Source organism: Kitasatospora sp. NPDC058492 (assembly GCF_042720685.1).
Taxonomy (GTDB): Bacteria; Actinomycetota; Actinomycetes; order Streptomycetales; family Streptomycetaceae; genus Kitasatospora.
The window spans coordinates 27615-83165 of the sequence record NZ_JBHXMU010000033.1 but is presented as its reverse complement, the minus strand read 5'-3'; the positions used below and the strand labels follow the sequence as shown (position 1 = coordinate 83165).

Annotated in this window: 52 protein-coding genes (1 of these 52 cut by a window edge); 20 read left to right on the top strand and 32 right to left on the bottom strand. The window is 73.7% G+C overall.

What is annotated here, in order from left to right:
• Positions 1–1048, top strand: the 3' portion of a protein-coding gene (gene serB / locus ACFWPI_RS22250; protein ID WP_063349632.1) for a phosphoserine phosphatase SerB. It extends 209 nt beyond the left edge of the window; 1048 of the gene's 1257 nt are visible here — the last part of the coding sequence; the start codon falls outside the window, past its left edge; it ends in the stop codon at positions 1046–1048.
• Positions 1049–1317: 269 nt separating this feature from the next.
• On the opposite strand, the gene ACFWPI_RS22245 is transcribed toward serB, so the two are convergent.
• The 3 genes from ACFWPI_RS22245 to ACFWPI_RS22235 all read right to left on the bottom strand — a co-directional run bounded on the left by ACFWPI_RS22245 (position 1318) and on the right by ACFWPI_RS22235 (position 3482).
• Positions 1318–1845: a histidine phosphatase family protein gene (locus ACFWPI_RS22245; RefSeq protein ID WP_063349631.1), complete on the bottom strand. Its 528-nt coding sequence runs from the start codon at positions 1843–1845 to the stop codon at positions 1318–1320.
• Positions 1846–2005: 160 nt separating this feature from the next.
• Positions 2006–2128 carry an SGM_5486 family transporter-associated protein gene (locus tag ACFWPI_RS22240; protein WP_279634939.1) on the bottom strand — a complete coding sequence of 41 codons (123 nt, stop codon included), beginning with the start codon at positions 2126–2128 and terminating at the stop codon, positions 2006–2008.
• A 67-nt stretch (positions 2129–2195) separates the two neighbouring features.
• Positions 2196–3482: a CynX/NimT family MFS transporter gene (locus ACFWPI_RS22235; protein WP_380379675.1), complete on the bottom strand. Its 1287-nt coding sequence runs from the start codon at positions 3480–3482 to the stop codon at positions 2196–2198.
• Positions 3483–3617: 135 nt separating this feature from the next.
• Between ACFWPI_RS22235 and ACFWPI_RS22230 the strand changes: the two genes are divergently transcribed.
• A complete protein-coding gene (locus ACFWPI_RS22230) occupies positions 3618–4292 on the top strand; it encodes a FadR/GntR family transcriptional regulator (RefSeq protein ID WP_350887659.1) in 675 nt (224 codons plus the stop codon).
• Positions 4293–4370: 78 nt separating this feature from the next.
• On the opposite strand, the gene fabI is transcribed toward ACFWPI_RS22230, so the two are convergent.
• Both fabI and fabG read right to left on the bottom strand, forming a co-directional pair.
• On the bottom strand, positions 4371–5138 hold the full coding sequence (gene fabI / locus ACFWPI_RS22225) for an enoyl-ACP reductase FabI (RefSeq protein ID WP_371519511.1): 768 nt from the start codon (positions 5136–5138) through the stop codon (positions 4371–4373).
• A gap of 2 nt (positions 5139–5140) precedes the next feature.
• Positions 5141–5860 carry a 3-oxoacyl-[acyl-carrier-protein] reductase gene (fabG, locus tag ACFWPI_RS22220; RefSeq protein ID WP_063349627.1) on the bottom strand — a complete coding sequence of 240 codons (720 nt, stop codon included), beginning with the start codon at positions 5858–5860 and terminating at the stop codon, positions 5141–5143.
• A 314-nt stretch (positions 5861–6174) separates the two neighbouring features.
• Here fabG and ACFWPI_RS22215 point away from each other — a divergent pair, with 314 nt between their 5' ends.
• From ACFWPI_RS22215 to ACFWPI_RS22190, 6 genes are all read left to right on the top strand, one after another.
• Positions 6175–7320, top strand: a complete 1146-nt coding sequence (locus tag ACFWPI_RS22215) for an MBL fold metallo-hydrolase (protein ID WP_380376493.1) — start codon at positions 6175–6177, stop codon at positions 7318–7320.
• A 127-nt stretch (positions 7321–7447) separates the two neighbouring features.
• Positions 7448–9049, top strand: coding sequence for a TldD/PmbA family protein (locus ACFWPI_RS22210; protein WP_380376491.1), 1602 nt, complete (start codon positions 7448–7450; stop codon positions 9047–9049).
• Complete coding sequence (locus ACFWPI_RS22205) at positions 9049–10446, top strand: metallopeptidase TldD-related protein (protein WP_363369106.1); 1398 nt, start codon at positions 9049–9051, stop codon at positions 10444–10446. The genes ACFWPI_RS22210 and ACFWPI_RS22205 overlap by 1 nt, the downstream gene beginning before the upstream one ends.
• A 32-nt stretch (positions 10447–10478) precedes the next feature.
• Positions 10479–11027, top strand: coding sequence for an RNA 2'-phosphotransferase (locus ACFWPI_RS22200; RefSeq protein WP_063351459.1), 549 nt, complete (start codon positions 10479–10481; stop codon positions 11025–11027).
• Positions 11028–11204: 177 nt separating this feature from the next.
• A complete protein-coding gene (locus ACFWPI_RS22195; RefSeq protein WP_380376488.1) occupies positions 11205–11600 on the top strand; it encodes a DUF3099 domain-containing protein in 396 nt (131 codons plus the stop codon).
• Between the two features lie 277 nt (positions 11601–11877).
• Complete coding sequence (locus tag ACFWPI_RS22190; protein ID WP_380376486.1) at positions 11878–12114, top strand: hypothetical protein; 237 nt, start codon at positions 11878–11880, stop codon at positions 12112–12114.
• 60 nt (positions 12115–12174) lie between these two features.
• On the opposite strand, the gene moaA is transcribed toward ACFWPI_RS22190, so the two are convergent.
• From moaA to ACFWPI_RS22170, 4 genes are all read right to left on the bottom strand, one after another.
• Positions 12175–13164, bottom strand: a complete 990-nt coding sequence (moaA, locus tag ACFWPI_RS22185; RefSeq protein WP_380376483.1) for a GTP 3',8-cyclase MoaA — start codon at positions 13162–13164, stop codon at positions 12175–12177.
• Positions 13165–13256: 92 nt separating this feature from the next.
• Complete coding sequence (locus ACFWPI_RS22180) at positions 13257–14867, bottom strand: cation acetate symporter (RefSeq protein WP_380376481.1); 1611 nt, start codon at positions 14865–14867, stop codon at positions 13257–13259.
• Complete coding sequence (locus ACFWPI_RS22175) at positions 14864–15220, bottom strand: DUF485 domain-containing protein (RefSeq protein WP_063349620.1); 357 nt, start codon at positions 15218–15220, stop codon at positions 14864–14866. Before ACFWPI_RS22175 ends, ACFWPI_RS22180 begins: the two co-directional genes overlap by 4 nt.
• 261 nt (positions 15221–15481) lie before the next feature.
• Positions 15482–16525, bottom strand: a complete 1044-nt coding sequence (locus tag ACFWPI_RS22170; protein ID WP_380376478.1) for a zinc-dependent alcohol dehydrogenase family protein — start codon at positions 16523–16525, stop codon at positions 15482–15484.
• Between the two features lie 158 nt (positions 16526–16683).
• Between ACFWPI_RS22170 and ACFWPI_RS22165 the strand changes: the two genes are divergently transcribed.
• Together ACFWPI_RS22165 and ACFWPI_RS22160 are read left to right on the top strand one after the other, a co-directional pair.
• Positions 16684–17679: a DEDDh family exonuclease gene (locus ACFWPI_RS22165; protein ID WP_380376475.1), complete on the top strand. Its 996-nt coding sequence runs from the start codon at positions 16684–16686 to the stop codon at positions 17677–17679.
• Between the two features lie 31 nt (positions 17680–17710).
• Positions 17711–18517 (top strand): SURF1 family protein, encoded by an 807-nt coding sequence (locus ACFWPI_RS22160; protein WP_063349618.1) that lies wholly within the window; start codon positions 17711–17713, stop codon positions 18515–18517.
• Between the two features lie 47 nt (positions 18518–18564).
• On the opposite strand, the gene trxA is transcribed toward ACFWPI_RS22160, so the two are convergent.
• Together trxA and ACFWPI_RS22150 are read right to left on the bottom strand one after the other, a co-directional pair.
• Positions 18565–18897, bottom strand: a complete 333-nt coding sequence (gene trxA / locus ACFWPI_RS22155; protein WP_063349617.1) for a thioredoxin — start codon at positions 18895–18897, stop codon at positions 18565–18567.
• A gap of 3 nt (positions 18898–18900) precedes the next feature.
• Entirely contained in the window at positions 18901–19326 is a 426-nt protein-coding gene (locus ACFWPI_RS22150; protein WP_063349616.1) for a MerR family transcriptional regulator, read from the bottom strand.
• A 177-nt stretch (positions 19327–19503) separates the two neighbouring features.
• On the opposite strand from ACFWPI_RS22150, the gene ACFWPI_RS22145 reads away from it, so the two are divergent.
• A complete protein-coding gene (locus ACFWPI_RS22145; RefSeq protein ID WP_063349615.1) occupies positions 19504–20274 on the top strand; it encodes an SDR family oxidoreductase in 771 nt (256 codons plus the stop codon).
• Between the two features lie 42 nt (positions 20275–20316).
• Here ACFWPI_RS22145 and ACFWPI_RS22140 read toward each other — a convergent pair whose 3' ends face one another.
• The 9 genes from ACFWPI_RS22140 to ACFWPI_RS22100 form a co-directional block, all read right to left on the bottom strand.
• Entirely contained in the window at positions 20317–20958 is a 642-nt protein-coding gene (locus tag ACFWPI_RS22140) for an alkaline shock response membrane anchor protein AmaP (protein WP_380376471.1), read from the bottom strand.
• Positions 20955–21551 carry a DUF6286 domain-containing protein gene (locus ACFWPI_RS22135; RefSeq protein WP_380376468.1) on the bottom strand — a complete coding sequence of 199 codons (597 nt, stop codon included), beginning with the start codon at positions 21549–21551 and terminating at the stop codon, positions 20955–20957. The genes ACFWPI_RS22140 and ACFWPI_RS22135 overlap by 4 nt, the downstream gene beginning before the upstream one ends.
• Complete coding sequence (locus ACFWPI_RS22130) at positions 21548–21895, bottom strand: Asp23/Gls24 family envelope stress response protein (RefSeq protein WP_380376466.1); 348 nt, start codon at positions 21893–21895, stop codon at positions 21548–21550. The genes ACFWPI_RS22135 and ACFWPI_RS22130 overlap by 4 nt, the downstream gene beginning before the upstream one ends.
• Complete coding sequence (locus ACFWPI_RS22125) at positions 21895–22086, bottom strand: hypothetical protein (protein ID WP_063349611.1); 192 nt, start codon at positions 22084–22086, stop codon at positions 21895–21897. The genes ACFWPI_RS22130 and ACFWPI_RS22125 overlap by 1 nt, the downstream gene beginning before the upstream one ends.
• Positions 22087–22138: 52 nt before the next feature.
• Complete coding sequence (locus ACFWPI_RS22120; protein ID WP_380376497.1) at positions 22139–22663, bottom strand: Asp23/Gls24 family envelope stress response protein; 525 nt, start codon at positions 22661–22663, stop codon at positions 22139–22141.
• A 217-nt stretch (positions 22664–22880) separates the two neighbouring features.
• Complete coding sequence (locus ACFWPI_RS22115) at positions 22881–23687, bottom strand: enoyl-CoA hydratase/isomerase family protein (RefSeq protein WP_380376463.1); 807 nt, start codon at positions 23685–23687, stop codon at positions 22881–22883.
• A 232-nt stretch (positions 23688–23919) separates the two neighbouring features.
• Positions 23920–24153, bottom strand: a complete 234-nt coding sequence (locus ACFWPI_RS22110) for a helix-turn-helix domain-containing protein (RefSeq protein ID WP_030059940.1) — start codon at positions 24151–24153, stop codon at positions 23920–23922.
• A gap of 327 nt (positions 24154–24480) precedes the next feature.
• A complete protein-coding gene (gene abc-f, locus ACFWPI_RS22105) occupies positions 24481–26079 on the bottom strand; it encodes a ribosomal protection-like ABC-F family protein (RefSeq protein ID WP_063349609.1) in 1599 nt (532 codons plus the stop codon).
• Positions 26080–26285: 206 nt separating this feature from the next.
• Positions 26286–27302, bottom strand: coding sequence for a hypothetical protein (locus ACFWPI_RS22100; protein WP_380376459.1), 1017 nt, complete (start codon positions 27300–27302; stop codon positions 26286–26288).
• A gap of 360 nt (positions 27303–27662) precedes the next feature.
• Here ACFWPI_RS22100 and ACFWPI_RS22095 point away from each other — a divergent pair, with 360 nt between their 5' ends.
• On the top strand, positions 27663–28907 hold the full coding sequence (locus tag ACFWPI_RS22095; protein WP_380376456.1) for a glycoside hydrolase family 26 protein: 1245 nt from the start codon (positions 27663–27665) through the stop codon (positions 28905–28907).
• Between the two features lie 22 nt (positions 28908–28929).
• On the opposite strand, the gene ACFWPI_RS22090 is transcribed toward ACFWPI_RS22095, so the two are convergent.
• From ACFWPI_RS22090 to ACFWPI_RS22050, 9 genes are all read right to left on the bottom strand, one after another.
• The gene (locus ACFWPI_RS22090) at positions 28930–30090 is read right to left on the bottom strand and encodes a GNAT family N-acetyltransferase (RefSeq protein ID WP_380376453.1); all 1161 of its coding nucleotides are present in this window, start codon (positions 30088–30090) and stop codon (positions 28930–28932) included.
• On the bottom strand, positions 30087–30947 hold the full coding sequence (locus ACFWPI_RS22085; RefSeq protein ID WP_380376450.1) for a Wzz/FepE/Etk N-terminal domain-containing protein: 861 nt from the start codon (positions 30945–30947) through the stop codon (positions 30087–30089). Before ACFWPI_RS22085 ends, ACFWPI_RS22090 begins: the two co-directional genes overlap by 4 nt.
• Positions 30948–30996: 49 nt before the next feature.
• The gene (locus ACFWPI_RS22080) at positions 30997–32112 is read right to left on the bottom strand and encodes a glycosyltransferase (protein ID WP_063349605.1); all 1116 of its coding nucleotides are present in this window, start codon (positions 32110–32112) and stop codon (positions 30997–30999) included.
• A complete protein-coding gene (locus ACFWPI_RS22075) occupies positions 32109–33023 on the bottom strand; it encodes a polysaccharide deacetylase family protein (protein WP_380376447.1) in 915 nt (304 codons plus the stop codon). Before ACFWPI_RS22075 ends, ACFWPI_RS22080 begins: the two co-directional genes overlap by 4 nt.
• Positions 33013–34752, bottom strand: coding sequence for a lipid II flippase MurJ (locus ACFWPI_RS22070; protein WP_380376444.1), 1740 nt, complete (start codon positions 34750–34752; stop codon positions 33013–33015). Before ACFWPI_RS22070 ends, ACFWPI_RS22075 begins: the two co-directional genes overlap by 11 nt.
• Complete coding sequence (locus tag ACFWPI_RS22065; protein ID WP_380376442.1) at positions 34749–36062, bottom strand: O-antigen ligase family protein; 1314 nt, start codon at positions 36060–36062, stop codon at positions 34749–34751. Before ACFWPI_RS22065 ends, ACFWPI_RS22070 begins: the two co-directional genes overlap by 4 nt.
• Before the next feature lie 5 nt (positions 36063–36067).
• Complete coding sequence (locus ACFWPI_RS22060; RefSeq protein WP_380376439.1) at positions 36068–37591, bottom strand: sugar transferase; 1524 nt, start codon at positions 37589–37591, stop codon at positions 36068–36070.
• Positions 37592–37969: 378 nt separating this feature from the next.
• Positions 37970–39124: a glycosyltransferase gene (locus tag ACFWPI_RS22055; protein WP_380376436.1), complete on the bottom strand. Its 1155-nt coding sequence runs from the start codon at positions 39122–39124 to the stop codon at positions 37970–37972.
• 184 nt (positions 39125–39308) lie between these two features.
• Positions 39309–39749 (bottom strand): SRPBCC family protein, encoded by a 441-nt coding sequence (locus ACFWPI_RS22050; protein ID WP_063349600.1) that lies wholly within the window; start codon positions 39747–39749, stop codon positions 39309–39311.
• Positions 39750–39872: 123 nt separating this feature from the next.
• Here ACFWPI_RS22050 and ACFWPI_RS22045 point away from each other — a divergent pair, with 123 nt between their 5' ends.
• Positions 39873–40766: a HipA family kinase gene (locus ACFWPI_RS22045; RefSeq protein ID WP_380376434.1), complete on the top strand. Its 894-nt coding sequence runs from the start codon at positions 39873–39875 to the stop codon at positions 40764–40766.
• Between the two features lie 130 nt (positions 40767–40896).
• Here the strand turns inward: ACFWPI_RS22045 and ACFWPI_RS22040 are convergent, their stop codons facing one another.
• The 3 genes from ACFWPI_RS22040 to ACFWPI_RS22030 all read right to left on the bottom strand — a co-directional run bounded on the left by ACFWPI_RS22040 (position 40897) and on the right by ACFWPI_RS22030 (position 45187).
• The gene (locus tag ACFWPI_RS22040) at positions 40897–42384 is read right to left on the bottom strand and encodes a S8 family serine peptidase (protein ID WP_380376432.1); all 1488 of its coding nucleotides are present in this window, start codon (positions 42382–42384) and stop codon (positions 40897–40899) included.
• Between the two features lie 208 nt (positions 42385–42592).
• Complete coding sequence (locus tag ACFWPI_RS22035; RefSeq protein WP_380376430.1) at positions 42593–43729, bottom strand: amidohydrolase family protein; 1137 nt, start codon at positions 43727–43729, stop codon at positions 42593–42595.
• Between the two features lie 3 nt (positions 43730–43732).
• Positions 43733–45187 (bottom strand): glutamine synthetase, encoded by a 1455-nt coding sequence (locus tag ACFWPI_RS22030; RefSeq protein ID WP_380376427.1) that lies wholly within the window; start codon positions 45185–45187, stop codon positions 43733–43735.
• Positions 45188–45717: 530 nt separating this feature from the next.
• Between ACFWPI_RS22030 and ACFWPI_RS22025 the strand changes: the two genes are divergently transcribed.
• The 7 genes from ACFWPI_RS22025 (at position 45718) to ACFWPI_RS21995 (ending at position 55235) form a co-directional block, all read left to right on the top strand.
• On the top strand, positions 45718–47493 hold the full coding sequence (locus tag ACFWPI_RS22025) for a 3-hydroxyacyl-CoA dehydrogenase family protein (protein WP_380376425.1): 1776 nt from the start codon (positions 45718–45720) through the stop codon (positions 47491–47493).
• A gap of 209 nt (positions 47494–47702) precedes the next feature.
• Complete coding sequence (locus ACFWPI_RS22020) at positions 47703–48623, top strand: TetR family transcriptional regulator (RefSeq protein ID WP_371519426.1); 921 nt, start codon at positions 47703–47705, stop codon at positions 48621–48623.
• A 367-nt stretch (positions 48624–48990) separates the two neighbouring features.
• The gene (ccrA, locus tag ACFWPI_RS22015; protein WP_380376421.1) at positions 48991–50328 is read left to right on the top strand and encodes a crotonyl-CoA carboxylase/reductase; all 1338 of its coding nucleotides are present in this window, start codon (positions 48991–48993) and stop codon (positions 50326–50328) included.
• A gap of 10 nt (positions 50329–50338) precedes the next feature.
• Entirely contained in the window at positions 50339–52366 is a 2028-nt protein-coding gene (locus tag ACFWPI_RS22010) for a protein meaA (RefSeq protein ID WP_063349594.1), read from the top strand.
• Positions 52367–52393: 27 nt separating this feature from the next.
• Positions 52394–53356 carry a CoA ester lyase gene (locus ACFWPI_RS22005; protein ID WP_363369053.1) on the top strand — a complete coding sequence of 321 codons (963 nt, stop codon included), beginning with the start codon at positions 52394–52396 and terminating at the stop codon, positions 53354–53356.
• A gap of 11 nt (positions 53357–53367) precedes the next feature.
• Entirely contained in the window at positions 53368–53871 is a 504-nt protein-coding gene (locus ACFWPI_RS22000) for a MaoC family dehydratase (RefSeq protein ID WP_380376418.1), read from the top strand.
• Between the two features lie 161 nt (positions 53872–54032).
• Positions 54033–55235: an acyl-CoA dehydrogenase family protein gene (locus ACFWPI_RS21995; protein WP_063349591.1), complete on the top strand. Its 1203-nt coding sequence runs from the start codon at positions 54033–54035 to the stop codon at positions 55233–55235.
• Positions 55236–55551: the final 316 nt, after the last annotated feature.

The window sequence follows — 55551 nt, the reverse complement described above, 5'->3', positions numbered from 1 at the left end:
CCCGCCCACCGCCCCCGGCGCCGAGGGCGGGCTGCGGGCCACCGTGCACCGCTGGGCGGAGGAGCAGAAGCTCCAGGCCGAGATCCTCTCCGGCATCGGCGACAACCGGCCGCGCCGCGAGGGCCGTTCGCACGTCACCGTGCTCGGCAATCCGCTGACCTCCGCCGCCGTCTCCGCGCTCACCTCCCGGATCACCGCGGCGGGCGGCAACATCGACCGTGTGTTCCGACTCGCCAAGTACCCGGTGACGGCGGTCGAGCTGGCCGTGTCCGGTGTGGCCACCGACGAGCTGCGGGCCGAGCTGGCCCAGGAGGCGGCCGCCCAGCGGGTGGACGTCGCGGTGGTCGCGGCCGGGCTGGAGCGCCGGGCCAAGCGCCTGGTGGTGATGGACGTCGACTCCACGCTCATCCAGGACGAGGTGATCGAGCTGTTCGCGGCCCACGCGGGCTGCGAGGAGGAGGTCGCCGAGGTGACGGCGCAGGCGATGCGCGGCGAGCTGGACTTCGCCGAGTCGCTGCGGGCCCGGGTCTCGCTGCTGGCCGGGCTGGACGCCTCGGTGACCGAGAAGGTACGCGCGGAGGTCCGTTTCACGCCGGGGGCGCGCACCCTGATCCGCACCCTGCAGCGACTGGGCTTCCAGGTCGCGGTGGTGTCGGGCGGGTTCACCCAGGTCACCGACCACCTGGTCGAGGAGCTGGGGCTGGACTTCGCGGCCGCCAACACCCTGGAGGTGGTGGACGGCAAGTTCACCGGCCGGGTGGTCGGCGAGATCGTGGACCGCGCGGGCAAGGCCCGCTGGCTGGCCCGGTTCGCCGAGCAGGCGAAGGTGCCGCTGTCGCAGACGGTGGCGATCGGCGACGGCGCCAACGACCTGGACATGCTGAACGCGGCCGGGCTGGGTGTGGCGTTCAACGCCAAGCCGGTGGTGCGCGAGGCCGCCGACACCGCCGTCAACGTGCCGTTCCTGGACACCGTGCTGTACCTGCTGGGCATCACCCGGGAGGAGGTCGAGGCGGCCGACGAGGTGGACGGCAGCCTGACCGAGTAAGGCCTGAAGACGCACGAGAGGGGCGGGGGGGGCGGGGGCGGGGGGCGCGGCGCGGGGCGGCGTCGCCGCGGGCCGCCGCGACGGGGCCCACGTGGAGCGGGCGGGGGGGGGGGGGGGGGGCCGGCCGGGGGCCCCGCCCCCCCCCCCCGCCCCCCCCCCCCCCCCCGGGGGGGGGGGGGGGGGCCGCGGCCCCCCCCGCCCCTCGTCGTCATCGAAGCCCGGAGCCCGGAGCAACGGAACCCGTACGGAACCCGGAGCTCCGTACCGGGTCAGTCCTGCGGCGTGTAGTACGAGACCAGCGCGGCCGCGCCCGGCTCGACGCCCTTCCACGAGCCGCTGAAGCTGAGCACCGCGATCGCCGCCGTCGGGAAGCCGCCGAGCCGCAGCCGCTCCAGCGCGTCCCGGTCGCCCGCGTCCCCGGCCAGCACCTGGGTCAGGCCCAGCACGCCGGGGTTGTGCCCGACCAGCACCACGTCCGCGTACTCCTCCGGGGTCTCCTGGAGGACGGCGATGATCTCGCCGGGGCTGGCCTCGTAGATCCGGTCCTCGTACACGGTCTTGCGGGCCCGCTTCGGCAGCTCGTGCGCCGCCAGCTTCCACGTCTCGCGGGTGCGCAGCGCGGTGGAGCAGAGCACGTACTCGGGGTTGATGCCGGAGTCGACCAGCCAGCGGCCGGCGTCCGGGGCCTGGTGACGGCCCCGGTCGGCCAGCGGCCGCTCGTGGTCGTCCACGCCGTTGGGCCAGTCGGCCTTGGCATGGCGGAGAACGATGATCCTGCGGGACGTGTCGGCGCTCATACCCAGCAAGCTTGGCAGAAAAGCCGCTCCGGGGCGCGATGCTCCCGGATGCCGCCACTCGCAGGGGTGGCGGGTGTCATCATCCGCCGTTCGTCCGGCCCTTCCGATAAACGGGGGTGGCCGGTGAGCGGCGGTCGTGCGCGGGGGGGGATGGACCGGATCAGCCTATGGCGGCGGCGACGGAGGCGATGATCGCCACCAGCACCACGATGCCGGCGATCGCCAGGGCGATCTGGCCGAGCTGCTTGCGGCCGTCGGTCGGGTTGGGATCGAGAACGGGCATGTCCGGGATTCTTCCACCCCGAACACGCCCGTCGGTCACCGACCCCTCGGCGTTGGCCGGCCCTTGGTCAGGCCTTGACCTGCGCCACGGGGTGGACCGCCTCGTCCTCGATGTGCCGGGCCATCGCGGCCCGCAGGCCGAACAGCATCTGCGGCACCAGCAGCAGCGCCAGGAAGCCCAGCGGGCCGTACCACTCGCCGGTCATCTGGTAGATCCGGCCGATCAGGATCGGGCCGGGGATGGAGATCAGGTAGCCGACGCCCTGGGCGAAGGCGGAGAGCTGGGCGACCCCGCCGGCGGTGCGGGCGCGCAGCCCGATCATCGTCAGCACCAGCGGGAAGGCGCAGTTGGACAGGCCCACCAGGACCGCCCAGAGCCACGACGCGCCGGCCGGGGCCAGCGCCAGCCCGGCGTACCCGGCGATGCCGCAGGCGGCCAGCACGACGACGAACAGCCGCTGGTCGCCGCGGCGGGCGGCCAGGTTGGGCAGCACGAAGGAGACCGGCACGCCGATCACCATGGTCACCGCGAGCAGCACCCCGGAGGTGCCCTTGTCGACGCCGGCGTCCTGGAAGATCTTCGGCATCCAGCCCATCACCACGTAGGCGCCGGTGGCCTGGAGGCCGAAGAAGCAGGCCATCGCCCAGGCCGTCCGGCTGCGGGTGATCGGCAGCCTGGCGGCGGCCGCCCCGCCCGCGCGCTCGCCGCGCTCGCGCTTGGTCAGCAGCACCGGGAGCCAGAGCAGCAGGGCCAGCGCGGCGAGGCCGGCCCAGACGCCCAGGCCGTAGCGCCAGTCGCCGCCGAGCGCGCTGGTCATCGGCACGGTGACGGCGGCGGCCAGCGCGGTGCCGGCCGACAGCGCCATCGAGTACAGGCCGATCATCGGACCGACCTTGTCCGGGAAGTAGCGCTTGATCACCACCGGGATCAGCACGTTGGAGACTGCCACGCCGGCCAGCGCGAGCGCGGTCAGCAGCAGGAACACCGCGGTGCCGCCGGCGAAGGAGCGGGAGAGCACGCCCACGGTGATCGCGCCCATGCCGGCGGTGATCACGGCGATCGGGCCGATCCGCCGGGCCATCGAGGGCGCGGCGAAGCCGAACAGGCCGAAGCAGAGCGACGGGACGGCGGTGAGCAGCCCGGCGAGCGTCGGGTTCATCCCGAGGCCGGCGCGGACCTGGTCGAGCAGCGGTCCGAGGCTGGTGACCACGGGGCGCAGGTTGAAGGCGGCGGCGGCGATCGCGACGGCGAACAGCCAGCCCAGGTGCTTGCCGGAGGAGGGCGTGGAGGGCCGCTCGGTCTGCGGCCGGGCCTCGGTTCGTGGGGAGGCGGTGGTGTCTGCTGCGGGAGGCATGGGCACCATCATAGAATGATGGGATGAATCGGCGCACCTTCGAATTGGCATGATGTGCCGACCCGCACCCCCACCGGACGCCGGCCCTCCCACCCGCCGGCCCCGTCCATCGAACCGTAGCCGCAAGGAGTACCCGTGGCGCTGTCCTCGCCGAGGCGCACCCCGCTGTCCGACCAGGTGATCGCGCAGCTGCGCGCCCAGATCACCTCCGGAGAGTGGCCCGTCGGCTCACGCATCCCCACCGAGGCCGCACTCGTCGAACAGCTCGGCGTCGCCCGCAACACCGTCCGCGAGGCCGTCCGCGCCCTCGCCCACAACGGGCTGCTCGACATCCGCCAGGGCTCCGGCACCTACGTGCTCGCCACCAGCGAGCTGGCCGGGGTCATGCACCGCCGCTTCGCCGACGCCGACCAGGCGCAGGTCGCCGAGCTGCGGGCCGCCCTGGAGACCTCCGCGGCCGGCCTCGCCGCGGCCCGCCGCACCGACCGCGACCTCGGCCTGCTGGACGCCGCGCTGGGCCGCCGCGAGAGCGCCTGGCACTCCGGCGACGCCGAGGACTTCATCCAGGCCGACGCCGCGTTCCACCAGGCCGTCGTCGCCGCCGCCCACAACGACGTGCTGGCCGCCGTCTACGCCGACCTCGGCGAGGTCACCCGCGCCCACCTGCGGCACGACGTCGGCCCCGAGCTGATCGCCGAGCGCTACATCGGCCACGCCACCATCCTCGACGCCATCCGGGCCGGCGACGCCCAGCGCGCCTCCGTCGAGGCCGGCCGCGCCATCGGCGCGTGCACCCCCGCCGACGCCTGAGGCGCCCCGAAGCGTCCCGGAACGCCGCTGCCCGGCACCCCCACGAGGGGTGCCGGGCAGCGGCGTGCGGCGGAGCGGTCAGGCGCCGATGGCGTGCAGACCGCCGTCGACGTGGATGATCTCGCCGGTGGTCTTCGGGAACCAGTCCGAGAGCAGCGCGACGATGCCGCGGCCGGCCGGCTCCGGGTCGGTCAGGTCCCACTTCAGCGGGGAGCGGTGGTTCCAGGTGTCCGCGAGGTCGCCGAAGCCCGGGATGGACTTGGCGGCCATCGAGCCGAGCGGGCCGGCCGAGATCAGGTTGCAGCGGATGTCCCGCTCGCCCAGGTAGCGCGCCAGGTAGCGGTTGGTCGACTCCAGGGCCGCCTTGGCCGGGCCCATCCAGTCGTACTGCGGCCAGGCGAACTGCGCGTCGAAGGTGAGGCCGACGACCGAGCCGCCGTCCTGCATCAGCGGCAGCAGCGCCATGGTCAGCGACTTCAGCGAGAAGGCCGAGACGTTCATCGCGGTGGCCACGGACTCCCACGGGGTGTCCAGGAAGTTGCCGCCCAGGGCGTCCTGCGGGGCGAAGCCGATCGAGTGGACGATGCCGTCCAGGGTCGGCAGGTGCTCGCGGACCGTGTCGGCGATGCCCGCCAGCTCCTCCGCGCTGGAGACGTCCAGCGGCAGCACGGTGACCGGCTTCGGCAGCTTCTTGGCGATCCGCTCGGTCAGGCTCGGGCGCGGGAACGCGGTGAGGATGATCTCCGCACCCTGCTCCTGGGCGAGCTTGGCGGCGTGGAAGGCGATGGAGGACTCCATCAGCACACCCGTGATCAGGATGCGCTTGCCCTCAAGGATTCCAGTCATGCTCAGTGACCCATGCCCAATCCGCCGTCCACGGGAATGACGGCTCCGGTGATGTACGCGGCCTCGTCCGAACCGAGGAACCGCACGGTGGACGCGACCTCGGCGGGCGACGCGTAGCGGCCCAGCGGCACGCCCGAGACGATGTCCGCGCGGCGCTCGTCGCTGAGCACAGCGGTCATGTCGGTGTCGACGAAGCCGGGGGCGACCACGTTGACGGTGATGTTGCGCGGGCCCAGCTCGCGCGCCAGCGACCGGGCGAAGCCGACCAGGCCCGCCTTGGACGCGGCGTAGTTCGACTGGCCCGGCGAGCCGGACAGGCCCACCACGGACGAGATCAGCACGACGCGGCCCTTGCGGGCGCGCATCATCAGCTTCGAGGCGCGCTTGACCACCCGGAAGGCCCCGGTCAGGTTGGTGTCCAGGACGGAGGTGAAGTCCTCCTCGGACATGCGCAGCAGCAGGGTGTCGTTGGTGATGCCCGCGTTGGCGACCAGCACCTGGACCGCGCCGTGCTTCTCCTCGATCTCGGTGAAGGCGGCGTCGACCTGCGCGGCGTCCGTGATGTCGCAGCGCACCGCGAGGACGTCGTACTTCTGCAGGGCCTCCGGCACCTCGCCCGAGCGGCTGGTGATGGCGACCTTGTCACCCGCCTCGGCGAAGGCCTGGGCGATCGCGAGGCCGATGCCCCGGTTTCCTCCGGTGACGAGAACCGAGCGGCTCAACGATCCACCTCTCTCCGTGTGTGCGGACGTACGTCGGAACGCGTACGCAGTGTGACGCTATCGGGCGGTCGGCGGTGTCGGCGCATCGGGCTCCCACAGCGCCGCACCGGAGGAACTGTCGCAATCCGACAATCCGTACCCGCAGCGCCCCGCACCTGCTCAGCCGCCCTGACCGAACCACGGCCGGAGCCCAGCCGGCGCCGCCGTACGGGAACAACACGGCCCCGCGCACCCGTTGCCCCCGTGGTGCGGGCCGACCCGGGACCGGCCGTACCGATCCCCGAAGGGTCCCGCGAGGAACGAAGGCAGGGCGCATGACCAAGGCACGGCCCAGGAGCACCCACCGGAACGGACGGCTGCTGGCCCTGACCGCCCTCGCGGCCGGCCTGGGAGCGGCCGCCTGGTCGCTGCGCGACCTGCCGGCGGCGTTCGGCCGGCGGCCGGACGGCGAGCACGAGGAGCGGGTGCGCGACTCGCCGCAGTACCGCGACGGCGTCTTCCACAACGCCCCCTCCACCCTGGCCCGGGCCACCACCGCCCCGGACATCGACCGCGGCACCATCCGCCGGATGCTGTTCGAACGCGAGGGCCGCGTCCCCGCCCACCCCGTGCCGACCGTCCGCCCCGCCGGCGGCCCCGGCCCGGCCGCCGAGGGCGTGGCGATCACCTGGTACGGGCACGCCTCCGCGCTGGTGGAGATCGAGGGCTCCCGGGTGCTGCTCGACCCGATCTGGAGCGAGCGCTGCTCCCCCGCCGCGCACGTCGGCCCCAAGCGGCTGCACCCGGTGCCGGTGGAACTGGAGGAGCTGCCGCAGGTCGACGCCGTGCTGATCTCGCACGACCACTACGACCACCTGGACATGGCGACGGTCAAGCGCCTGGTACGCAGCCAGTCCGCGCCGTTCGCGGTGCCGCTGGGCATCGGCGGCCACCTGCGCCGCTGGGGCGTCCCGGAGCACCGCATCATCGAGCTGGACTGGGACGAGACCTGCACCCTCGGCGACCTGGTGCTCACCCTCACCTCGGCGCACCACTTCTCCGGCCGCGGCCTGACCCGCAACACCACCCTGTGGGGCTCCTGGGTGATCGCCGGCCCCGACCGCAAGGTCTTCTACACCGGCGACTCCGGCTACTTCGAGGGCTACGCCCGGATCGGCGACCGGCACGGCCCCTTCGACGCCGCGCTGGTGCAGATCGGCGCCTACGACGCCGCCTGGGCCGACATCCACATGACCCCCGAGGACGCCGTGCGCGCCCACCGCGACCTCCAGGCGGGCCTGCTGGTGCCGGTGCACTGGTGCACCTTCAACCTGGGCCTGCACCCGTGGGCCGAGCCGATCGAGCGGGTGCTGGCCGAGGCCAAGGCGCAGGCCGTCCCGCTGGCCGTGCCGCGCCCCGGCGAGCGGGTCGACGTGGACAACCCGCCGGAGCTGGACGGCTGGTGGGAGATCGTCGGCTGACCGACCGGCCACCACGGCGGCGCACCGGCCGAAATGCGCTGGCCGAAACCCCCTGGACCGGCCATGATGCGGTGCGGGCGCCCCTGTGTGGCGCCGCACCGCCACCCTCCGCGACCAGGGAGCACGATTGCCTCCGATCCCTCCGGCCGACAGCGTCGGTGCCCCGCACGGGCGCGCCGTCGACCCGCTGTTCCTCGCCTTCCCGCTGCGCACCCTCGCCGACGCCGCCCTCACCCGGGCCCGCGAACTCGGCGCCGCCCACGCCGACTTCCGCCTGGAGCGGGTCCGCAGCGCCTCCTGGCGGCTGCGCGACGCCCGCCCGGCCGGCACCTCCGACAGCGTGCAACTCGGCTTCGCCGTCCGGGTGCTGCTGGACGGCGCCTGGGGCTTCGCCGCCGGGGTGGACCTCACCGCCGACGCGGCGGCGCGGGTCGCCGAGCAGGCCGTCGCGGTGGCCCGCCTGTCCGGCGGGATCAGCCGGGCCGCCGGCTCCGCCGAACGGGTCGAGCTGGCCGACGAGCCGGTGTACCGGGACGCCACCTGGGTCTCCTCCTACGAGGTGAACCCCTTCGAGGTGCCGGACGCGGAGAAGACCGCACTGCTCGCCGAGTGGAGTTCGCGGCTGCTGGCCGCCGAGGGCGTCTCGCACGTCCAGGCGAGCCTGCTGACCGTCCAGGAGAACAAGTTCTACGCGGACACCGCGGGCACCGTCACCACCCAGCAGCGGATCCGGCTGCACCCCACGCTGGAGGCCACCTCGGTGGACGAGCGCACCGGGGCCTTCGACTCGATGCGCACGCTGGCCCCGCCGGTCGGGCGCGGCTTCGAGTACCTCACGGGGGTCCGGGGGCCGTCCCCCGACGGCCGGGGCCTGCCCGCGACGGGCTGGGACTGGGACGCCGAACTCGCCGAACTGCCCACCCTGCTGGCCGAGAAGATGAAGGCGCCGAGCGTCCGGGCCGGCCGCTACGACCTGGTCATCGACCCGTCCAACCTCTGGCTGACCATCCACGAGTCGATCGGCCACGCCACCGAGCTGGACCGCGCCCTCGGCTACGAGGCCGCCTACGCCGGCACCTCCTTCGCCACCTTCGACCGGCTCGGCTCGCTCAGGTACGGCTCCGAACTGATGCACGTCACCGGCGACCGCACCGCCGAGCACGGCCTGTCCACGATCGGCTACGACGACGAGGGCGTCGCCACCCAGTCCTGGGACCTGGTCAAGGACGGCACCCTGGTCGGGTACCAACTCGACCGCGGCATGGCCAAGCTGAAGGGCTTCGAGCGCTCCAACGGCTGCGCCTTCGCGGACTCCCCGGCCCACGTGCCGGTGCAGCGGATGGCCAACGTCTCGCTCCAGCCCGCCGCCGACGGCCCGGACACCGAGGGCCTGTTCGCCGGGGTGGAGAACGGCCTGTACATCGTCGGCGACCGCTCCTGGTCGATCGACATGCAGCGCTACAACTTCCAGTTCACCGGCCAGCGCGCCTACGCCATCAAGAACGGCGAACTCGCCGGCCAGGTCAAGGACTTCGCCTACCAGGCGACCACCACCGACTTCTGGGGCTCGATGACGGCGGTCGGCGGCCCGCAGACCTACGTCCTCGGCGGCGCCTTCAACTGCGGCAAGGCGCAGCCCGGCCAGATCGCGGCGGTCAGCCACGGCTGCCCGTCGGCGCTGTTCCGCAACGTCAACGTGCTCAACACCCAGCAGGAGGCGGGTCACTGATGACCGCGATGCAGCCCCACGAACTGGTCGAGCTGGCACTCGGCCTCGCCCGCGCCGACGGCTGCGTGGTGATCGCCGACGAGGAGTCCACCGCCAACCTGCGCTGGGCCGGCAACTCGCTGACCACCAACGGCGTCACCCGCGGCCGCCGCCTCACCGTGATCGCCACCGTGGCCGGGGCCGAGGGCACCGCCTCCGGCGTGGTCTCCCGCGAGGCCGTCACCCCGGACGAGGTGGAGGGCCTGGTCCGCGCCGCCGAGGAGGCCGCCCGCGCGGCCGGCCCGGCCGAGGACGCCCAGCCGCTGGTGGCCGACCGGCCGTCCTCCCCGGACTTCACCCGGCCGCCCGCCGAGACCTCGATCGCGGTGTTCGACGCCTTCGGCCCGGCCCTCGGCGAGGCCTTCGCCCGGGCCGCCGCGCAGGGCGAACTGCTGTACGGCTTCGCCCGGCACGAGGTGGTCAGCAGCTACCTGGGCACCTCCACCGGCCTGCGGCTGCGCCACGACCAGCCGACCGGCATGGTCGAGATCAACGCCAAGACCGCCGACCTGTCCGGCTCCGCGTGGGCCGGCGCCGCCACCCGGGACTTCTCCGACGTGGACGTCACCGCCCTGCACACCGAGCTGACCAAGCGCCTCGGCTGGGGCGCCCGCAAGGTGGACCTGCCGGCCGGCCGGTACGAGACGCTGCTGCCGCCCTCGGCCGTCGCCGACCTGATGCTCTGCCTCGCCTGGTCCGCCGTCGGCCGCGACGCCCACGAGGGCCGCACCGTCTTCTCCAAGCCCGGCGGCGGCACCCGGATCGGCGACAAGCTCGCCGGGCTGCCGCTCACGCTGCGCACGGACCCGGCCGAACCCGGCCTGGAGTCGGAGCCGTTCGTCCTCGCGCACTCGACCGGCGGGGACATCTCGGTCTTCGACAACGGCCTGCCGATCGACGCCACCGAGTGGATCCGCGAGGGCGTGCTGACCGACCTGGTCACCAGCCGCCACTCCGCCGGCCTCACCGGCCTGCCGCTGCGCCCGTTCGGCGACAACCTGGTGCTGGAGACGGCCGACCAGGACAGCGCGCCGACCCTGGACGAGATGATCGCCCGCACCGAGCGCGGCCTGCTGCTCACCTGCCTCTGGTACATCCGCGAGGTGGACCCGGCGACGCTGCTGCTCACCGGTCTGACCCGGGACGGCGTCTACCTGGTCGAGAACGGCGAAGTCGTCGGCGCGGTCAACAACTTCCGGTTCAACGAGTCCCCGGTGGACCTGCTGGACCGGATCACCGAGGCGGGCCGCACCGAGCGCTGCCTGCCCCGCGAGTGGAGCGACTACTTCACCCGCACCGCGATGCCACCCGTGCGTGTCGCGGACTTCAACATGAGTTCGGTCAGCCAGGCCTCATAGCCACTGACCAACGGGGGGATACGAGAGACATGATGGACGAGAAGCGGCTGGTCAAGACGAGCAAGATGCTGTCGCGCATCCTGCGGCACGAACCGGAGCGGGTGGGCGTCACGCTGGACGAGTCCGGCTGGATCCGGATCGACGTGCTCCTCACCGCCCTCGCGGCGAAGGGCAACCGGCTGACCAGGGCCGATCTGGACCACGTGGTGGCGACCAACAACAAGCGCCGCTTCGGCTACTCCGCGGACGGTCTCTCGATCCGCGCCAACCAGGGCCACACGGTGGCGGTCGACCTCGGCCTGGCCGCCACCGTGCCGCCCCCGGTGCTCTACCACGGCACCGCCGACCGCCACCTGGCGTCGATCTTCCGGGAGGGCCTGCGCCCGATGGCCCGGCAGGACGTCCACCTGTCCGCGGACACCGAGACCGCGGTCCGGGTCGGCGCCCGGCACGGCCGCCCGGTGGTGCTCACCGTGAACGCGGCCGCGATGGCGGCGGCCGGCCACGAGTTCCGGATCAGCGACAACGGCGTCTGGCTCACCGACGCCGTCCCGCCGCAGTTCCTCTCCCGGCGGTCGTGAGGCCCCTCACTATCCCTGTTGCCGTCCCGATCGGCCGTCCCGATCGGCCGGACAGTCCCTTCGCACACCCGACCGGGTGGGTCCGCCCCACCCGGTCTCGTCGTCCCCGCTGCCCAGGCGTACCGTGAGGAGGCCGCGCGGCGAGTCGCGCGGGAGCGTGGACGAGGGCGGTAGGACATGGGCAAGAGCGCCGACGGTGGACAGCAGGTCCACCGGATCACGGGAGCGCGGAGCAGCCTCACCGAGGACGTCCGCGGGCGGCAGCGCCGCTACGTGGTCTCGATGCTGCTCCGGACGGTCTGCGTGCTGCTCGCCGTGGTGCTGTGGGACGTCCAGCGGTGGCTGGCGTTCGCGGCGCTGGCCGGCGCCGTGCTGCTGCCGTACTTCGCCGTCCTGATCGCCAACGCGGGCCGGGAGCGGGCGCCGGGACTGCCGAGCACCTTCGACATCCCGCTGGACACCCCGTTGATGCTCGGCCCCGGTGGGACGGGTGGGAGGGGTGGGGCAGCTGGGGCCCCCGGTACAGGAGGGGCAAAGACCGCTGCCACCGATCCTTCACAGGGCCCGAACTGACCGTCCGTTTCGCGACGTTTCGAGAGAATCCGGCTCGAAGAAAGCTCAGAAGAAGCTCAGATTAATCATGCAAGACCTCCCCATCCGAGGCCCCTGGCGTGACATACTGCGTACGCGCTCCGCATCCCCCGTCGGAGCGACGGACCGACGCCGGGCGGCTCCCCCCGTGGCTGCCCGGCGTCGCCATGCCCGGATCCGGGCGGGCTCCCTCCGGGCCGCGCGGAGCGCGTGAAACACTGGCGGTGCAGACCACCCGCCTAGCGCTGAGGACGACCCGATGGACACCCCGCAGACGCCGATCTGCTCCGCCAAGGGCTGCCGGGCGGACGCCCGTTGGGTACTGGTGTGGAACAACCCCAAGCTGCACACCCCGGACCGCCGCAAGACCTGGCTCGCCTGCGACGAGCACCGTGAGCACCTGTCCCAGTTCCTCGGCGTGCGCGGCTTCCTCAAGGAGGTCGTCGCCTTCGCCGACTGGACCCCGGACCCGTCCGAGTCGTCCGAGACGCCCTGACCGCCCGAGACACCCTGGCCGCCCGGGGCGCTCCTGGCCTCCCACGCCGTCCGAGGCCCGCTAGCCGCCGATCGCCGACATCGGCCGCTCGGGCTGGTGGAACTCCGGGTCGTCGATCCCGGCCCCGGCCTTCTTGCCCCACATCGCCGCCCGCCACAGCGCGCCCAGCTCGGCGTCGTCCGCGCCCGAGCGCAGGGCGGTGCGCAGGTCCGTCTCCCCGGTCGCGAACAGGCAGTTGCGCACCTGCCCGTCGGCGGTCAGCCTGGTCCGGTCGCAGGCCCGGCAGAACGGGCGGGTGACGGAGGCGATCACGCCCACCTGGGCCGGGCCGCCGTCCACCAGCCAGCGTTCGGCGGGCGCCGCGCCCCGGCGGGCGGACGGCTCCGGGGTGAGCGCGAACCGCGCGCCGAGCAGGTCGAGGATCTCCTCGGCGGTGACCATCGCGGAGCGGTCCCAGCCGTGCTGGGCGTCCAGCGGCATCTGCTCGATGAAGCGCAGCTCGTAGCCGTGCTCCAGGCACCAGGCCAGCAGGTCGGGCGCCTCGTGGTCGTTGACCCCGCGCATCAGCACCGCGTTCAGCTTGACCGGCGTCAGCCCGGCGGCCTCGGCGGCGGCCAGCCCGGCCAGCACGTCCTGGTGGCGGTGGCGGCGGGTGAGGGTGTGGAACACCTCGGGGTCGAGGGTGTCCAGCGAGACGTTGACCCGGTCGAGCCCGGCCTCGCGCAGCGCCGTCGCGGTACGGGCCAGCCCGATGCCGTTGGTGGTGAGGGACAGCTCGGGGCGCGGCTCCAGCTCCGAGCAGGCGGCGACGATGGCGACCAGGCCGGGGCGCAGCAGCGGCTCGCCGCCGGTGAAGCGGACCTCCCGGACGCCCAGGTCGCGCACCGCGAGGGTGACCAGCCGGACGATCTCCTCGTCGGTCAGCAGCTCGGGCTTGGCCAGCCAGCGCAGGCCCTCTTCCGGCATGCAGTAGGTGCAGCGGAGGTTGCACCGGTCGGTGAGGGATACCCGCAGGTCGACGGCCTGGCGTCCGAAGGTGTCGAGCAGCACGTGCGTCCCTTCCCGAGAATGCGGCCGGCCCGGCCACCGTCACGGCGGGCCGGGCCAGCATAGTCATCGCCGGTCGGTCGGTGGACGCCCGGTCAGTGGGCGCCCAGCCCGGTCAGCGCCCGAACCTCCAGTTCAGCGTACTTCGCCGGGTCGGGTCGGTCCTTGGACAGCAGGGTGGCGATCCACCCGGCCAGGAAGCCGATCGGGATGGAGACCAGGCCCGGGTTCTCCAGCGGGAACCAGTGGAAGTCGGTGTCCGGGAACAGCGAGGTCTTCGCGCCGGAGACCACCGGGGAGAAGACCACCAGCACCACCGAGCTGATCAGGCCGGCGTAGACCGAGCTGACCGCGCCGGAGGTGGTGAAGCGCTTCCAGAACAGCGAGTAGAGCAGGGTCGGCAGGTTCGCCGAGGCGGCCACCGCGAAGGCCAGGGCGACCAGGGCGGCGGTGTTGAGCTTGCCCGCGAAGAGGCTGAGCACGATGGCCACCGCGCCGATCGCGACGGCGGCCCACTTCGCCGAGAGCACCTCCTGCTTCTCGGTGGCCTTGCCGCGCCGGATCACGTTGGCGTACAGGTCGTGCGCGAAGGAGGCGGAGGACGCCAGGGCGAGTCCGGCGACCACGGCCAGGATGGTGGCGAAGGCGACGGCGGAGATCACCGCGAGCAGGATCGCGCCGCCGGTGGTGCCGGAGCCTCCGCCGAGCACCTCGGCCAGCTGCGGGGCCGCCGTGTTGCCGGAGGCGTTGGCCGCCTTGATCGCCTTGGGGCCGACCAGCGCCGCCGCGCCGAAGCCGAGCGCCAGGGTCATCAGGTAGAAGACGCCGATGATGCCGATCGCCCAGAGCACCGACTTCCGGGCCGCCTTGGCGGTGGGCACGGTGTAGAAGCGGACCAGGATGTGCGGCAGGCCGGCGGTGCCGAGCACCAGCGCGATCCCGAGGCTGATGAAGTCGAGTTTGCTGGTGTCGCTGGCCCCGTACTTCAGCCCCGGTTCGAGGAAGGCCGCGCCCTTGCCGCTCGCGCTGGCGGCGGCGCCGAGCAGTTCCGAGGGGTTGAAGTGGTACTTGGCGAGCACCAGGACGGTCATCAGCGCGGTGCCGGCGATCAGCAGCACGGCCTTGACGATCTGCACCCAGGTGGTGCCCTTCATGCCCCCTATCACCACGTAGACGACCATCAGCGCGCCGACGGCGACGATGGTCCAGCGCTTGGCGGCGTCCCCGTTGACCCCGAGCAGCAGGGCGACCAGCGTCCCGGCGCCGACCATCTGGGCGAGCAGGTAGAAGATCGACACCACGATGGTGGAGACGCCCGCCGCGGTGCGCACCGGGCGCTGGCGCATCCGGAACGCGAGGACGTCCGCCATGGTGAAGCGGCCGGAGTTGCGCAGCGGTTCGGCGATCAGCAGCAGCGCGACCAGCCAGGCGACCAGGAAGCCGATCGAGTAGAGGAAGCCGTCGTAGCCGGAGAGCGCGATGGCGCCGGCGATGCCGAGGAAGGACGCGGCGGACATGTAGTCGCCGGAGATGGCCAGGCCGTTCTGGAATCCGGTGAAGCCGCGGCCGCCGGCGTAGAAGTCGGCCGCGTCCTTGGTCTGCCGCCCGGCCCAGACGGTGATCGCGAGGGTGGCCAGCACGAACAACCCGAAGAGGGTCATCGTGATGCCGCGGTGCTCCGTGGCGGAGCTGGCGAGCAGGGTCATTCGGCGGACTCCCGGGGAGCGTGGACGACGGCGCCGTGGGCCTCGCGGATCGCGGCGGCGGTCGGGTCGATCCGCCGGTCGGCGTAGCGGGCGTACCAGGCGGCGATGGCGAAGGTGGTGACGAACTGCAGCAGCCCCAGCACCAGGGCCACGTTGATGTGCCCGACGACCTTGGCGCCCATCAGGCCGGGCGCGTAGCAGGAGAGCAGCACGTAGAGCAGGTACCAGAGCACGAAGCCGATGGTGACCGGGAAGGCGAAGCTCCGGAACGAGCGCCTCAGGGTACGGAACTCCTCGCTCTCATCGATGAGTTGGACTTCCGTAGGGGTAGTGGTGATCGGCGGCGAATCCACTCTGTCTCTCCTCACTCCTTCGGCGTAGCGGTCGCACACGGGGAACGATCGGACGTGAGGGGCGTCACAATCCGTGTGCGCGCCGCGCAATGCTAGGAGCGTCGCGTCCGCCCCGAAAGGGGTTGACCGCGATCAGCCAGTCGTTCACCCTCTCGCACTATCCAATTGGCCGAAAACCACCACTCGCGCCACTTCACGACACCGCCGCCACACGCCGAAGGGGCGGCACCGTCCAGCAGTGCCGCCCCTTCTGACGCATCGTCAGAAAGTGATCCGGACCTTCAGCGCCGAGCGGTCGTCCATCGCCCGGTACCCGTCCGGGACACCGTCCAGGCCCACCGTGCGGTCGAACACCAGACCCGGCTCGATGGCCCCGGAGAGGACGTCCGGCAGCAGGTCGGGGATGTAGGCGCGGGCCGGGGCGACGCCGCCGTTGAGCGAAACGTTTCGGCCGAACATCTGACCGATGTCGACGCCCGCACTGCCGCCGTGCGGAACGCCGACGTAGCCCACCGCGCCGCCATCCCGGGCGATCGAGACGGCCGTACGCATCGACTCCTCGGTCCCGACCGCCTCCAGGACCGCGTGCGCACCCTGGCCGCCGGTCAGCTCCTTCACCGCCTCGATCCCGGCCTCGCCGCGCTCGGCCACCACGTCGGTCGCGCCGAAGCGCCGGGCCAGGTCGGTGCGGGCGGTGTGCCGGCCCAGCGCGATGATGCGGTCCGCGCCCAGCCGGTGCGCCGCCAGCACGCCGCACAGGCCCACCGCGCCGTCGCCGACCACGGCGACCGTCACGCCCGGGCGCACCCGCGCCGACACGGCGGCATGGTGCCCGGTGGCCATCACGTCGGACAGCGCCAGCAGCCCCGGCAGCAGCTTCTCGTCGCCCGCGGCCTCCTTCGGCAGCTTCACCAGCGTGCCGTCCGCGAACGGCACCCGCACCGCCTCGCCCTGACCGCCGTCGGAGCCGACCTCGCCCCAGAACCCGCCGTGCGGGCAGGAGGTCTGCAGGCCCTCCCGGCAGAAGTCGCAGCTGCCGTCCGACCAGACGAACGGCGCCACCACCAGGTCGCCGGGCGCGAAGCCGCGCACCTCGGCGCCCGCCTCCTCGACCACGCCCAGGAACTCGTGCCCGATCCGCTGCCCGGCCACCCGCTGGGCCACCCCGCGGTACGCCCACAGGTCGCTGCCGCAGATGCAGGCGTTCACCACCCGCACCACGACGTCCGTCGGGTGCTGGATCACCGGGTCCGGGACCTCTTCGATCCGGATGTCATTGGGGCCGTGGATCACGGTGGCGCGCATGGGAGTTCGTCCTTACGGAGTCGGCCGCCGGGGGGTGTCGGCAGCCGGTTGACGGCGTCGACCGGCTAGGCGACGCCTATGCGGAATACTCTATTCCGGTCGCTCGGCCGGAACATTTCGACCGGACGCGGGCCCGACGGCGCTTATCCTGTTGGACCATGCACCCGATCCAGCCCGAGACGTACGGCGCGCCGCGGACCGTCCAGGTCCCCGCCCAGCGCACCGCCGCCCCCGCCGAGGGCTTCGCGGTGGTCGACGTCGAGACCACCGGCCTCGGCCGCTCGGACCGCGTCATCTCGGCGGGCGTCTACCAGCTGGACCCGGACGGCGAGGTCACCGACCACTGGTACACCCTGGTCAACCCCCAGCGGGACCCGGGCCCGGTCTGGATCCACGGCCTCACGTCGGAGCTGCTCTCCGGCGCCCCGACCTTCCCGCAGATCGCCGACGAGTTCGCCGACCGGCTGAACGGCCGGGTCCTGGTCGCCCACAACGCGCTCTTCGACTGGAACATGATCTCGCGCGAGTTCTCCCGGGCCGGCCTGCGCGCCCCGGTCGAGCAGCGGATCTGCACCATGGTGCTCTCCCGCGACCTGCGGCTGCCGCTGCCCAACGGCAAGCTGTCCTCGCTCGCCGCCCACTTCGGCGTCCGCCAGCAGCACGCCCACAACGCCCTGGACGACGCCCGGGTGCTCGCCGAGGCGTTCCGCCCCAGCCTGCACCTGGCCCGCCAGGGCGGCGTCCCGCTGCCGGTGCAGGCCTGCGTGGCCGTCACCGACCTCGGCGAGGACGAGCCCGCCACCCCCGGCCGCGCCTCCTGGACCGGCGCCGCCTACCGCCAGGCCAAGAAGCGCCCGCCCTGCCCGTACCCCAACCCGGGACGCTGGGAGGACGGCAAGCCGCTGGTGCAGGGCATGCGGGTGGCCTTCACCGGCGACACCGCCACCGACCGGGAGCTGCTGGAGGACCGCGCCGCCGAGGCCGGCCTGCACATCGCCACCTCGGTGAGCCGGCTCACCAGCCTGCTGGTCACCAACGAGCCGGGCAGTTGGAGCGGCAAGGCCCGCCGGGCCCGCGAGGTCGGCACGCCGGTGGTCGGCGAGGACGCCTTCCTCCAACTGCTCCGCGAGGTCGCCCCACACCCCGGTGCGTGAGCCGGATGTGAAGTCGGCGTACCGTGCCCATGTGTACCGTTTTCTGCTGACCCGCCAGTGGCTGATCACCATGCTGATCGCGCTGCTGCTGATCCCCGCGACGATCGAGCTGGGCTTCTGGCAGCTGCACCGCCACGAGTCGCGGGTGGCCCGGAACGACCTGATCGGCAAGGCCCTCACCGTCGCCCCCGTGCCGTTCGACACGGTGTCGTCGGCCCCCGGCTTCGCGGTGCCCAAGGACCTCATCTGGCACCCGGTGACGGCCACCGGGCAGTACGACACGGCGCACGAGTTCGTCGTCCGCAAGCGGACCGACTCCAGCGGGGACACGATCGGCTACTTCGTCATCACCCCGCTCAAGCTCTCCGACGGCAGGGGCAGCATCCTGGTCAACCGCGGCTGGGTGGCCGGCGACGGCGGCGCCACCGCCTACCCGACCGTCCCGGCCGCCCCGACCGGCGAGGTCTCCCTCACCGGTCGGATGCGCGCCGACGAGACCACGGGCAGCAGCGGCATCAAGGACCGCGCCGGCCTGCCCGACCGGCAGTTCAACCTGATCAACACCGAGCAGCAGGCCAAGGAGACCGGCGTCACCACCGTGCTCGGCGGCTACCTGGAGCTCACCGCCACCACCCCGGCCCCCGCCGACCAGCCCGAGCTGATCCCCGAGCCCAACCACTCCGACATCGGCCCGCACATGGCGTACGCGATCCAGTGGTGGCTGTTCACCGCGATGATCCCGGTCGGGGTCGGGGTGCTGGCCCGCCGCGAGGCCAAGGACCGGGCCAAGCAGGCCGCCGAGGCCGAGGTGCCGGTCGAGGCCGTACCGGCGGCCTGAGGCCCCGGCCCGAGGCCCCTACCCGGGGGAACGCCCCGGAGAACCGCCTACAGCACGTCCTCCAGCTCGCGCAGCAGCCGCGCCTTGGCCCGGGCGCCGACCACCGAACGCACCGGCTCGCCGCCGCGGAACACCATCAGCGTCGGCATCGACAGCACCCCGTACGCCGCCTGGGTGCGCGGATTGCGGTCCACGTCCACGCTGACCACCCGCAGCCGGTGCGCCTCCTCACGGGCGACGTCCGCCAGCACCGGCGCCATCATCCGGCACGGCGGGCACCAGTCCGCCGTGAAGTCCACCAGCACCGGCCCTTCGGCCGCCAGCACCTCCGCGGCGAACGTGTCGTCCGTCACCGCGGGCACCCCTGGGATCTGCACCATCGTCTACTCCTTCGCCCATTCGTTCGCCAGTTCACAGCGCGGCGGCTGTCCGGAGGGCTCGGCCGCCAGCCCGTCCCGGGCCCGTACCGCCCGGTCGAACTGCCCGGCCACCTGGGCCCGGACGTCCTGCAGCCGGGCGATGCACTCGTCCAGTTCGGCGAGCTTGCGCCGGTACACCTCCAGCGAGGCCGGGCAGGAGTCGCCCTCGGGGTGGCCCGCCTGGAGGCACTCCACGAACGGGCGGGTCTCCTCCAGGCCGAACCCGAAGTCCTGCAGCGTCCGGATCTGCCGCAGCAGCCGCAGGTCCTCCTCGTCGTACGCCCGGTAGCCGTTGCCCGCCCGGCGGGCCGGCAGCAGGCCGAGCTGCTCGTAGTACCGCAGCGCCCGGGTGGTCGTCCCCGCCCGCTCCGCCAGCTCCCCGATCCGCATCCCCGCACCCGCTCTCCCGGCCCGCCTCCGCACGCCGCCGGGACCGACGGTAGACCTTGACCCGGACGTCAACGCCAGCCCGTACGCCGCCCGCCCTCCACCGCCCCCGGCGCCACGTCACCCCGCCCCAGCCCCCGGCCCTCCCCCTCGCGCCCGCCACCCGGCAGGATGGGCCCCATGGATCTTGGACTGAAGGACAAGGTGTACGTGGCCACCGGCGCCACCCGGGGCCTCGGCTTCGCCGCCGCCCGGGAGCTGGCCGCCGACGGAGCACGGGTGCTGGTCAGCGGGCGCGGCAAGGAGTCCGTGGCCGCCGCCGTCGCCGAGCTGGACGCCATCGGTGGCGCCGGGACGGCCCACGGCCTGGCCGCCGACAACGCCGACCCGGCGACCGCCGAACGGCTGATCGCCGAGGCGACCGGGCACTTCGGCCGGCTCGACGGCGTGCTGATCAGCGTCGGCGGCCCCCAGGCCGGCCCGGTGGCCACCGCCCCCGAGGAGGCCTGGCGCGACGCGTTCGAGTCGGTCTTCCTCGGCGCGCTGCGGCTCGCCCGCGCCGCCGCCGCAGCCCTCGGCGAGGGCGGCGTGATCGGCTTCGTGCTCTCCGGCTCGGTGCGCCAGCCGATCCCCGGCCTGGGCATCTCCAACGGCCTGCGCCCGGGGCTGGCGATGGCCGCCAAGTCCCTCGCCGACGAGCTCGGCCCGCGCGGCATCCGGGTGGTGGGCCTGCTCCCGGCCCGGATCGACACCGACCGGGTGCGCGAGCTGGACTCCCTGGGCGGCGACCCGGACGCCGCCCGCGCCCAGGCCGCCGCGACCATCCCGCTCGGCCGCTACGGCACCCCGGAGGAGTTCGGCAAGGTCGCGGCCTTCCTGCTCTCCCCCGCCGCCTCCTACCTGACCGGTGTGATGATCCCCGTCGACGGCGGCGCCCTGCGCCCCCTCTAGGACGCACACGGGGGCGGGCGCCCGGCTCCGCCCGCCCCCGGTTCACTCCACCCGCGGGGGTCTGCGCCGCCCGCGGCGCCGTCGCGACTCGGGCCGGGCGGCCTGGAGGATCCGGATCCGCAGGTCGGCGGGGAGTTCCGGGAGGCCCAGGCTGGTCCGGGCGTCGGTTCGCGGGCCGGTGTCGAAGTGCTCCACCAGGGCCGCCGGATCGCCACCGGGAGTGAGCCGGACGGCGCACCGCAGCCGCGGGTGCCCGGGTGCGCGCACCAGGCGTACGCCCGCGCGCTCGACTTCGGGGAGCGTGGCCGTCCCGGTCTCCAGCGCCTCTTCCAGCGCCCGGGTGCGGACCCGCAGCCGGAGTCCGGTGGCGCCGGGCGTCGGCACGACGAGGCCGGCCGGGCCGCTGCGCCGCAGCTGCGCCACCAGCCACCAGGCGGTGCCCGCGACCACCACGGCCAGCCCGCCGATGACGGTGGGCCACCACCAGGCCGAATCCGCCCAGCGGGTGCGCGAGCGGGCACTGAGCACCGGCTGGTCCGGGGAGGTGAGCGGCCACCAGCCCGGCGGGTCGGCGCCGAGGCGCCGGTACAGGTCGAGCCCGCCGGCCAGCACCAGCACGCCGGCGGCCAGCAGCACCGCCCCGACCACACCCAGCAGCACCCGGTTGACGGCCGTCCGCCTCATCCCGCCGCCCCCACCCCGGGCGCCGCCCGCACGTCCAGGCGCAGCGGCCGGGCCAGCGTCACCCGTGCCAGCTCGTCGCGCAGTTGGCGCTGGACCGACACTGGGTCCGCCGCCCCGATGAGGGTGACCCGGACGCGCCGGCGGCTGATCCGGATCCGCAGCTGGTCGATGCCCTGGAGTCCGGCGGCGCGGTCGGCGAGCAGGTGCCCGATGCCGGCCCGGTCGATGACGGCGCCGGTGTCGCCGTGCCGGCGCAGCGGGAGCCAGCGGCCGAGACCGGGGGCGAGGGCCAGCCAGAGCAGCACCCCGCCGAGGAGGACGGCGGCGCCGGCACCCACCAGCGCCCACAGGTAGTCGAGGTGACGGGTGGCCAGTTCGTCGGCGATCCGGGCGCGCCACCGGCGGGTCGGGTACCCGGCGCGGACGGCGATCACGTCGTACAGCAGCGCGCCCGCGAGCACCAGCAGCACGGTGGCGACGAGCGCCGCGACGACGGCCCGCGGCGCCCGCGGCCGCCGCACCTTCTCCGGCGGGGGCCCGTCCCCGGCCGCCGTCGCCTCCTCGCCGGGCACCGGTTCGCCCCCCGCACTCATGACACTCCCCCGGTCACCAGCCGCTCCACGACGACGACCACCTCGGACACCCTGGTCCCGGTGAACCCGGCGACCTGCGCGGCGACGCGTTCGCGGACGGCCCGGGCGAGCGCCGCGAGGTCGGCGGGGAAGGGCAGTGCGACGGCGACCCGGACGGTCACGGTGCTGCCGGGCGTGGCCACCGAGACGGCGGGCGGTGCGCCCTGGGCGGTGCGGCCGGTCCAGGCGTCGGCGAGGGCCTCGCGGGCGGCCCGGGCCGCGATGCGGGCGTAGACGCGGTCGGCGATCCGGAGTCGGCCCCGGGCGGCGGGTTCGCGGCGGGCACTGGTGGTGGGAGCCGCCATCAACGGCGCCGGTCGCGGCCGCGGAGCAGGTCGCCGAGGTCGCCCAGCTCGATGTCGCCCTCCAGCAGGCGGCCGGCCACGAAGCCGACCAGCCCGAGCGCGGCGACCAGCAGGAACGCCGCGAAGCCGCCGAAGTACCCGGCGAAGCCGAGGGCCATGCCCACCACCAGGCCGACGATGGCCAGGTTCATCCGCTACTCCTCGTCCTCGCTGCCGCCCGCCGCCGGGCGCTTCGTGGGCTCGCTACTTGAGCTTGGGCCGCTGCCCCGCGACGACCGTCTCCTCTTCCTCCTCCTCGACGTCCGGCTCGTCGGGGAGGTGGACGTCGTTGACCGCGATGTTCACCTCGACGACTTCCAGGCCGGTCATCCGCTCGACCGCGTCGATGATGTTCTCCCGCACCTGCCGGGCGAGTTCGGGGATGACCACGCCGTACTCGACGACCAGCGCGATGTCGATGGCGGTCTGCTTCTCGCCGACCTCGGCCTTGATGCCGCGCCCCACGCCGGACTTGCCGCCCGGCACCCGGTCGCGCATCGCGCCGAAGGTGCGGGCGAGGCCGGAGCCGAGGGCGTGGATGCCGTTGACCTCGCGGGCGGCCATCCCGGCGATCTTCTCGACCACGCCGACGGCCAGCGCCGTGCGGCCGCGCTCGCCGGTCGGCTTGCCGGCGTCGGTCGCGGCGGAGGCGGCGGACGCAGAGGACGGCGAGGACGGCGCGTGGACGGCGGAGCCGGCGGCCGCGACGTGGCCGGGGTTCTTGTGCATGGTGGCGGGGGTCGGAGTGTCAGGCATGGGGGCGCATCTCCCGTCGTACGGCTCCAGCTATATCGCAAATCCCCATAACTCTGGCATTGCGCCACGTTCCGCGCCCGCCGGGGAGAGCCGCCGGGACGCCACCGGGACGCTTCCGGGAACGTCGAGGGCCCGGCCCGGGGAGCACACCCCGGGCCGGGCCCGTTCACACGACGCAGCCGGACAGGTCCTAGTCGCCGATCCCGGCGAGGTCCCGCAGGCGGCGGGCCTGCGCCGCCCGTTCGGCCGAGCGCTGCTCGTCGAAGGAGCGGCCGGCGGCGCCCTGGAGCAGGGCCTTGGTCTCGATGACGGCGTTGCGCGGCGCGGCCAGCAGGGCGGCGGCGAGGTCGCGGGCGGCGGCGTCCAGTTCCGCACCGGGGACGGCCAGGTTGGCCAGCCCGATGGCGGCGGCCTCCTCGGCGCCGATCCAGCGGCCTGTGGCGCAGATCTCCAGCGCCCGGGCGTAGCCGACGAGTTCGGTGAGCGGCTTGGTGCCGGCCAGGTCGGGGACGAGGCCGAGCGAGGTCTCCTTCATGGCGAACTGGACGTCGTCGGCGACGACGCGCAGGTCGCAGCCGAGGGCGAGCTGGAAGCCGGCGCCGACGGCATGGCCCTGGACGGCGGCGATGGAGACCAGGTCGGGGCGGCGCCACCAGGTGAAGGCCTGCTGGTAGGAGGCGATGGTGTCGTCGAGCTCCTGGTCGGGGGCGCCGGCGAGCTGGAGGAAGGTGGGCTCGCCGGGGATGCCCTCGGGGGTGAACATGGCCCGGTCCAGGCCCGCCGAGAAGGAGACGCCCTCCGCGCGCAGCAGGACCACCCGGACGCCGCCGGGCAGGTCGCGGCCGGCGGCGGCGAGGGCGCGCCACAGGGCGGGCGACTGGGCGTTGCGCCGCTTGGGCTGACACAGGGTGACGACGGCGAGCTCACCGTCGATCTCCAGGCGGACGCCGTCCTGCTCCCAGCTCGGGGCCTGCGGGTCGGTGGCGGGGGCGGTCATGCGGGGACCTCCGGTGGCGAGGGGCTTGGCTACCGGAGAGTAACAAACCTGGGCACGCGGCGGCAGGGCGCCGGCCCGGAAAGATCGACGGAAGGGGGGCGCCCGGGGGCGGACGACACCCCGGACATGACGATCGGCGGCCGGTCCACTCGACCCGAGGGCGGACGATCGGTTCTCGTCTCCCCGGTCGGCGCCCTGCCGCCGCGCCATTCAGCCATAAGCTGACGGACCGTCAGGAACCGGCCCCGGCGGTCGCCTTGTTCTTGCCACGCGTGGCACCACCGCGGCCCCGGAGAATGACTCCGGACTCGCTCAGCATCCGGTGCACAAAGCCGTACGAACGACCGGTCTCCTCCGCGAGAGCGCGAATGCTCGCCCCGGAGTCGTACTTCTTCTTGAGATCGGCCGCGAGCTTCTCACGCGCGGCACCGGTTACCCGGCTGCCCTTTTTCAGAGTCTCGGCCACCCGTGCCTCCTCGTAGCGTTGCTCGGTCAGATTCCCATGATCACCCATCCACCGCGTCCTGGCCACCCATTCGGCAAGGTCGATGTCGGGAATGCGTGGTCCTGCGGTGGTGATCCGAGCGCATCAGGGCGCTCACGTAGAGTGCGCGCCCCCAGGCGGATTCCGCCGTCCGCCGAGAAAGGGCTGATCAGCAGTGTCGGCCCGACCACGATCGAGTGGCGGGCCGACAGGAAGTCCTTAAACGGAATCCAGGCTTTCTTCATTCCCGGACACGCCGTAAGTACTAGTTTTTCTGGTCCTAAAAGCGGAGATCGCGTCTACACCCGGTCAGGCCAGCGAGACCAGATCGGCGTACGCCGGGCTCCAGAGGTCCTCGACCCCGTCCGGCAGCAGGATGATCCGTTCCGGCTGGAGCGCCTCGACGGCGCCCTCGTCGTGGGTGACCAGCACGACCGCGCCGCTGAACTCGCGCAGCGCGCCGAGGATCTCCTCACGGCTGGCCGGGTCGAGGTTGTTGGTGGGCTCGTCGAGCAGCAGCACGTTGGCGCTGGAGACCACCAGCGAGGCCAGCGCGAGCCGGGTCTTCTCACCACCGGAGAGCACCCCGGCCGGCTTGTCGACGTCGTCGCCGGAGAACAGGAAGGAACCGAGGATCTTGCGGATCTGCACCAGGTCGGTGTCCGGCGCGGAGGAACGCATGTTCTCCAGCACCGTGCGGTCCGGGTCCAGGGTCTCGTGCTCCTGGGCGTAGTAGCCGATCTTCAGGCCGTGGCCCGGGATCACCTCGCCGGTGTCCGGCTGCTCCACCCCGGCGAGCATCCGCAGCAGGGTGGTCTTGCCCGCGCCGTTGAAGCCGAGGATGACGACCCGCGAACCGCGGTCGATGGCCAGGCCGACGTCGGTGAAGATCTCCAGCGAACCGTAGGACTTGGAGAGCCCGCTGGCCGTCAGCGGGGTCTTGCCGCAGGGCGCCGGGTCCGGGAAGCGCAGCTTGGCGACCTTGTCGTTCTGGCGCACCTGCTCCAGACCGGAGAGCAGCTTCTCGGCGCGGCGGGCCATGTTCTGCGCGGCGACCGTCTTGGTCGCCTTGGCCCGCATCTTGTCGGCCTGGGAGTTGAGGGTCGCGGCCTTCTTCTCGGCGTTGGCCCGCTCGCGCTTGCGGCGCTTCTCGTCGTCCTCGCGCTGCTGCTGGTACTGCTTCCAGCCCATGTTGTAGACGTCGATGGCGGAGCGGTTGGCGTCCAGGTAGAAGACCTTGTTGACGACCGTCTCGACCAGGTCGACGTCGTGCGAGATGACGATGAAGCCACCCTTGTAGGTCTTCAGGAAGTCCCGCAGCCAGACGATCGAGTCGGCGTCGAGGTGGTTGGTGGGCTCGTCGAGCAGCAGCACGTCGGAGTCCGAGAACAGGATCCGGGCCAGCTCGACGCGGCGGCGCTGACCACCGGAGAGGGTGTGCAGCTCCTGGTTCAGGATGCGGTCCGGCAGGCCCAGGGCGGCCGCGATGGTGGCGGCCTCGGCCTCGGCGGCGTACCCGCCCTTGGTGAGGAACTCGGTCTCCAGGCGCGCGTACTTCTTCATCGCGTTGTCCCGGGTGGCGCCCTGGCCGTTGGCCATCCGGTCCTCGTTCTCGCGCATCTTCCTGAGCACGGTGTCGAGGCCGCGGGCGGAGAGGATGCGGTCCTTGGCGAGGACGTCCAGGTCGCCGGTGCGCGGGTCCTGCGGGAGGTAGCCGACCTCGCCGGAGCGGGTCACCGTGCCCGAGGCCGGCATGCCCTCGCCGGCCAGCACCTTGGTCAGCGTGGTCTTGCCGGCGCCGTTGCGCCCGACCAGGCCGATCCGGTCGCCGGCGGCGACCTTGAAGTTCGCGGACTCGATCAGGATCCGGGCACCGGCGCGCAGCTCAAGGGCGTTGGCGGAAATCATGGCGGAAACTACTCCTGGGACGTGGGCGGGCGGCCGGACGGGGCCCGGGGCCGGGCATCGGGAAGGGGCGTCGTCGGTGGTCGGCACAGCGCACGGGGCGGTGCCGCGCGCCCGCTATTGCCCGGAGAAGTCAGCCATGACGGCAAGTCTACCGGGCCGCGCGGGAACCCCCGGGGCTACCGCCCGGGGGTACCGGCGGTCCGGCGTTACTGCTGGGACTGCTGGGACTGCTGGGACTCGGGCTGCGCGGGCGGCTGGTCGCCCGCCGGGGCGTCCTGACCCACCGGGGCGTCCTGGGCCGGACTCGCCGCCGGGTCGGTGCAGCCGCCCTGCGGACGGACCGCCGCGAACGGCGCGGACGGGCTGCCGCAGGCCGCCTCGGGGGCGGCCGCCTTGGTGTCGAACACCCGGGCCGGAACGATCGGGCCGTCGGTGATCAGCACCCGGCTGCCGTCCAGCGCCTTCATCGAGGCGCTCGGGCCGGTGTTCAGCTGCCAGCCGGTGCTGTCCAGCCGGTACCCGTTGATGCCGCCGGAGACGGCCTGCCCGGCACTGTTGGTGCAGCCGCGCGGGACGAGCACGGCGTACTCGGTGCCGACCGTGCGCAGCGGGTCGTAGACGCAGCCGCCGGGCGGCTTGGAGTTGTAGCGCAGGTCGCCGTCGGCGTCGCGCAGGCCCATGGTCAGGTTCGGGGTCACCACGGCCACCCAGGCGGAGGCTCCCTGCGGGACGGTGTGCAGGGCCGCCGCGGCCCGCTCCTGGGCCAGCTCCTTGCGCTGCGCGTCGGTGCGCTTGTCGGCGCCGGGCTCGCCGTCGCCGCGCAGCCAGTCCGCCAGGCCGGGCACCGCCCGGTGCCAGCGCACCTCGTGGTCGCCCGGGCGCACCGAGGTGACCAGGCCGTCGTCCCAGACCACGATGGCGTTGTCCCCCGCCATCGACAGGTACAGCGCGGTGGCGCCCTCGCGGCGGTAGGACCAGGCCTGCTCGCCGCTCTGCCGGTGGAAGGCCTCCAGTCCGGGGCCGACCTTCAGGTCCAGGTCGGCCGTGCTCAGCGACTGTGTGCTGACCGGCGTGGCCTCCGCCTCGCCCGGCCCCGCCACCCGGTCGCCGAACGGCACCGGCTTGTTGGCGTGCGCCGCCGCACCGGCCGCAAGGACCAGCATCACCGCCAGGGCAGGCAGGATCGAGCGGGGGGTCAGTACACGCAGCGGCTTCCAGGACACGGCCGGAGCGTACCTTTCACCGGGCACGCGAGTCAGCCTGGAATTGCCCCCGCCCCACCCCTCGGACCGCGCGTCCGGCCGCGCGCGCCCTCCCCGCGCACCCGCCCGCCCACCTGCACCGTCGGTGCCGAGGCCGGGCCGCCGCCCGCTCCGGGGCCGGGCGCCGGGGCCCGGCCGGACCGTTACAGAGCTGATACACGCGGCGAGACCCGGCCGGGCGTTGCGGCAGACGGCGTTCGAATACCGCCCACTTTAGGGTGACATTCGGCTTTTCCGACGCCCGCCGGGCCTACTGTCGGCGAGCGGAGCGCCACGGTCCGTCCAGCGCGCCCCCGCCCCGCGACGCCCGGAGGAGAGACCATGCGAATCGGCCGCCTGACGCTGGCCGCCGCCGCCCTGCTGCTGATGGCCACGGCCAGCGTCCCGGCCGGGTCGCCGCTCAGCCAGACCGAACGGCACTCCCTCTCCTCGGACGCCTTCGAGCCGCGCGGCGCCGCCCCCCGCCCGCCCGTCCAGCGGCCCAAGCACGAGCCGCCGTTCGGCGCCTTCGTCGGCTCCTGGGACGACTACATCCCGCAGATCGGCCGGTACGCGCAGTGGCTGGGCGACGCCAACCTGCAAGTCGGCCACACCTACCTGGCGGGCAACGGCTGGGCCGACGTCGAGGGCGAGCTGATGGTGCTCGGCATGTGGTCGCAGTGGCGGCTGGCCGACCCGTCCCGGACGCTCGTCCTCGGCGTGCCGATGCTGGTACCCAACGAGGCGAACGTGCCGGACGGCGAGGTCGCCAAGCTGCTCGCCCAGGGCGCGCGCGGGGACTTCGACCGGCACTTCCTGCGGCTCGCCCACCGGCTGGTCGCCCTCGGCGGCGCGGACACCGTGCTCACCCTCGGCTGGGAGATGAACGGCGTCACCTACACGCACCGCTGCAAGCCCGACCCGTCCGCGTGGAAGGCCTACTGGCGACGGATCGTCGGTGTGATGCGCTCGGTGCCGGGGCAGCGGTTCCGCTTCGACTTCACCCCGAACCGGGGCCTGGACGCCATCCCGTGGACCAAGTGCTACCCCGGCGACGACGTGGTCGACATCATCGGCATGGACAGCTACGACCAGCCCGCCGGGGGCACCTTCGACGACTACGTGCGCGAGCCGTACGGGCTGCAGGACCAGGTGGAGTTCGCCGCCAAGCGCGGCAAGCCGGTCTCCTACCCGGAGTGGGGGCTGTTCCGCAACGGCGACAACCCGGAGTTCGTGCAGCGGATGGTCGAGTGGATGCGCACCCACGACACCGCCTACCAGACCGTCACCGACTACTGCCCGCACGGATTCTTCGAGTGCGACCGCAACCCGCGCTCCGCCGCCCGGTTCAAGCAGCTGATGTCCGGGTCGAAGGGGGCGCCCGCGGTGGTGCCGCCGGCGCCCCAGGCCCCCGTCCAGCCGATCGTCCCGCCGGTGGCGCCGCGCCCGCCCGCGCCGCCGACCGGGCCCGGGGCCCCGAACGTGGTGCCCGGCCCGTCCGCGAGCCCGTCGCCGGGCCCCTCGGCCACCGCGTCGGCGAGCCCCTTCGCGAGCCCGTCGGCGGCCCGGACGCCCGCCCGGCGCTGAGCCCGGGCGGGGGCGGGCGCGGTCAGCCGCGGCGGCGGGCCAGCAGGGCCTCCTTGAGCCGCGGGAAGCGGGTCCGCAGCACGTGCGCCGCCTGCTGGCGGACGCGCACCGCGCCGGACCGGGCGATGGCCGCCGGCGCGGGCCCGGGCGGACCGAACAGCAGGCGCTGGTTGGACAGCTGGTCCGGCCGCCAGCGCTGCTTGTACGGCTCCTGGCCGCGCAGCAGGCCGAGCAGCGGGACGCCCGCGCCGACCGTCTCGTCCAGGGCCGCGCTGAACAGCAGCCCCGCGATGTCCAGCCGCTCGCGCAGCACCGGGTGCGCGCCGTACATGTACAGGCCGCCGAAGGAGGGGCAGAGCAGCAGCAGGTTCACCGCGACCAGTTCGCCGTTCAGCCGGAACTGGTGGACGGTCGCCCTGCCGGTGGCGACCAGGCCGACGGTGGACTCGGTCAGGTGGCGGGCGAAGCGCTCGGTGCGGTGCTCCGGGGTGACGCCGCGCTGCTGCCACTGCAGGAAGTGCAGCCGCAGCAGGCCCTCCAGCGCCGCCGGCACCTCGGCCGCCGACGTCGAGCTGACCTGCACCCCGGCCTCGGCGATCTTGCGCAGCTTCACCCGGCTGCGTTGCGCGGTCTTGCCGGGCACCCGCTTGAGCAGCCGGTCCATCGGGACGGCCGGCAGGTACTGGCAGAGCGAGTCCTGGTAGCGGCGGCGCCGGCCGTGCCAGTGCTCGTACACCCGCTGCACCGCCGCCTCGGGGTGCACCTCGCGCAGCTCCAGGGAGTGCCACGGGCGGGTGAGCGGGAGGGCGGCGGCGAACTCGGCGGCGGCCCGGTCGGCGCAGTCGTCGTCGAGCAGCACGTCCGAGTAGTCGACCAGCCCGGCGCCCAGGGCGGTCAGCCCGCCGAGCGGGCCGCCGCGGCGTCTGAAGGCACCCGCGCCGACCAGCAGGCCGTCCCGGCGGACGAGCACCACCAGCAGGTCGCCCGGACTGCCGTAGTGGCGCCACCAGGAGCGCTGCCAGTCGGCGGCCTGGAAGAAGGTGGCGGTCCGGCAGCGGGCGGCCAGGTCGTCCCACTCCTCGGCGAGGGTGTCCAGGGCGTCGTCCTCGCGGCGCAGCTCGGTGGTCCAGCCCGGCGCCGCCGGCTGGGCCGGGAGGCCGGTGTGCCGGGTCTCAGTGCTCATCGCCCGCTCCCGGCCGCGGCCTTCTCCTTGGCCGGGGGCTCCTCGGCGCTGTTCTTCGCGGCGGCGGGCTTCCCGGGCTGCCCTTCCGCCTCCTCGGCCTTCTCCGCCTCCTCGACCTTCTCCGCCTTCTCCATCTTCTCCGTCTCCTCCGCCTGGCCGGTCCTGCCGGCCTCGTCGGCCTGCCCGGCCCGGTCGGCGGCGGGCGGCTCCTCGCCGCGCGGGCGGGGGGTGGCCGGCGTCGTCGGCTCCACCGGGGCCTCTGCGGGCTCTGCGGCCTCGGCGGACTCCGGCGGGGCGGCCTCGCCCCGGCGGCGGGTCATCATCACCAGGGCCCCCACCAGCAGCCCGGCCGCGCCGCCGACCGCGACGTCCAGCGCGGCGGACGGGGTGGTCGGCTTGTCCGGCTCGGCGGCCGGCGCCAGCGTCACCAGCCGGACGCTGGTGTCCTTGCTGCTCGTGTTGGCGAAGGAGACCAGCGAGCGGGCCACCGCGTCGGCGGTCTGGGCCGCCTCCTGGGGGCGCGTCCCGGTGCCGGTGATCTCGATCATCGGGGCGTCCGGGGAGGTGGTCCCGTGCACCAGGGACTCCAGCTGGGCACGGGTGTGGCCGGTCTCGACGGCCGCCACCGCGAGCACCTGCGGCTGGCCCGCCAACCGCCCGTACGCCTGCGCGAAGTTGGTCGCGGTGGCGGCCTCCCCCGGATTCTGCGGCACCACGAGGACGTAGGCGCTGGCGGCGTACGAGGGGTGCGAGACGACGGCGTACCCGGCGCCGGCCGCGGCGCCCAGCGGCACCGCGAGCGCCACCGGCCACCAGCGGCGGACCAGGTGGCGGGCCCTTCGGCGCGGTGTGGTCATGGGTGTGACTCCTTGGGTATGTGACGGCGGTTCCGGCGGCGGCGGGCGGTCAAGCGCGGGCCAGCCGGTCGTAGAGGGCGCCCAGGTCGGCGGCGACCCGGGCGATGTCGTAGTGGCCGACCGCAGGGGGGTGCGGCAGCGGGTCGGCGTTGTGGTCGTTCAGGTGCCGCAGGTCGCGCAGCGCGGCGGCGTACGCGGCGCCCTCGGAGGGGATCCGGCGGGCCTGCGGGGCGGCGCTGGGCGGCAGTTCGTCGAGCGCCGGGCAGGCGCTGTGCCGCACCGGCAGGCCGGCCGCGAGGCCCTCCAGGATGCCGAGGCCGAAGGTCTCCGCGGTGGACGGGGCGGCCAGCACGTCCAGGGCGGTCAGCAGGTCGGGCACGTCGTCGCGCTCGCCGGTGAGCACCAGCCGTTCCCGGACGCCGAGTTCGGCGGCCCGGTGCTCCAGCGCGGCGCGCTCCGGGCCCGCGCCGACCAGCACCAGCCGGGCGGCCGGGTCGAGTGCGGCGAGGGCCTCCAGCAGCACCTCGAAGCGCTTGCCGGGGACCAGCCGGCCGACTCCGCCGACCACCCAGCTCCCCTCCGGCAGGCCGAGTTCGGCCCGCAGCCGGCGGCGGGTGGCGGCCCGGTCGGCGGCCGGGCGGCGGTAGCGGGCGGTGTCGATGCCGTTGGGGATCAGCTCGACCCGGGCCGGTGGGACGCCCCAGGAGTGCAACGTCTGGGCGACCTGCCGGGAGACCGCGACGGTGGTGCTGCCGAGCCGTTCGGCCGCCAGGTAGAGGCCCTTGACGCCGCGGGTGACCGGGCGGCCCTCGATCACCCCGGCGTGCAGCGAGTGCTCGGTGGAGACCACCGCGCGGACCCCGGCGAGCCGGGCCGCCAGCCGGCCGTACAGCTGCGCCCGGTACAGGTGGGTGTGCACCAGGTCGTAGCGGCCGGAGCGGACCAGCCGGACCAGCCGGGGCAGCGCACCCAGGTCGCGGTTGCCGCGCATGCCGAGGTGGTGGACGGTCACCCCGTCGCCGCGCAGCGCGGCGGCGACCGTGCCGGGGTTGGTCAGTGCGACCACCTCGCACTGCTGGTGTGCGGGCAAGTGCCGTAGCAGCAACTGGAGTTGGCGCTCGGCGCCGCCCGAGGCGAGGCCGGTGACGATGTGCAGGACCCTCACGGCCGGGCCCCCCGCCGGGCGACCAGGGGGCTTCGGCGCAGCTCGGTGACGGTGTCGCGCAGCCGCTGCCGGCCGCGTTTGGCGCGCAGCCGCCAGCCGCCGTCGCGGTCGCCGACGTAGCAGCGGGGCAGCGCGAAGCGGCCGGTGAGCGGGGAGTGCGCGATGGCGCAGGCGTAGTCGTAGCCGGCGTCGCGGACGGCCTGGGTGGCGGGCAGGTCGACGGCGCCGTACGGGTAGCAGAAGCCGGTGACCGGGCCGCCGACCACGTCCTCCAGGAGGCGCCGGCTCTCCCGGGTCTGCACCGCCAGGACGTCGGCCGGCAGGCCGGGCAGCGCCTGGTGGCCGAGGCCGTGCGAGCCGATCTCCCAACCGGCGGCGGCGAGTTCGGTGACCTCCTGGACGGTGAGCAGCTGCTTGCGCGGCCCCTTGGCGTCCCAGCCGTTGTCCCGGCCGAGCAGGTCGGCGACCACGTACGCGGTGGCGGTGAAGCCGTACGCCTGGAGGATCGGCACGGCGTGGCGCGCGAAGTCCGCGTAGCCGTCGTCGAAGCTCAGCCCGACCAGCCTGTCGTCCCGGCCGGCGGCCCGGGCCCGCATCAGCTCGCGCACGGAGACGCCGCGCCGCCCGCGCCGGTGCAGCCAGGCGACCTGCTCGGCGAACCGCTCGGGGCTGACGGTCAGCTGGTACGGGTCCTCCTTCTCGACCGCCACCGAGTGGTACATCAGGATCCACGGCGAGGAGGAAGCGGGGCCGGACGGTTCGCCGAGCGGGCGGCGGCTCCTGGACAGCCGCGCCTTCGGTCCGGCGGAGTCGGTGTACGGGAGGTCGCCGCGTGGTGCGGCTGCGGCCGGTACGGCCTGGCGGCGGACGCCCGCCTGGGTCGAACGGACGGTTCCCCGTTCATTGTCCATGGGGAAGCTTCCCTTCATCGGCGACGGTTGGCGGGTTCAGGGCCCGGGCCACGGCGAGGACCGGACCGCGCACCTCACGCGCGCCGAGGCCGGTGCCGAGGACGGCGAAGGCCAACGCCACGGTGAGGCCCCCGAGGAGGGTCGAGAGCAGGGGGCCGGTGGCCAGCCCGGCGACGGCGGCGCCGAGGGCGGTGGCGCCACCGGCGGCGGCCAGCAGCCGGGCGTGGCCGCCGAGCACCCGGCGCAGCCGCAGCGGGATGCCGCGCAGCACCAGGCCGTGCAGCAGCATCGCGGCGGCGACGGTGATGCCGGCCGCGTTCCCGGCGGCGAGCCCGAGGGCGCCGAAGCGGGGGGTGGCGAGCAGGCTGACCACGACGGTGACGCCGAGGCCGAGCAGCATCGCGGCGACCGGGAACCAGTCCAGCAGCCGGCGGCCGCCGTCCTCGGTGCCCGGATCGTCGGCCCGGCGGACCACCGGGCGCAGCGAGAAGTACGGGCGGATCATCACGCCGATCAGCGCCTGGGCGGGCAGGCCGAAGCTGTAGACCCGGATGACGGCGGCGGTGGCGGCTGTGTCCCGCGGGCCGAAGGCGCCGCGCTGGAAGAGCAGCGAGACCACCGAGGGGGCGCAGGCCATCAGGAAGGCGGTGCCGACCAGGACGACCGCCGCAGCCTGGCCGAGGTCCTTCTCGACCCGGTCCCGAGCGGCGGTGAGGTCTCCGGCCGCCAGCGCCCGGGCGACCAGCGGGAAGGTGACGGTGCAGATCAGGATGCCGGCCGTCATGGCCAGTTGGGAGACCTTGGCGGCGTAGTTGAGGTGCGAGATGGTGCCGGGCGGCAGCGCCGAGCCGAGGTAGCGCTCGACGAAGACCTGCGACTGCCGGGTCAGGGTGAACGCGGCCACCGGCAGCAGGGCGAACGGCATCAGCACCAGCGCCTTGCGGGAGCGGCGGGCGCGGCCCGCGCCGGGGGGCGATCCCGGGCCCGCGCCCTGGCGCAGCCGGCGCAGGAACGGGGCGACCAGCAGGCCGGCCATCAGCAGGCTGCCGAGCGCGACGCCGAGGGCGGCGGAGCGCACGCCCAGGAAGGACTGGCAGCCGAGCAGCACGGCGAGGATGCCGACGTTGTAGACGACGTAGATGCCGGCCGGCGCGGTGAAGCAGTGGTGGGCGCGCAGCGCGGCGGCGAGGTAGCCGGCCACGCCGAACGGCAGCACGGTGATCGCGGTGATCCGGGTGCAGGTGACGGCGAGGCCGGGGTTGGCCAGGCCGGGGGCGAGCAGTTCGACCAGCTGCGGGGCACCGAGGGCGGCGGCCAGCGCGAGCCCGCTGAGCGCGAGCAGCAGCCAGGGCAGGGTGGCGCGGACCAGTTGGCGGACCGGGTCGGGGGCGTCCGGGTCCTCCTCTCGCAGCACCAGGGCGAGCGCGAAGGCGGGCACCATGAGGAAGGACATGGCGTCCTCGATCAGCAGCGGCGCGGCCGTCTCCGGGACGGTCCAGGCGACCAGGAAGGCGTCGGTGCCCTGGTTGGCGCCGAAGTAGCGGGCCAGCAGGAGGTCGCGCAGCAGGCCGAGGCCGGAGCCGGCGGCGCTGAGGACGGCGGTGATGCCGAAGGCCTTGGCGAGGAAGCCGCGCCGGGGGGCCGGATCGGGCCCGGGCGGCCGGCCGCCGGCGCGGACGCCGCGCGGGGCGGGCACGGCGGAGGCGAGGGCCGGCTGGTCGGTGGTCATCGCGGGTCGGCCTCCGCGACGCAGGCCCGGGCCGCGAGGCCGAGGACGACGGAGGTCAGCACGGTGGTGGTGCCGCCGATGTCCGCGTACAGGAAGTCGACCAGCACCCAGGTGAGCAGGGCCAGGGCGGCGAGGGCCGGGCCGCGGGAGTGGCGCAGGCAGCCGAGCAGCAGGCCGAGGAAGAGCGCGGCGTAGGCGACGATGCCGATCAGGCCCTGCTCGCTGAGCACCAGGAAGTACATGTTGTGCGGGGAGAGCAGCGGTTCGCGCTGGAAGCCGATGGTGGAGTCGGCGGCGTCGCTGCCGGAGGAGAGCCGCAGCGGGGCGTGGCTGTCGCGCAGTTGCTGGAAGGCCTTGGGGCCGGCGCCGTGGACGGGGTGGTCCTGCCAGATCCGCCCGGCGGTGGACCACAGGTCGTAGCGGTCGGAGACGGACTGGTCGGGGGCCGCGGAGACGGAGCCGATCGAGCCGAGCCGCGCGGTGACGCCGGAGGCGCCGAGGCCGAGGCCGCCGACCAGGACGACCGCGCCGGCCAGGCCGAGGACGGCGCCGCGGACGGCGAGCCGGGCGTCGGCGCGCAGCAGCAGCACGGTGGCCGCGGCGGCGGTGGCGATCCAGCTGCCGCGGCTGAACGAGACGGCGAGCGGGAAGGCCAGGAAGGCGGCGGCCGCGAACATGGCGCGGCGCAGCCGGACGTCGCCGCCGGGGCGGCGCTCGGCGAGCGCCAGGGCCAGGGCGGCGAGCAGCCCGTAGCTGACGACCGTGGACATCGCCATGATGTCGAGGGCGCCGAAGGTGCCGACGGCCCGGATCGGCTGGCCGGTGTAGGAGGCGCCGGTCCGGGTGAGGTACTGGTGCGCGCCGACCACGCCCTGGATCAGCGCGGCGAGCACGAAGGAGCCGAGGACCAGCCGCTGGTCGACGCGGTCGCGCAGCGAGCAGAGCACCCCGGCCGGCACCAGGACGAACACCTGGGTGAGCCGGACGAAGCCGGTGAGGCTGGTGGCCGGGTCGATCGAGCCGACGGTGGCGACGGCGGCGGCGACCACGATGCCGCCGAACAGCACGCAGGTGGCGCGGCTGACGGCGGGCAGCCGCCCGCGCAGCAGGTTGAGCGCGGTGAGCGCGACCAGGGCCAGCGAGGCCACGTCGGCGGCGGTGACGTGGACGGCGGCGGCGACGTCCTTCTCGCCGGTGGGCACGCAGACCAGCAGGACGGTCGCCGCGGCGAGCACGCTGGGCCGGTCCGCGAGCGCGGGCAGCGCCTTGCGTAACGCGAGCCGGGGGACGGCGGGAAGGGTCAGGGCCACGCGGGTCAGCTCCCGTCCGGGTGGAGCATCAGGACCGCGGTGCGGCACAGGATCTTGACGTCCTGCCAGAGGCTCCAGCTCTCGATGTATCGGTTGTCGAACCGGGCCCGGTCCTCGATCGAGGTGTCCCCGCGCAGGCCGTTGACCTGGGCGAGGCCGGTCAGGCCGACCGGGACGCGGTGGCGGTCGGCGTACTCGGGGTAGGCCTGGCCGAACCGCATGACGAAGTAGGGGCGTTCCGGGCGCGGGCCGACCAGGCTCATGTCGCCGCACAGCACGTTCCACAGCTGCGGCAGCTCGTCCAGCGAGCTGCGGCGCAGCAGCCGGCCGACGGCGCCCATCCGGTGGTCCTGGGAGATGTTCCAGCGGGTCGCCGACTCGTGTTCGTTGCTCGGGCGCAGGGTGCGGAACTTGAGGACGGTGAAGACCTTGCCGTCCAGCCCGGTGCGCTGCTGGCGGAAGAGCACGCCGGGGCCGGTGTCGAAGCGGACGGCCAGCGCGCAGAGCACCAGGACGGGGGCGAGCAGCAGCAGGCCGAGCCCGGCGGCGGTGACGTCCAGGGCGCGCTTGGCGGCCCAGCCGGGGCGGCGCATCGCCGGGCCGCCGACCCGCAGGCAGGGGAAGCCCCACAGGTGGTCGGCTCCGGCCAGCGGGCCGGCGGGCAGCGAGCCGTGCTCGCGCAGCGCGGGCACCAGCCAGACCTGGCAGCCGAGCCGGGCGGCGTCGCGCAGGGCGGCGGCGGTCTCGGCCTCGTCGGCGGCGCCGGCGGTGGCGACCACGTGGTGGATCCGGTGCCGGCGGACCTCGCGCTCCAGCACCTCGCGGCCGCCGAGGACGGGCAGGTCGGTGTCGCCGGCGAGCAGCGGCGGGTCGGCGTCGAGGAAGCCGATCGGGCGCATCCCGTATTCGCCGCGCTCGCTGAGGGCGGCGGCGACCCGGCGGCCGAGCCGGCCGGCGCCGAGCACCAGGACGGGGTTGGGGCGGCTGCGGCGGATCCGCCGGACCAGGTGGTAGAGCACGGCGCGGCCGACGGCGGCGATCAGCAGCTGGACGCCGAGCAGGACGGTGAGCCGGGCCGGGGTGGCCGGGCCGCAGTCGGGCCAGCGGCCGTCCAGACAGCCGGCCAGGGTGACGGCGAAGGCGGTGGCGACGACGGCCCGGACGGCCAGCGCGGGCAGTTCGTCCAGGACGGAGAGGGTGAGCCGGGTGCGGTAGAGGCCGCCGACCAGGTTGAGCACGAGCAGCAGGGGCAGGACGGCGGCGGCACCGAGCAGCGGCGCGAGCGGGACGGCCGGGTCGACGGCCCGGTTGGCGAGGCCGGTGGCGGTGCACAGCGCGATCGCGTCGACCTGGACCAGCGCGAGCGGCAGGGCGAGCCGGGAACGGACCGCCCCGCGGGGCCGGCGGGGCGGCGGCACCGTCCGGGTCCGGGCGGATCCGGCCGGACGGTCGAGCAGCCCGGTGCCGGGCCGCCGCGGGCCGGACAGGGACCGACCCGCTCGCGGCACGCTGTCGTGGTCAATGGTCATCAGCGCACGAACTCCCCTGCTGTGTGCCCGGGGTGACGGCGCCCCGGCACCGGATGGCGCGGAGCGGCCGTCCCGGCCCGGTGGGCGCGGTCCTGACAGCACCTGCTACCGCTGGCGGCTTTCGGTCCTCTCGCACCGGGCCCGGCCGCGCGGGGCGCGGCCATGAAGGGCTCAGTCGCGAATTCCCGGCGTGAAATCGAAACGAAGCAGGCGAAATCCGACAATACATAACCGGGCTGCGCAGGCTGGAAGTTGACTTGCCGTTTCATTCCAGCCGCCCATTAATAGGTATTTCGGATTTGACGCCTCGTCCCTATCCGGTTGAGGGTGCGAATACGACGGCGCCGGATCGGCGGGCATTCACGGCATGTGAAACGATCAGATCCGCTCTGGGACACGGGCCCGGCGCCGCCCGGCCGCCGGACCGGCACCCAGCAGATGGCGGTACAGCGCGTCCACCTGTTCGACCACCGTGCGGACGTCATGCCGGGCAACCACGTGATCGCGCAGCCGCGCCCCGCGCCGCTCACACTCGATCGAATCGGACAGCGCTTCCGCCATTCGGGTGGCGAGCGCGGTCACGTCCTCGGGCGGCACCACCGCCCGCTCCCGCTCGGCCTGGGGCAGGCACTCCCGGGCGCCCGGCACGTCGGTCAGCAGCACCGGACGGGCCACCGCCATCGCCTCCAGCGGGGCCAGCGCCATGCCCTCCCAGCGCGAGGGCAGCACCACCAGGTCGGCCGCCGCCAGCCACGGCCTCGGATCCGGCACGTCCCCGACCAGCCGGACCCGGGACGGCTCGGCCGACTCCCGGACCAGATCCGCCAGCCGGTTCCCCTCGGGGCCGCCGCCGACCAGCGCCAGCCGGGCCTGCGGCACCGCCCGCAGCACCTCCGGCCAGGCCGCCAGCAGCACGTCCTGCCCCTTCTGCCGGCACAGCCGGCCGACGCAGACCGCGAGCGGCGCGTCCAGGTCCAGGCCCAGCGCGATCCGGGCCGCCCGGCGGTCGGCGGGTGCGTAGTGGCGGACGTCCACGCCGTTGGGCACCACCGCCCAGTCCGCGCTCACCCCGGCGGCGACGCCGTCGGCCCGCTCCTGGACGCTGACACAGAGCAGGCGGTGCGCCCAGCGGCTCGCGAAGCGCTCCCAGTGCAGGGTCGCGGTGGCCAGCGGGCCCTCGACGGCGGCGAAGGACCAGGCGTGCGGCTGGAAGACGGTCGGCACCGCGCCGCGTACCGCCAGGCGGCCGGCCAGCCCGGCCTTGGCACTGTGCAGGTGGACCACGTCGGGCGCGGCCGCCCGGACGATCCGGCGCAGCCGCCACGCCTCGGCGGCGGTGCCCGGGCCCGGCGAGCGCCCGGCGGGCCAGTCATGGACCAGCGCGCCCACGGCGGCGGCCTCCTCGGCCAGCCGGCCGCCGCCCGGGCAGGCGACCAGCACCCGGTGACCGGCCTCGCGCTGCCCCCGGACCAGATCGGCGACGACGCGGGCGACTCCGCCGTCCACGGGCTGTGAAATGTGAAGGATCGTCATATGCACGGCGGCGAGCCTAGGGTGGCTCGCCCGCGCCGGGCGGCCCTCGTCACCCGCAGGTGGCGGGCCGTCCACCCGTACGGCTTTCCGCTCGTACGGGTGGACGGGCCGCTCGAATTCCCGGGCGAATTTCCGCGGAAAGGTGAACCCGGTGAACCCGGTGAACTCGGTGAACTCCGCGGACTCAGCGGACCTCGGCGGCCAGGTTGGCCAGCACCTGGTCGTGGATCCGGTTCAGGCCCTTCGGGGCGAAGGTCCGCTCGAAGAAGCCGCCGATGCCGCTCGCGCCCTGCCAGGTGGCCGAGACGGTGACCTTCGACCGGCCCTCGCCGGCCGCCGAGACGGTCCAGGTGATCACCATGCTGGAGTTGGCGTCCTTCTCCACCAGTTGGTCGGGCGAGGGCGCCGAGACGGTGAACAGGCAGTCCCGCACGCGCTTCTCGGTGGCCTGCAGCTTCCAGTGCACCTGGGTGCCGGCGCCGGTGCCGCCGACCCGGACCTCGTACTCGCTGTACTGCGGGGGCAGCAGCTTCGGGCGGGTCACCTGGTAGTCGGCCAGCGCCTCGTACACCCGCTCGGGGGCGGCGTCGTAGTCCCGCTCGGTGGTGGCCTGCACCTGTCCCATGGCCTTGCTCTCCTCGTCCGTTTGGTCTTCCGATTCTCACCGGCAAGCCAATCACAGCGCCGGGGGCGCAGGCCGACCGGACGGCCCGCAGAGGTGGCGGGGCGGCGGGATAGGGTGGCCGGTGTGCTCGATCTGGTGACAGCAGTGCGCTACGTCGACCCGCTGCGGTCCGGCGGTTCCGTCCCCGGTGTGGTGGAGACCGACGACCTGGGAACCTACGTGGTCAAGTTCACCGGCGCCGCGCAGGGCCGCAAGGCGCTGGTCGCGGAGGTGATCGTCGGCGAGCTGGCCCGGCGGCTCGGCCTGCGCGTCCCCGAGCTGCGGCTGGTGGACTTCGATCCGGCCGTCGCCGCGGACGAGCCCGACACCGAGATCCAGGACATGCTCAAGGCCAGCGGCGGCCTCAACCTCGGGATGGACCTGCTGCCCGGCGCGCGGGACTACCGGCCGGGCATGATCCCGGTGGACTCCGCCGAGGCCGGGCGGGTGGTCTGGCTGGACGCCCTCACCGGCAACGTCGACCGCACCGTCCACAACCCCAACCTGGTGGTCTGGCACGGACGGCTCTGGCTGATCGACAACGGCGCCGCGCTGATCTTCCACCACCGCTGGGCCACCGCCGAGGCGGCGGTCGGCAAGCGCTACGACCTCAGCGCGCACGCGCTGGGCGGCGCGGCCCCGGACGTCCGGCTGGCCGACGAGGAGCTCGGCCCGCTGGTCACCGTCGGCCTGCTGGAGGAGGTGCTGGCGCTCGTCCCGGACGAGTGGCTGGCCGACGAGCCCGGCTTCGACTCGGTGGCCGCCGTCCGGCACGCCTACGTGACCCACCTGGCCGCCCGGGTGGTGCTCTCCGCGCAGTGGCTCCCGGAGGGCTTCGCCACCCCCGAGCAGCTGCGCGAGGCCGAACGCCGCCGGGAGGCCCGGACGCGGGCCGGCCGGCCCGCCTGGCTCCAGGAAGTCCCGGACCTGCACGGCAGGCCGTCGGTGGAGACGGGCTGGGACCAGCACGTCGAATGAGTGGGCCGGGGCCCGCCCGTGGAAGTCAGCAGGGCGGGCCCCGGGCACGGAGGCCCGGAAACGACCGGGGAGCGGACCCGGATGGGCCCGCTCCCCGGCTCAGTGTTCAGGTGTCGCCGTGGTCAGCGCGTCAGCGCCACCACTGGACCGCCTTCTCGGCGTTGATGATGCCCGCGCCGTAGAAGCCGTTGTCGTCCGCGCCGCCCTCGCAGGTGGCCTTGTACGCGCCGGTGCCGCCCGGGTTGTACTCGCCGGTCGGGCAGGGGTGCGACTCCGCCTGGTTGGTGAGCAGCTCGGTCAGCTCGTCCGGGTTGGCCCACGGGAAGGTGCTGGCGAGCAGCGCGACCACGCCGACGACGTGCGGGGTGGCCATCGAGGTGCCCTGCATGTAGCCGTACTTGTTGCCCGGGATGGTGGAGAGGATCCGGCCGTCCTTGTCCGGGGTGTCCGGGAGCTGGTAGCGGCGGTCGCCACCCGGCGCGGCGACGGTCACGACGCCCTTGCCGTAGCTGGAGTAGTACGCCTTGTCGCCCTTGACGCCCACCGAGGAGACGGCGATGACGCCGGGCAGCTCGGTCGGCAGCGACAGGCAGTCGTTGGTGACCGGGCGGGTCACCTTGGTGGTGTCGTCCGGGCTGGCGACGTCAACGGTCTTGTGCGCCAGGTCGATGTTCTCGTTGCCCGCCGCGGCGACGTTGAGGACGCCCTTGCGCTGCGAGAACGAGACCGCCTTGCGGACGGCGGCGCTGATCGCGGCCTGGTCCTTGTCGTTCGGGCAGTTGAACATCCACGGGTCGACGTAGTAGCTGTTGTTGGTCACCTTGAACTGGTGCTCACCGGCCCACACGAAGCCGCAGATCGCGTACTCGGGGTAGATGAACCCGCCGTCGTCGACGACCTTGACCGCGGCCAGCTTCACGTTCGGGGCGATGCCGACGACGCCCTTGCCGTTCTTGGCGGCGCCGATCGTGCCGGCCACGTGGGTGCCGTGGTCGCTGGTGGTGGGCTGCCAGGACTTCCAGTCGGTGTTCGGCTTGCCGCCGTCGATGCAGGAGACCGACTGCGAGGCGTCCACGTTGGCGGCCAGGTCCTCGTGCGTCGCGTCGATGCCGGAGTCCAGCACGCCGACGGTGACGTTGCGGCTGCCGAGCGAGAGCTTGTGCGCCTTGTCGACACCGATCTGGCGCATGTCCCACTGGTTGGCCTCGTACGGCTCCTGACCGGCGGCGGGCGCGGCGGAGGGCTCGGCGGCGACGTCGGCCTTGGCCTGGTCGGCGGCGGTGATGCCCTTGGTGCGGCTGGCACCGACGGAGTCGACGCCCTTGGCCTGACGCAGCTTCTGCGCGAACGCGGTGTCGTCCGAGCGGGCGATGACGACGCCGATCTGCTCGTACGAGTACACCACCGAGCCGCCGAGGGCGGTGATCGCCTTCTCGACCTTCTGCACCTGGCCGTGGTTGGCCTTGGTGTTGACGACGTAGCTGAGCAGCGGACCGGTCGTCGAGCCCGCCGAGGGGGCCGCGACGGCGGTGCCGGCCGGGAGCGCGAGGGCGCCGGCGGTGGCGAGCACGAGGCCCACCGCCGCGAACCGGGTCCGGCTGATCCGAGGAACTCTCATAGGGGTTGGCCCTCCCGAGTCGTCATGCGGCAGCTGCGGTGTGGCAGGTGCGCCTGGAATGATCGGGACGCTAATGAATATTCGCTGATAAGCGCAAGAGGTAGTCATCTAATCGTCACATGTTGGCCAACATCGGAACCGAGGAGTCCGGAGGCCCAACATGTCAACAGAATTGAAGAGTGTTAAAAAGTGACGGTCCGCCGACGTGCTACGGTGCGCCGGGCAGTGAGTACAGCGTCCGGGCGTTGTCGGCGGCGACCAACCGGGCCAGCCGCTGCGCGTCCGCCGCCGAACAGGCGCCACCCGCCTGCCAGTCGGCCAGCACCGCCCCCAGTCCGTACCGGAACTGGGCGGCGCCCACCAGGTACAACTCGGGCAGCCCGTACGCGTCGGTGGAGAACAACAGCTTGCCGAACGGCGCCAGTTCCAGCATCTCGCCCAGCACCGCAGCCACCCGCGGGCCGGTGTAGGAGGCGGTCAGCCCGAGGTCGGTGTACACCGTCGGGAAGGCCTGGGCCAGCCACCCGGCCTGGCGGTGGTACGGGTAGCAGTGCAGCAGCACCAGCGGGACGCCGCTCGGCTCGGCGGCGCGCACGAAACCGGTCAGCAGCGACGGATCGGCCCGGTGCAGGGTGAGGTCGGGATCGCCGAAGCCGGTGTGGAGTTGGAGCGGCAGGCCCAGCCCGGCACAGACGTCCACGGCCGTCCAGAGCAGGTGGTGCAGCAGCACCGGATCGGCCAGCCGGCCCCGCCCGCCGCGCGCCCAGGCGCCGGCCGCGGCCACCACGGCCGCCCGCGCGGGCCGTTCGGCGGGGGCGGCCAGACCGTGCCGGTAGGCGAGCACCGACTTGACCGCGACCGCACCCGCGGCGGCCGCCGCCAGCGCCTCCCCGACGGCTTGCGGCCAGGACTCGGCCGGGCCCGCCACCGCCTCGGCCACCGACTCCAGCCGGACCACCTCGCGCACCACCGCCCCGGCGGCCGCGGCGAGTTCGCCGAGCGGCAGCAGCGGAAGGCCCGCGGCGGCGGTCAGCCCGGTGTCCACCAGGCAGGTGTCCAGCCCGGCCGCGGCCAGCAGCCGGCGGGTGGCCTCGGCGCCGCCCAGCTCCCGCCGCCGGGCCAGGTAGTCGGCGGCCGGGGCGTGCGCGGGCAGGCCGAGGACGGGCGGGCACCAGCGCCGGACGGCCAGGCCGAGCGCGCTGTCGAAGGGCGAACAGGCGGGCGCGGGCGGCCGGTCGGACTCGGTGAGCAGCCCGGCCAGGGCGTCGTCGGCGAGGTCGGCCGCCACCACGCTGTGGCAGTGGTGGTCGACCAGCGCGGGCACCGCCGGGGCCCCGGCGTGCACCGGTCAGTACCGCCAGCGGGTGGCGGCGACCAACTGCTCGGGGGTGGCGGCGGCGTACTGCTCGCCCTCCGCCCGGCGCACCGCCAGCACCGCCTCGTACAGCGGCCCGCCGAGCGCCTCGCGCAGCACCGACGAGCGCTCGTACGCGGCCAGCGCCTGCGCCGGTCCGGTCGGCAGCCGGGGCACCGCGCCGGGTTCGGCGGCGGCCGGGTCGCCGGTGAACTCCGGTGGCAGCTCCAGGTGTTGGTCGAGGCCGGAGAGACCGGCGGCGAGCACCGCGCCGACCGCCAGGTACGGATTGGCGGTGGCGTCGAAGCACTTGACCTCGGCGTTGGCGGCGTCGGCCCGCTCCCCCGTGGAGCCCGTCACCAGGCGCAGCGCGGCCTCGCGGTTCTCCAGGCCCCAGCACTGGTAGGCGCCGGCCCAGTGCGAGGGCACCAGCCGCAGGTAGCCGGCCGGGCTGGAGCAGCCCAGCACCAGGAGTTCGGGCAGCGCGCCGAGCACCCCGGCGAGGAAGCCCTCGGCCTCGGCGGTCAGGCCGTGCGGGCCGGGGCCGCCGTGGCCGAGGTTGCGGCCGTCCCGCCAGAGGCTCAGGTGCAGGTGCCCGCCGTTGCCGACCGCGCCGGGCTCGACCACGGGGGCGAAGGAGACCCGCAGGCCGTGCCGGGCGGAGACGGCCCGCACGGTGTGCCGGACCAGGACGGAGGTGTCGGCGGCGCCGACCGGGCCCTCGGGGGCCACCGAGACCTCGAACTGGCCCGGGGCGTACTCGGGGTGGATCTGCAGGACGGTCAGCCCCTGCTCGCCGAGGGCGCGCAGGACGTCCCGCAGGTAGTCGGTGAGGTCGGTGAGCCGGTGCATCCCGTACGCGGGGCCGTGCGTCGGGTACTGCGGCTCCTCCTGCGGGCCGCCGGCGAGGGCGACCACCCACTCGACCTCGATGCCGGCCCGCAGGGTCAGCCCGCGCTCGGCGGCCGCGGCCTCCATCCGGCGGGCGAACAGCCGCTGGCAGCCGGGGTGCGGGGTGCCGGCCTGGGTGTGCCGGTCCCCCGGGGCCCAGGCCCAGCCGGGCTGGGCGGCCAGCGGGACGACCCGGTCGAGGTCGGGGTAGAGCCGCAGGTCCCCGGTGGGGCCGCCGGTGCTCGGGCTGGTGGTGATGCCGTCGTCGGCGAGGAAGACGTCGAAGCAGGGTGCGGTACCGACGCCCCACTGCGCGGCGTGCACCAGGGCGCCCAGCGGGACGGCCTTGACCCGGGTGATGCCCGCGTTGTCCACCCAGGTGACGGCCACCGCGTCGACGGCAGCGGTGCGCAGCCGGTCGACGGCGGCCTCGGCCTGTTCGACGCGCGCGGCGCGCGGGGGCAGCGTGACGGCGGCGAGGTGCCCGCCGAGGCCTCCGGCCGGGCCGGTGGAGCCGGAGGCGGACGCGGCGGGGCCGGCGGCGGTTCCGAGGGTCATGCCCCCATGCTGCCCCGCCCGCCGCGGCCGGGTAACTCCCCTATCGGGTGGTCCCCGTGGACGCCCGTCCGCCCGTTCACCCGTTCGGGCCGCCACCGGACCCCGCCCCGCCGTCCGGATGCCTTTTGTGACGCCCGCACCCCTTCCTACTCGCGGGTAGCTTCGCTACAGTGGCCGGACGCACCACCGCCGGGCTACGGGAGCCGCACCGGCGGGGGCCTGCGGTCGCCGTGTCCACGGCGGGCGCGCGGTGCGTCATTCACCGGCCGGCGCCGCGAACCGCGGCGGGCCGGGTCTCCTTCCTCGTATCAGAGCCGCTTCCTTTCACCCTTGAGCGCCTGAGCACCACGGCACACCCCTCAGTTCGGCCGGAGCGGACCGGCCGCCGGGGCCGTGTGCCGGAACCCGTCATCTCCCCAGCCCCGCGCGCGGACCCTCCCCCGGCGGCGGCCGCCCCCGCCGCACGCGCGGGCGCGGCGGCCCGCCCGCCGGGGCGTGCGCGGGCCCTTCAGGACTAGGAGTCAGGACAGATGGAGCGTCCCTTTTCCACGGTCGCCGTCGTCGGCCTCGGCACGATGGGTGCCGGTGTCGCGGTGGCCGTCGCCAGGAGCGGCCGCCGGGTGATCGGCATCGAGGCCACCGAGGACTCTGCCGCCCGGGCACTGGCCCGGATCGAGGAGGCGACCGCGCACGCGGTCGACCGGGAGCGGATCACCGCCGGGGAGCGCACCGCGCTGCTGGCGCTGATCTCGGTCGGCCACGAGCTGTCGGCCGCCGCCGGGGCCGACCTGGTGATCGAGGAGGTGCCCGAGCAGCTGGAGCTGAAGCGGGAGCTCTTCGCCGAGCTGGACCGGATCTGCCCGGCGGGGACGGTGCTGGCCACCGGCACCACCGCGCTCTCGGTGACCCGGATCGCCGCCGCGACCGCCCGCCCGGAGCGGGTGCTGGGCCTGCACTTCTTCAACCCGGTGCACAGCATGAAGCTGGTCGAGGTGGTCCGCACGGTGCTGACCTCCCCGCAGGTCGCCGAGGACGCCGCCACGTTCGCCCGGGACCTCGGCAAGGAGCCGGTGGCCGCCGGCGACCGGGCCGGCTTCGTGGTCAACGGCCTGCTGTTCGCGTACCTGAACCAGGCCGCCGCGATGTACGAGTCCAAGTACGCCTCCCGGGAGGACATCGACGCCGCGATGCGGCTCGGCTGCGGCCTGCCGATGGGCCCGCTGGCGCTGCTCGACCTGATCGGCGTGGACACCGCGCGGACCGTCCTGGAGGCGATGTACGAGCAGTCCCGGGACCGCCTGCACGCGCCCGCCCCGATCCTCGGCCAGCTGGTCGCGGCCGGGCTGCTGGGCCGCAAGTCCGGCCGCGGCTTCTACACCTACGAGGCGCCCGGCTCGTCCAGGGCCGTCGACGCGGCGACCGGCCCGGCGCGGCCCGCGGTGGCGGGCCGGGAGGTCCGCACGATCGGCGTCTGCGGCTCGGGCACCATGGCGACCGGCATCGCCGAGGTCTTCGCCAAGGCCGGCCGCCCGGTGCTGCTGGCCGCCCGCAGCCAGGAGAAGGCCGACCGGGCCAAGGCGCAGCTGGCGAAGTCGCTGGCGCGCGCGGTCGACCGGGGCCGGCTGAGCGCGCAGGCGCGGGACGCCGCGCTGGCGCTGGTCACCCCGGTCGGCCAGTACGCCGAACTGGCCGACGTGGACCTGGTGATCGAGGCGGTGGCCGAGGACCTGGCGGTCAAGCGCGAGCTGTTCGCCACCCTGGACAAGATCGTCAGGCCGGGCGCGGTGCTCGCCACCACCACCTCCTCGCTGCCGGTGATCAGCTGCGCGACCGCCACCTCGCGGCCGCAGGACGTGATCGGCATGCACTTCTTCAACCCGGCGCCGGCCATGAAGCTGGTCGAGGTGGTCTCCACCGTGCTGACCGCGCCGGACGTCACCGCGACCGTGCTGGAGCTGACCGCCGAGGTCCGCAAGCACCCGGTGGAGTGCGGCGACCGGGCCGGCTTCATCGTCAACGCGCTGCTCTTCCCCTACCTGAACGACGCGGTGCGGATGCTCCAGGAGCACTACGCGACGGTGGACGACATCGACACCGCGATGAAGCTGGGCTGCGGCTACCCGATGGGCCCGTTCGAGCTGTTGGACGTGGTCGGCCTGGACGTCTCGCTGACCATCGAGCAGGTGCTGCACCAGGAGTTCCGCGAGCCGGGCCTGGCGGCCGCACCGCTGCTGGAGCACCTGGTCGCCGCCGGCTGCCTGGGGCGCAAGACCGGCCGCGGCTTCCGCGACCACGCGCGCCGGTGACCACGCCAGCTGCCGGGGGCGCCGCCGCGCGCGAGGCGGCGCCGCCCGGGACCGGGCCGTCCGCGGCCGGGTCGGGCCCGGTCAGACCGGGCTGGAGCCCGGGGACGGTGTCCGCGCGCTGGCCCAGACCGGCCGTCACCGGCCCGGTCGCACCGGTCCGTCGGGGAAGGGCCGCGGCCGAACCGCCGGGGCCGTGTAGCGTTCCGGACATGGATCGGGTTCAGTCAGCCACCCCGCAGCACTCCGCCGGACCGCGCGGCGCCGACCGGACGGCCTCCTCGACCGGGGGCACCGGGCCGGAAGGGGGGCCGGGCAGCCGCCGGGCGGCGGCGCAGCGCCAGCAGATGCGTCAGGACCTGGCCACGGCCGCGATGGAGCTGTTCTCCTCGCAGGGCTACGAGGAGACCACGGTCGACCAGATCGCGGCCGCCGCCGGGGTGGCCCGGCGGACCTTCTTCCGGTACTTCCGGTCGAAGGAGGAGGCGATCTTCCCGGACCACGACGACACCCTCGTCCGGGTGGCCGACCTGCTGGCCAGCGCCGAGCCGGAGGAGCACCCGCTGGACGTGGTCTGCCGCGGCATCAAGGAGGTGCTGCGGATGTACGCCTCGACGCCGGGGGTGTCGGTCGCGCGGTACCAGCTGATCCGTCAGGTCCCGGCGCTGCGCGAGCGGGAGATCGCCGTGGTGGCCCGGTACGAGCGGCTGTTCACCCGGTACCTGCTGGGCCGCTTCGACACCGGCGAGTCCATCCCGTCGGGCTGGCAGCGCGGCGGCGAGGACGACTCGATGCTGGCCGAGGTGTCGGCGGCGGCGGTCGTCGCGGCGCACAACCACGTGCTGCGGCGCTGGCTGCGGGCCGGCGGGCGCGGGGACGTGGAGGCGCAGCTGGACCACTCCTTCGAGGTGATCCGGCGGACTTTCTGGGCCGCCAGCACGCCGGGTGCCAGACGCCGCGGCTCCCTGGTGGCACCGGGTGCCAATGGGGCTCCCGGTGACGTGCTGGCCGAGAGCGCACTGAGTGCCAGTCCTGGAGGTGAGGTGCTCATCACAGTCGCCCGGACGGACGCTCCGCTGGACGTGGTGGTGGACAGCATCCGGGCCGCACTGAGTGGCGCCAGGGAGTCCTGAGGTCACCATCTAGCCAGGTCAGAGCGATATCGAGGGCCCGCGTCGAGCAGTCGGCGCGGGCCCTTTCGGCGTCCGCCGCAGCGCGTTCGAGGGCCGCTCCAGCGCGCCGGAATTCGTGACACCCGGTGTCTTTACGAGTGGCACAGGGTGCCACTACCTTGTTACTCACCAGTCGCGGCGCCGCGGCTCCCCACCTCGGCGCGCCGTCGTCCGGCGTTCCCACACCCCGGGAGCAGTGCGCGTTCGACCCGGTCCACCCCGGGCGCCCAGCCCGACCAACCACCACCCACCTCAGCGAAGCCGGTGTCCGCTCCCGGCTACCCCAGACGCCCTGTGCCCTCACACAGGTACGCCTTCGGAGGCAGCCATGCAGGAAATCCTCGACGCGATCCTCAGCAACGACGCCACGTCGGAGGACTTCGCCGCCGTCAAGCTTCCCGAGTCCTACCGAGCGGTGACGCTCCACAAGGACGAGGAGCAGCTGTTCGCGGGCCTCGACAGCCGCGACAAGGACCCCCGCAAGTCCCTTCACCTCGACGAGGTCGCCCTGCCCGAGCTGGGCCCCGGCGAGGCCCTGGTCGCCGTCATGGCCAGTGCGGTGAACTACAACACCGTCTGGAGCTCGATCTTCGAGCCGGTCTCCACCTTCTCCTTCCTGGAGCGCTACGGCCGGCTGTCGCCGCTCACCAAGCGCCACGACCTGCCGTACCACGTCCTCGGCTCCGACCTCGCGGGCGTGGTGCTGCGCACCGGCGCCGGCGTCAACGCCTGGAAGCCCGGCGACGAGGTCGTCGCGCACTGCCTCTCCGTCGAGCTGGAGTCCCCGGACGGCCACAACGACACGATGATGGACCCGGAGCAGCGCATCTGGGGCTTCGAGACCAACTTCGGCGGGCTGGCCCAGATCGCCCTGGTGAAGACCAACCAGCTGCTGCCCAAGCCCAAGCACCTCACCTGGGAGGAGGCCGCCTCCCCCGGCCTGGTCAACTCCACCGCGTACCGCCAGCTGGTCTCGCGCAACGGCGCCGGCATGAAGCAGGGCGACAACGTGCTGATCTGGGGCGCCAGCGGCGGCCTCGGCTCGTACGCCACCCAGTACGCGCTGGCCGGCGGCGCCACCCCGATCTGCGTGGTCTCCAACGACCAGAAGGCCGGGATCTGCCGCGCCATGGGCGCCGAGGCGATCATCGACCGCTCCGCCGAGGGCTACCGGTTCTGGAAGGACGAGCACACCCAGGACCCGCGCGAGTGGAAGCGCCTGGGCGCGAAGATCCGCGAGTTCACCGGCGGCGAGGACGTCGACATCGTCTTCGAGCACCCGGGCCGGGAGACCTTCGGCGCCTCGGTGTACGTCACCCGCAAGGGCGGCACCATCGTCACCTGCGCCTCCACCTCCGGCTTCATGCACCAGTACGACAACCGCTACCTGTGGATGTCGCTCAAGCGCATCGTCGGCTCGCACTTCGCCAACTACCGCGAGGCCTTCGAGGCCAACCGCCTGATCGCCAAGGGCAAGATCCACCCGACCCTGTCCAAGGTCTACTCCCTGGAGGAGACCGGCCAGGCCGCCCTCGACGTGCACCACAACAAGCACCAGGGCAAGGTCGGCGTGCTCTGCCTGGCGCCGGAGGAGGGCCTGGGCGTGCGCGACCACGCGCTGCGCGAGCTGCACCTGCCGGCGATCAACCGCTTCCGGAACGTCTGAGGCCCATCCGATGACCGATCAGCACGAGCGCGACCGCCCCTGGCTGATGCGCACCTACGCCGGGCACTCCACCGCGAGCGACTCCAACGCGCTCTACCGGCGGAACCTGGCGAAGGGCCAGACGGGCCTGTCCGTCGCCTTCGACCTGCCGACCCAGACCGGCTACGACTCCGACCACCTCCTCGCCCGCGGCGAGGTGGGCCGGGTCGGCGTCCCGGTCGGCCACGTCGGCGACATGCGCACCCTGTTCGACGGCATCCCGCTCGAACAGACCAACACCTCCATGACGATCAACGCCACCGCGATGTGGCTGCTGGCGCTCTACCAGGTGGTCGCCGAGGAGCAGGGCGCCGACATCGCCAAGCTCACCGGCACCACCCAGAACGACATCGTCAAGGAGTACCTGTCGCGCGGGACGCACGTCTTCCCGCCCGGCCCCTCGGTGCGCCTGATCACCGACATGATCGCCTACACCGTCGGCCGCATCCCCAAGTGGAACCCGATCAACATCTGCAGCTACCACCTGCAGGAGGCCGGGGCCACGCCCGTCCAGGAGATCGCCTACGCGATGTGCACCGCCATCTCGGTGCTCGACGCCGTCCGCGACTCCGGCCAGGTGCCGGCCGAGCGGATGGGCGAGGTGGTCGCCCGGATCTCCTTCTTCGTCAACGCCGGCGTGCGCTTCGTCGAGGAGATGTGCAAGATGCGCGCCTTCGCCCAGCTGTGGGAGAAGGTCACGCTGGAGCGCTACGGCGTCCAGGACCCGAAGCAGCGCCGCTTCCGCTACGGCGTCCAGGTCAACTCGCTCGGCCTGACCGAGGCCCAGCCGGAGAACAACGTCCAGCGGATCGTCCTGGAGATGCTGGCCGTCACCCTCTCCAAGGACGCCCGCGCCCGCGCCGTCCAACTGCCCGCCTGGAACGAGGCGCTGGGCCTGCCCCGGCCCTGGGACCAGCAGTGGTCGCTGCGGATCCAGCAGGTGCTGGCCTACGAGTCGGACCTGCTGGAGTACGGCGACCTCTTCAACGGCTCCGAGGTGATCGAGGCCAAGACCGCCGACCTGCTGGCCGGCGCCGAGGCGGAGATCGCCAAGGTGCTGGCGATGGGCGGGGTCATTCCCGCCGTGGAGTCCGGCTACCTGAAGTCCAACCTGGTCTCCTCGCACGCCGCGCGGCGGGCCCGGATCGAGTCCGGCGAGGACAAGATCGTCGGCGTCAACTGCTTCGACACCACCGAGGAGAGCCCGCTCACGGCCGACCTCGACACCGCCATCATGGTCGTCGACCCGGCCTCCGAGCAGTCCGTGCTCGCCGCCCTGGAGGCCTGGCGCGGACAGCGCGACGAGGCCGCCGTCCAGACCGCGCTGGCCGAGCTCAAGGCCACCGCGGCCACCGACGCCAACCTGGTGCCGGCCACGCTCGCCTGCGCCCGGGCCGGCGTCACCACCGGCGAGTGGGCCTTCGCCCTGCGCGAGGTCTTCGGCGAGTACCGCGCGCCCACCGGCGTCGGCGGCGCCCCGGTCGCGGTGGCCGCCGAACCCGGCGGGGAACTGGCCGCGGTGCGCGCCGCCGTCGCCGCCACCGCCGAGGAACTGGGCTCCGGCAAACTGCGCCTGCTGGTCGGCAAGCCCGGCCTGGACGGACACTCCAACGGCGCCGAGCAGATCGCCGTCCGGGCCCGCGACGCCGGGTTCGAGGTGGTCTACCAGGGCATCCGGCTGACCCCCGAGCAGATCGTCTCCGCCGCCGTCGCGGAGGACGTGCACTGCGTGGGCCTGTCGATCCTCTCCGGCGCCCACTGCGAGCTGGTGCCCGACGTCCTGCGCCGGCTGCGCCGGGCCGGGGTGCAGGATGTCCCGGTGATCGTGGGTGGCATCATCCCGGCAGCGGACGGCGAGGCCCTCAAGGCCGCCGGCGTCGCCGCCGTGTTCACCCCGAAGGACTTCGGCATCACCACCATCATCGGCCGGATCGTGGACGAGATCCGGCTCGCCAACAAGCTCCAGCCCTGGACGCCCGCACCCGCGCCCACCAGCTGACCACTGGGAAGGAACCGACCCACCCTCATGGCTACCGTCAACCGTCTGCGCCCGCGCCGCTCCTGCCTCGCCGTGCCCGGCAGCAACCCGCGCTTCCTGGAGAAGGCCCAGGGCCTCCCCGCCGACCAGGTCTTCCTCGACCTGGAGGACGCCTGCGCCCCCCTCGTCAAGGAGAGCGCCCGCCACCACATCGTCGACGCGCTCAACAACGGCGACTGGGGCGGCAAGACCCGCGTCGTCCGGGTCAACGACTGGACCACCCACTGGACCTACCGCGACGTGATCACCGTCGTCGAGGGCGCCGGCCCCAACCTCGACTGCATCATGCTGCCCAAGGTCCAGGACGCCGAGCAGGTCAAGGCGCTCGACCTGCTGCTCACCCAGATCGAGAAGACCATGGGCTTCGAGGTCGGCCGGATCGGCATCGAGGCACAGATCGAGAACGCCAAGGGCCTGGTCAACGTCGACGCCATCGCCGAGGCCTCGCCCCGGCTGGAGACCATCATCTTCGGCCCCGCCGACTTCATGGCCTCCATCAACATGAAGTCCCTGGTGGTCGGCGAGCAGCCGGCCGGCTACCCGGCCGACGCCTACCACTACATCCTGATGCGCATCCTGATGGCCGCCCGCGCCAACGACCTCCAGGCCATCGACGGCCCGTACCTGCAGATCCGCAACCAGGAGGGCTACCGCGAGGTCGCCCGGCGCGCCGCCGCCCTCGGCTTCGACGGCAAGTGGGTGCTCCACCCCGACCAGGTCGGCGCCGCGAACGAGATCTTCTCGCCCTCCCAGGAGGACTACGACCACGCCGAGCTGATCCTCGACGCCTACGACTGGTGCACCTCCGAGGCGGGCGGCGCCAAGGGCTCCGCGATGCTCGGCGACGAGATGATCGACGAGGCCAGCCGCAAGATGGCCCTGGTCATCGCCGGCAAGGGCCGGGCCGCCGGCCTGGAGCGCACCACCAAGTTCGAGATCCCGGAAAGCTGAGGCCCGCCGCGATGCAGTTCGGACGCACCTACGAGGAGTTCGAGGTCGGCGCGGTCTACAAGCACTGGCCCGGCAAGACCGTCACCGAGTACGACGACCACCTCTTCTGCCTGCTCACCATGAACCACCACCCGCTCCACCTGGACACCAACTACGCCGAGCGGACGACGGACTTCGGCAGGAACGTGGTGGTGGGCAACTACATCTACTCGCTGCTGCTGGGCATGTCCGTCCCGGACGTCTCCGGCAAGGCCATCGCCAACCTGGAGATCGAGTCGCTGCGGCACGTCGCGCCGACCTTCCACGGCGACACCCTCTACGGCGAGACCACCGTCCTCGACAAGTGGCCGTCCAAGTCCAAGGACGACCGCGGCATCGTGTACGTCGAGACCAAGGGGTACAAGCAGGACGGCACGGTCGTCTGCATCTTCCGCCGCAAGGTGATGGTGCCGACCGGGACGTACATCAAGGAGCGCGGCGGCGAGCAGCCCGGCCGCCCGACTCCCCTTTCCTAGGACCCCTTTCCTGGGACCCCGGATCTCCCCAGACCCCGGAGGGGCCGGCCGCCGTCATCGGCCGACCCCCACCCGGAACGGGGGCCCTGCTGCCGCAGCCACGCCGGCAGGGCCCCCGGCAATCCCCCCCCCCGCCCCCTCAAACCTTTCGGAGCCGCACGATGGGACGCCTGGCACAGACCGACGGCCTCACCGAGATCCAGCGGGACATCCTCGCCACCGTGCGGGATTTCGTCGACAAGGAGATCATTCCGGTCGCGACCGAGCTGGAACACAAGGACGAGTACCCGACCGCCATCGTCGAGGGGATGAAGCAGCTCGGCCTCTTCGGCCTCACCATCCCCGAGGAGTACGGCGGCCTCGGCGAGTCGCTGCTCACCTACGCCCTGGTGGTCGAGGAGATCGCCCGCGGCTGGATGAGCGTGTCCGGCATCGTCAACACCCACTTCATCGTGGCGCACATGATCAACGCCCACGGCACCCAGGAACAGAAGGACCACTTCCTGCCGAAGATGGCCGCCGGGGAAATCCGCGGCGCGTTCTCGATGTCCGAGCCCGGCCTCGGCTCCGACGTTTCGGCCATCTCCACCAAGGGCGTCAAGGACGGGGAGTTCTACGTCCTCAACGGCCAGAAGATGTGGCTCACCAACGGCGGCACCTCCACCCTCGTCGCGGTCCTGTGCAAGACCGACGAGGGCGGCAGCACCCCGTACAAGAACATGACCACCTTCCTGATCGAGAAGACCCCCGGATTCGGCCCGAACCCGACCGTCCCCGGCCTCACCGTGCCCGGGAAGATCGAGAAGATGGGCTACAAGGGCGTCGACACCACCGAACTGGTCCTCCAGGACGTCCGGATCCCGGCCGACCGCATCCTCGGCGGCGTCCCCGGGCGCGGCTTCTACCAGATGATGGACGGCGTCGAGGTCGGCCGCGTCAACGTCGCCGCCCGCGGCTGCGGCGTCGCCCGCCGCGCCTTCGAACTCGGCATCTCCTACGCCCAGCAGCGCTCCACCTTCGGCAAGAAGATCGCCGAGCACCAGGCCATCCAGTTCAAGCTCGCCGAGATGGCCACCAAGGTCGAGGCCGCCCACCAGATGATGGTCATGGCCGCCCGCAAGAAGGACGGCGGCGAGCGCAACGACCTCGAGGCCGGCATGGCCAAGTACCTCGCCTCCGAGTACTGCAAGGAGGTCGTCGAGGACGCCTTCCGCATCCACGGCGGCTACGGCTTCTCCAAGGAGTACGAGATCGAGCGGCTCTACCGCGAGGCCCCGATGCTGCTCATCGGTGAAGGAACTGCGGAGATCCAGAAGATGATCGTCGGACGCCGGCTCCTGGAGGAGTACCGGATCGCGGAGTGAGCACCGGGTCACCCCGGCTCGACGAGCGGCCCCCGGGGCGCTCCGGGCCGGCTGGACGACCCCTTCCGAACCGCCGGTCGACGGGCGTGCGGGCCCGTCCCGGCCACCCGCCGTGCCCATCACGACCCCGGCCTGGTCCGCCTGGGTCCGGCACGGCCCTCCGGGAGCGGGCGGCGGGGGGGGGCGCGGGGGCCAACACCCACCCCCCCCGCACGCCCCCCCCCCCCCACCCCCCGGCCCGGCCCCGCCCCCCACCCCCACCAAGCCACCCCCGCCCCCCGGGAGCCACCAGCCCAAACCCGAGGCCCGACACCCC

Bases quoted from the DNA above. Each gene is read 5' to 3' on its own strand.
- ACFWPI_RS22245 (WP_063349631.1), bottom strand. From the start codon at position 1,845: ATGAGCGCCGACACGTCCCGCAGGATCATCGTTCTCCGCCATGCCAAG.
- ACFWPI_RS22240 (WP_279634939.1), bottom strand. From the start codon at position 2,128: ATGCCCGTTCTCGATCCCAACCCGACCGACGGCCGCAAGCAGCTCGGC.
- ACFWPI_RS22235 (WP_380379675.1), bottom strand. From the start codon at position 3,482: ATGCCTCCCGCAGCAGACACCACCGCCTCCCCACGAACCGAGGCCCGG.
- fabI (WP_371519511.1), bottom strand. From the start codon at position 5,138: ATGACTGGAATCCTTGAGGGCAAGCGCATCCTGATCACGGGTGTGCTG.
- ACFWPI_RS22215 (WP_380376493.1), top strand. From the start codon at position 6,175: ATGACCAAGGCACGGCCCAGGAGCACCCACCGGAACGGACGGCTGCTG.
- ACFWPI_RS22205 (WP_363369106.1), top strand. From the start codon at position 9,049: ATGACCGCGATGCAGCCCCACGAACTGGTCGAGCTGGCACTCGGCCTC.
- ACFWPI_RS22200 (WP_063351459.1), top strand. From the start codon at position 10,479: ATGGACGAGAAGCGGCTGGTCAAGACGAGCAAGATGCTGTCGCGCATC.
- ACFWPI_RS22195 (WP_380376488.1), top strand. From the start codon at position 11,205: ATGGGCAAGAGCGCCGACGGTGGACAGCAGGTCCACCGGATCACGGGA.
- ACFWPI_RS22190 (WP_380376486.1), top strand. From the start codon at position 11,878: ATGGACACCCCGCAGACGCCGATCTGCTCCGCCAAGGGCTGCCGGGCG.
- ACFWPI_RS22180 (WP_380376481.1), bottom strand. From the start codon at position 14,867: ATGACCCTGCTCGCCAGCTCCGCCACGGAGCACCGCGGCATCACGATG.
- ACFWPI_RS22170 (WP_380376478.1), bottom strand. From the start codon at position 16,525: ATGCGCGCCACCGTGATCCACGGCCCCAATGACATCCGGATCGAAGAG.
- ACFWPI_RS22165 (WP_380376475.1), top strand. From the start codon at position 16,684: ATGCACCCGATCCAGCCCGAGACGTACGGCGCGCCGCGGACCGTCCAG.
- trxA (WP_063349617.1), bottom strand. From the start codon at position 18,897: ATGGTGCAGATCCCAGGGGTGCCCGCGGTGACGGACGACACGTTCGCC.
- ACFWPI_RS22150 (WP_063349616.1), bottom strand. From the start codon at position 19,326: ATGCGGATCGGGGAGCTGGCGGAGCGGGCGGGGACGACCACCCGGGCG.
- ACFWPI_RS22145 (WP_063349615.1), top strand. From the start codon at position 19,504: ATGGATCTTGGACTGAAGGACAAGGTGTACGTGGCCACCGGCGCCACC.
- ACFWPI_RS22140 (WP_380376471.1), bottom strand. From the start codon at position 20,958: ATGAGGCGGACGGCCGTCAACCGGGTGCTGCTGGGTGTGGTCGGGGCG.
- ACFWPI_RS22135 (WP_380376468.1), bottom strand. From the start codon at position 21,551: ATGAGTGCGGGGGGCGAACCGGTGCCCGGCGAGGAGGCGACGGCGGCC.
- ACFWPI_RS22130 (WP_380376466.1), bottom strand. From the start codon at position 21,895: ATGGCGGCTCCCACCACCAGTGCCCGCCGCGAACCCGCCGCCCGGGGC.
- ACFWPI_RS22125 (WP_063349611.1), bottom strand. From the start codon at position 22,086: ATGAACCTGGCCATCGTCGGCCTGGTGGTGGGCATGGCCCTCGGCTTC.
- ACFWPI_RS22120 (WP_380376497.1), bottom strand. From the start codon at position 22,663: ATGCACAAGAACCCCGGCCACGTCGCGGCCGCCGGCTCCGCCGTCCAC.
- ACFWPI_RS22115 (WP_380376463.1), bottom strand. From the start codon at position 23,687: ATGACCGCCCCCGCCACCGACCCGCAGGCCCCGAGCTGGGAGCAGGAC.
- abc-f (WP_063349609.1), bottom strand. From the start codon at position 26,079: ATGATTTCCGCCAACGCCCTTGAGCTGCGCGCCGGTGCCCGGATCCTG.
- ACFWPI_RS22095 (WP_380376456.1), top strand. From the start codon at position 27,663: ATGCGAATCGGCCGCCTGACGCTGGCCGCCGCCGCCCTGCTGCTGATG.
- ACFWPI_RS22090 (WP_380376453.1), bottom strand. From the start codon at position 30,090: ATGAGCACTGAGACCCGGCACACCGGCCTCCCGGCCCAGCCGGCGGCG.
- ACFWPI_RS22085 (WP_380376450.1), bottom strand. From the start codon at position 30,947: ATGACCACACCGCGCCGAAGGGCCCGCCACCTGGTCCGCCGCTGGTGG.
- ACFWPI_RS22075 (WP_380376447.1), bottom strand. From the start codon at position 33,023: ATGGACAATGAACGGGGAACCGTCCGTTCGACCCAGGCGGGCGTCCGC.
- ACFWPI_RS22070 (WP_380376444.1), bottom strand. From the start codon at position 34,752: ATGACCACCGACCAGCCGGCCCTCGCCTCCGCCGTGCCCGCCCCGCGC.
- ACFWPI_RS22060 (WP_380376439.1), bottom strand. From the start codon at position 37,591: ATGACCATTGACCACGACAGCGTGCCGCGAGCGGGTCGGTCCCTGTCC.
- ACFWPI_RS22055 (WP_380376436.1), bottom strand. From the start codon at position 39,124: ATGACGATCCTTCACATTTCACAGCCCGTGGACGGCGGAGTCGCCCGC.
- ACFWPI_RS22050 (WP_063349600.1), bottom strand. From the start codon at position 39,749: ATGGGACAGGTGCAGGCCACCACCGAGCGGGACTACGACGCCGCCCCC.
- ACFWPI_RS22040 (WP_380376432.1), bottom strand. From the start codon at position 42,384: ATGAGAGTTCCTCGGATCAGCCGGACCCGGTTCGCGGCGGTGGGCCTC.
- ACFWPI_RS22030 (WP_380376427.1), bottom strand. From the start codon at position 45,187: ATGACCCTCGGAACCGCCGCCGGCCCCGCCGCGTCCGCCTCCGGCTCC.
- ACFWPI_RS22025 (WP_380376425.1), top strand. From the start codon at position 45,718: ATGGAGCGTCCCTTTTCCACGGTCGCCGTCGTCGGCCTCGGCACGATG.
- ACFWPI_RS22020 (WP_371519426.1), top strand. From the start codon at position 47,703: ATGGATCGGGTTCAGTCAGCCACCCCGCAGCACTCCGCCGGACCGCGC.
- ccrA (WP_380376421.1), top strand. From the start codon at position 48,991: ATGCAGGAAATCCTCGACGCGATCCTCAGCAACGACGCCACGTCGGAG.
- ACFWPI_RS22010 (WP_063349594.1), top strand. From the start codon at position 50,339: ATGACCGATCAGCACGAGCGCGACCGCCCCTGGCTGATGCGCACCTAC.
- ACFWPI_RS22005 (WP_363369053.1), top strand. From the start codon at position 52,394: ATGGCTACCGTCAACCGTCTGCGCCCGCGCCGCTCCTGCCTCGCCGTG.
- ACFWPI_RS22000 (WP_380376418.1), top strand. From the start codon at position 53,368: ATGCAGTTCGGACGCACCTACGAGGAGTTCGAGGTCGGCGCGGTCTAC.
- ACFWPI_RS21995 (WP_063349591.1), top strand. From the start codon at position 54,033: ATGGGACGCCTGGCACAGACCGACGGCCTCACCGAGATCCAGCGGGAC.